The following is a 54,899-nucleotide window of genomic DNA, read 5'->3' on the forward strand; positions in this document are numbered from 1 at the left end:
GCCGTCCTGAGGCCTCGCGGAACGGCACGGCCGACCGGGGGCGGCGGTCCCCTGCCCGGTGGTTCCGGTGTCGGCTCCGCGCGAGGCGGGTCGGAGTCGGTGGTGTCGGTCTCCTGTAGGGCGACGGGAGGTTCGTGCGCGGCGGCTCTCGGTGCGTTCGGGTCGTACGGGGAGATCCGACGGACGACGCGGCCGCGTTCCGCCACGTCTGGCGATCCACCGGCCCGACGTGTTACCAACCGGTAGGTGATGTCCCGGAAACATCATGGAGGCGGTACGCGGCCACGCCTCCATGGCGGAACACAGAGATTTGCGAGGTGGATTGTGACCGCATCCAACGCCGCTGCACGCGACTGCGTGCCGCACTTCGGCGGCGTTCCGGTCCATGAGCGGCTCCAGGCCGCCGCCGGCGCGCTCGAGCGTGCGGTCATGGCCCGGCTCGTCGAACGGCTGCCCGTCTACGGAAGGCTGCCGTCGGAACAGCTCGGCGGCGACATCGCCAAACAGGTGACCCGCGGCATCCGGAGCTTCGCCGAGATGCTGCGCACCGGCGAGCTGCCGGACCCCGCGGAGCAGGCGGCGATCCGCGAGTCGTCGGCCCGGCGGGCCGACGAGGGCGTGCCGCTGGAGGCCGTGGTCGGCGCCTATCACCTCGGTGCGGAGGAGTGCGCCGCCCGCATCTTCCCGGCGGCCGATCCGGACGACATGGGCGACCTGCTGCTGGTCCAGCGTCAACTGCTCGCGTACCTGCGGGTGGTGAGCTGCGAGGTCGCGGCCGGCTTCGTGCAGGAGCGGCAGACGGCACTGAGCGACGAGCAGGTCGCCCTGCAGTCGCTGTTGTCCCGACTGCTGGAAGGGGGCAGCGCCCAGGCTGCGGCCGATCGCGCCGGCATCCGCCTGCCGCCCACCTACCTGGTACTGAGCATCTCCGTGGGGCGGCACCCGGACGAGCTGGTCCCCGGCGTGGACCACGCGGTCGCCGCCCGCCGCAAACTCCGGCGGCTGCGCAACGAACTGCAGCGCCAGACGGCGGGAGTTCCGCTGTCCGTGCTGTCGGGCGGCGGAGGACTGGTCCTCATCCCGCACGAGGCACCGGCCGCCGACTTCGGCCCGGCCGACCGGGACCGGCTCTCGCGACTGGTCGTGGAGCTGGGCAGGATGTGCGGCGCCGAGGTGCTGGCCGCGGCAGCCGCGGCACCCCCGGAGGGCGTGGCGGAGGCCGCCCGGCTCGCCGGCGAGGTACGGGAGGTGGCCGAGGCGTCCGGACAGGGGCCCGGGCTGTACCTGCTCGACGACGTACTGCTCGAATTCCACCTGAGCCGTCCGAGCCCGGCCAGGGAGGGACTCGCGTCGCTGCTCGACCCGTTGGACACCCGCCCCGAACTGCTCGCCACCCTGCGCACGTTCCTCGCCTGCAGTCTCGACCGCCGCCGGGCCGCGGCCCGGCTCCAGGTCCACCCGAACACGGTGGACTACCGCCTGCGCAAGGCGGCGGATCTCACCGGACTGGACGCGACCCGGGGGGCCAACCTGGTCACGCTGCACGCCGCACTGGCGGCCCATGACGCGGTGAAGCGCGGCGGACCCGGCGCGGGCACCTCACGCCAGGGCTGAACGACCGGCCGTCCGCACGGTCAGGACGGCGGCGGCGAGTTCGCCCGAAGCCACGACCACGAGGGGGGCGCAGGCGCCGTCGGGCTGTCCCGGACGGCACAGGGGATCTTGAGACCGCCGGCGGCCCATGGCAGGCTCATGCCGCATGATCGACGAATTCGCGAAGGACACCCTGCACGGGAGACTGCGGCGGGACCGCGAGGGGCTGCTCTGGAAACTCGACGGCTTGTCCGAGTACGACGTCCGCCGCCCTCTGACGGCGACCGGGACCAACCTCCTCGGCCTGGTCAAGCACGTGGCTACCGTCGAGGCCAGGTACTTCGGCGAGGTCTTCGACCGCCCTTCCCCGGAACCGCTGCCCCGGTGGCAGGACTCCGACGGCAGCGACCTGTGGGCGACCGAGGACGAGACCCGTGATCAGGTCATCGGGTACTACCGGCGCACGTGGGAACACTCGGACGCCACGATCGACGAGCTGCCCCTCGACGCCCCCGGCCACGTGCCGTGGTGGCCGGAGCCCCATGCCGACACCAACCTGTTCGCCGTCCTGGTCCACGTCCTCGGCGAGTCCGTCCGGCACGCCGGGCACGCCGACATCCTGCGCGAGGGCCTCGACGGCCGGACCGGATTGCGCGCCGAATACGAAGAGCAGGTCGACGAGGAAGCCCGTGCGGCCCACCGCGCGAGGATCGAGCGGGCGGCCAGGTCGGTCCGCACCGGTCGAGGCTGAGAGGGCGTCTCCCAGGACGCGAAGTCCGTACGGCACGACGCCGGTCGTGGGTGCGGATCCGTCGGTGCGGTGACCAGCACTACCCCAGGAACGACAGCCGGACCTGACGCTCCGGATTGTCGCGATTGGTGTCCACCAGGCAGATCGACTGCCAGGTGCCCAGTTCCAGGTGCCCACCGATGACCGGGACGGTCGCGTGCGGAGGGACGAGGGCGGGGAGCACGTGGTCGCGGCCGTGGCCCGGGGAGCCGTGGCGGTGCTGCCAGCGGTCGTCGGCGGGGAGCAGGTGGTGGAGGGCGGTCAGCAGGTCGTGGTCGCTGCCGGAGCCGGTCTCCAGGATCGCGAGGCCGGCCGTGGCGTGGGGGACGAAGAGGTTGAGGAGGCCGTCACCGCCCTGGGCCGTGCGGGAGAGGAAGTCCTCGCAGTGGCGGGTGAGGTCGGTGACGGTCTCCTGTGAGCCGGTGGTGAGGGTGAGGATCGTGGTGCTGAAGGCCATGGGGACATGGTGCCGTTCAGGGGGGCGGAATCGCGCGTCCACGCTCCGAGACGCCGCACCGAAGAAGATCTCCGGCAGCGGGTCCGGCGCCACGCGGACGTGGCCGACCGGAGCGAGGAGTACCACGACCTGGGCGTCGAGCACTTCGCGCTCTCCGGCTATCCGCACCTGGCGGAGGCGTGCTGGTTCGGGGAAGGCGTGACTCCCGAGCTCGCGAGGGACTGCTCGCGCCCCTCCCGCCGTCCCCGCTGCTCGGGGTACCGGCGCTCGACGGCCGCCCGGCCTCGGCTCCGGGCGGAGCACCGCTGATCGTCAGCGGCGGGCGGTAGGGAACGGCAGGGCGGGCGGCTGCCGGGCGGGCCGGACGCTTCTGGGCCCGTCGGGAAGATCCCCGCCCCGCCCGCGGTTGGTGGAATCGTGAACGATTTCGGGGTACACGAAGCGCGTGACGTCGACGTGGTGGTCATCGGCGCCGGGCAGGCGGGGCTCTCCGCCGCCTATCACCTGCGGCGGAGCGGGTTCGAGCCCGACCGGGACTTCGTGGTGCTCGATCACGCCCCCCGGGCGGGCGGCGCCTGGCAGTTCCGGTGGGCCTCGCTCACGTACGGCAAGGTGCACGGGATGCACGCGCTGCCCGGCAAGGAGCTGACCGGGGCCGACCCCGCGCGGCCGTCGTCCGAGGTGATCGGCGACTACTTCGCCGACTACGAGGAGACCTTCGACCTGCGGGTGCACCGGCCCGTCGACGTGACGGCGGTGCGCGAGGGCGAGGGTGGGCGGCTGCTCGTGGAGACCTCGGAGGGGACGTACGCGACGCGGGCGCTCGTCAACGCGACCGGCACCTGGGACCGGCCCTTCTGGCCGCGGTACCCGGGACAGGAGACGTTCCGGGGGCGCCAGCTGCACACCGCCCAGTACTCGGGGCCCGAAGCGTTCGCCGGGCAGCGGGTGGTCGTGGTCGGCGGCGGGGCCTCGGGGACCCAGCATCTGATGGAGATCGCGGACCGTGCCGCCGCGACGACATGGGTCACGCGGCGCGAGCCGGTCTGGCGCGAGGGGCGCTTCGGCGAGGTCCAGGGACGGGCCGCGGTGGCGCTCGTGGAGGAGCGGGTGCGGCAGGGACTGCCGCCGCAGAGCGTGGTGTCGGTCACCGGGCTGCCGTTGAACGAGGCCGTCCGCGAGGCCCGCGAGCGCGGGGTGCTCGACCGCCTCCCGATGTTCGACCGGATCACGCCGACCGGGGTGGCCTGGGCCGACGGGCGGACCGTGGAGGCGGACGTGATCCTGTGGGCGACGGGGTTCCGTGCCGCGATCGACCATCTGGCCCCGCTGCGGCTGCGCGAGCCGGGCGGCGGGATCCAGGTGGAGGGGACCAGGGCGGTGCGGGACCCGCGTGTTCATCTGGTCGGGTACGGGCCCTCCGCCTCGACCATCGGGGCCAACCGGGCCGGCCGCGCGGCGGTCGCCGAGATCCGCGCGCTGCTCAGGAGCGCCCCGCAGCCCGTCGCTGTTCGTTGAACTCGGCGACGTTCGCCTGGTGCCGGGCGTAGTCGGCGGTGAAGCGCGTGTCGCCCGGCCGGACGGTGACGAAGTAGAGCCAGTCGCCCTTCGTGGGGGCGACGGCCGCGGCCATGGCCTGCTCGCCGGGGTTCCCGATGGGTGACGGCGGCAGCCCCGCGCGCTCGTAGGTGTTGTAGGGGCTGTCGATGCGGGTGTCGGCGTGGCTGGTGTCCACGGTGTCGCGACCGAGGGCGTAGTTGAGGGTCGAGTCCATCTGGAGCGGCATCCCCCGGGCGAGCCGGTTGTGGACGACCCGCGCCACCTTGCCCATGTCCTCGGCGGTGTCGGCCTCCGCCTGGACGATGCTGGCGACGATCACGGCCTGATGGACGCTCAGCCCTTGGCTGCGGGCGCCCTCGGCGATGCGCGCGGTCCCGAAGCGTTTCCCGGCGGTGTCGACCATGTAGCGCAGCAGGCCCTCCACGGTGGTGGCCTTGCCCACCGGGTAGGTGGCGGGGAAGAGGTAGCCCTCCGGATTGCCGTCGGCCGCTGCCGGGAGGGCGAGGTCCGTGGCGGGCGTCTGGGCGGCCTTGCGGGCGGTGCCTGCGGGCAGGCCGAGGGAGCGGTCGACGGCGGCGTACACCTCTCCCCCGCGCCAGCCTTCGGGGATGAGCAGGGTGCGCTGCTTGTGCGGGGCGGGCTTGTCCGGCGCTCCGAGCAGCAGCAGGGGCACGGCGACCGCGGTGGCCGCCGCCAGGACGGCGCCCACGAGGACGACGAGCCTGCCGCGCCGGGTGAGGCGTGCGCGCCGGCGTCGGTGTTCGGGCTGCCAGGACCGGTACGTCATGGGCGCACGCTAACCCGGCGCGCTCGGGAAATCACGGAGCGTACACGCGGCGGCGCCGCCGGTCCCCTGGGACGGGGGACCGGCGGCGCCGGGCACTGCGATCGTCAGACGAGCCAGCCCAGGAAGTGGAGGACGCCGGCGAGCAGGTTGGTGATGACGTTCATGGTGGTGCTTTCTCCTCGTGCAGAGCATTCTGTGGGACTGCGCAGTCGCGGTCTGCAGCCCGTCGCTTGCGCACCGTAATCATCAGCTGCCGCGCGGGGGCTGGGCAACGAAAACCGGCACGATCACACGTTCTGGGGAACAACCGCTCCCGCGTTCGTGTGTTCGTCCCGGCGCACCAGGGTCGCGTACCGCCCGTCGAGGGCGAGCAGCTCCTCGTGGGTGCCGCGCTCGGCGATCCGGCCCGCCTCCAGGACGACGATCTGGTCGGCGTCGCGGACGGTGGAGAGCCGGTGGGCGATGGTGATGGTGGTGCGTCCGGCGGAGAGCGCGTCGATGGCCTGCTGCACGGCATGCTCGGTACGGGTGTCGAGGGCGCTGGTCGCCTCGTCGAGGATGAGGACGGGGGGGTCGCGCAGGATGGTCCGGGCGATCGCGAGACGCTGCTTCTCACCGCCCGAGAAGCGGTAGCCGCGCTCGCCGACGAGGGTGTCGTAGGCGTCGGGCAGCGAGGCGATGTGGTCGTGGATCTGGGCGGCGCGCGCGGCGGCCTCGATCTCCTCGTCGGTGGCGTCGGGCTTGGCGAAGCGCAGGTTGTCCGCGACGGAGGCGTGGAAGAGGTAGGTCTCCTGGGAGACCACGCCGACGGCCCGGGCGAGGCTGTCGAAGTCCAGGTCGCGCACGTCGACGCCGTCGAGGGTGACCCGTCCGTCGGTGACGTCGTAGAGCCGGGGCACGAGATAGCTGAGCGTGGACTTGCCGGAGCCGGTCGGGCCGACGACGGCCAGGCTGCCGCCGGCCGGGACCGTCAGGTCGATGCCGTCGAGGGTGGGGCGGCCCTCGCCCTCGGGGTCGTAGCGGAAGCCGACCTTCTCGAAGACGACTTCGCCCGAGGCCTTCGGCAGGCGGACGGGCTCGTCGGGCTCGGTGATCTCGACGGGCAGGTCGAGGTACTCGAAGATGCGCTGGAAGAGGGCGAGCGAGGTCTGGATCTGCACGCCGGTCGACAGCAGGCTGACGGTCGGCCGGAAGAGGCCCTGCTGGAGGGAGACGAAGGCGACCAGGGTGCCGAGGGAGATGTCGGGGCCGCCGGCCTGGAGGGCGAGGCCCGCCGCCCAGTAGAGCAGGGCGGGCATGGCGGCCATGACGATGCCTATGGTGGACATCCGCCACCGTCCGGCCATGGAGGAGCGCACTTCGAGGTCGACGAGGCGCTCGGACTCCTCGGCGAAGGACCGGGTGAGGGAGTCGGCGCGGCCCATGGTGCGGCCGAGCAGGATGCCACTGACGGACAGCGACTCGGTGACGGTCGCCGCCATGGCGGCCATCTGCTTCTGGCGCCGGGTGGTGATCCGCTTGCGCTCGCGGCCGACCCGGCGGCTGATCCAGACGAAGACGGGCAGCAGGAGGAGGGAGACCAGGGTGAGCCGCCAGTCGAGCGCGAGCATGGCGACGACGCTGGCGACCACGCCGGTCAGGTTGGAGACCAGGGAGGTGGCGGTCGAGGTGACGGTGGCCTGCATGCCGCCGATGTCGTTGGCGATGCGGGACTGGACCTCGCCCGTGCGGGTGCGCGTGAAGAAGGCGAGCGGCATCCGCTGCAGCTGGGCGTAGACCGCGGTGCGCAGGTCGTGCATGACGCGCTGGCCGACGGTGGTGGAGATGAGCGTCTGGAGCACGCCGAAGACGCCCGAGACCACGGCGGTGACGATCATGCCCAGGGCGAGCAGGCTGAGCAGCCCGGTGCGGCCCTGCGGGATCGCGGTGTCGAGGATCTCCCGGAGGAGGAAGGGCGAGGCGACCGAGACCAGCGACGACGCCGCGACGAGCAGGCCGACGAGGGCCAGGCGGCCCCGGTAGGGGCGGAACAGGCTCAGGATGCGCCGCAGCTGGGCGGGCTCCTCGGGGCGGGTGCGGTCACGGGCGGGGGGCGTCCAGGTGGACTCGTCGTGCGGGTGCATGGGCTCCTACGAGAGTTCGAGAATGAGGCGATGAGAGCATAGCTCATTGTTACCTATACTCACAATGAACACGGTCCTGATATTGTTCCGTCATGAACACCCCGGCCACTCCCGGCAGTCCCGGCAGCCCCGACCCCGACGGCCTCCTCGCCGAGCAGCTGCTGCGCCTCACCCGCCGGCTGCACCGCATCCAGAAGCGGCACCTGGAGCCGGTCGGCATCACCCCGGCGCAGTCCCGGCTGCTGCGGACGGTCGCGCACTACCCGGAGCCGCCCAGGATGGCGGATCTCGCGGCCCGGCTCGAAGTGGTCCCCCGCGCCGTCACCACCCTCGTCGACGCTCTGGAGGCGGCCGGCCGGGTCCGCCGGGTGCCCGATCCGACCAACCGCCGGGTGGTGCGGATCGAGCTCACCGACAGCGGCCGCGACACGCTGAGGGAGCTGCGCAGCGCGCGCCGTGCCGCCGCAGAGGACATGCTGGCCCCACTGACCGTCGAACAGCGCGAGGTGCTCGGAGGTCTGCTGTCCGCTCTGGTCGACCGCGGTCCGGAGCCCGTCTGCTGAGACCGGGGCAGCCGAGACCGGGGCACACCGCACACCGGAGGGGAGCCCTGGCCATGCCCGTACTGGAGCCGAATCCGCGGACCCTGCGCGCCGGTACGAAGCGGCGTGCGGCGCCCGACCGGGTGCCGGACCTCCAGGCCCGCGGCACCCCGAAGCACCTGCGGGAGGAGCTGGTCGCCGTCCTCGGCCCGGACAAGGTGCTGTCGAAGGTCTCCGACCTGGTCCGTTACGCCTCGGACGCGAGCCCCTACCGCTTCGTGCCGCAGGTCGTGGTGGTGGCCGAGGACATCGACGACGTGTCGGCGGTCCTCTCGTACGCGCACGGGAAGGGCCGCGAGGTGGTGTTCCGGGCCGCCGGGACCAGCCTCAACGGGCAGGCGCAGGGCGAGGACATCCTGGTCGACGTGCGCCGCCACTGGGCGGGGGTCGAGGTCCTGGACGACGGGGCCCGAGCCCGGATCCGACCGGGCACCACGGTCGCCCGCGCCAACGCGACGCTCGCGCCGTACGGCCGGGTGCTCGGCCCGGACCCGGCGAGCGCCGTCGCCTGCACGATCGGCGGGGTGGTCGCCAACAACGCGTCCGGCATGACGGCGGGCACCGCCCGCAACGCGTACCGCACGCTCGCCTCGCTCACCTTCGTCCTGCCGAGCGGCACCGTCGTCGACACCGCCGCCCCGGACGCCGACGCGGAGCTGGCCCGCGCGGACCCCCGGCTGTGCGCCGGGCTCATGGCCCTCAAGGCGGAGATCGAGGCGGACGCGGAGCTCACGGCCCGGATCCGCGCCAAGTACGCGATCAAGAACACCAACGGCTACCGGCTCGACGCCTTCCTCGACGGCGCCACCCCGGTCGAGATCCTGCGCGGCCTGATGGTGGGCTCCGAGGGCACCTTCGGCTTCATCTCCGAGACCGTCTTCGACACCCTGCCCCTGGACCGCAGGGTCTCGACGGCGCTGCTCTTCTTCCCCTCCCTGCCGGCCGCCGCGGCCGCCGTGCCGCGCTTCAACGACGCGGGCGCCCTGGCGGTCGAGCTCATGGACGGCAACACGCTCCGCGCCTCGGTGCGCGTGCCCGGCGTGCCCGCCGACTGGGCGGAGCTGCCGAGGGGGGTGGCCGCCCTGCTCGTGGAGTTCCGGGCGCCGGACCAGGCCGCGCAGGAGGCGTACGAGGAGGCGGCGGCCCGGGTCATGGAGGACCTGGACCTGGTCGCTCCGGTCGCGTCCGTGAGCAACGCCTTCACCCGCGACGCCCGGACCGTCGCCGGCTACTGGCAGGCCCGCAGGGCCTTCGTGACGGCGGTCGGCGGCGCGCGCCCCCCGGGCACGACCCTCATCACCGAGGACTTCGCGGTACCGCCCGAGCGGCTCGCGGACGCCTGTGCGGAGCTGCTCGACCTCCAGGGCCGGCACGGCTTCGACGCCGCCGTCGCGGGGCACGCCGCCCACGGCAACCTGCACTTCCTGCTGTCCTTCGACGCCGGCGACCCGGGCGACGTCGAGCGCTACGCGTCGTTCATGGCCGAGTTCTGCAAGCTGACCGTGGAGCGCTTCGACGGCTCGCTCAAGGCCGAGCACGCCACCGGCCGCAACATCGCGCCCTTCCTGGAGCTGGAATGGGGGCCCAAGGCGACCGAACTGATGTGGCGCACCAAGGAGGTCATCGACCCGGACGGGGTCCTCGCGCCCCGGATCGTCCTGGACCGCGATCCGCAGGCGCACCTGCGCGGTCTGAAGACCATCCCCCGGGTGGAGGCGATCGCCGATCCGTGCATCGAGTGCGGCTTCTGCGAACCCACGTGTCCCAGCCACGACCTGACCACCACTCCGCGCCAACGCATCGTCCTGCGGCGGGAGATGATGCGGCAGGCCGACGGGGCGCCGGTCGAGGCACGGCTCCTGGAGGCGTACGGTCACGACGCCGTCGACACCTGCGCCGGCGACTCCCTGTGCAAGCTCGCGTGCCCGGTCGGTATCGACACGGGCGCGCTGATGAAGGCGTTCCGGCACGAGCGGCACTCCGCGCGGGAGGAGCGGATCGCCGCCCTCACCGCCCGGAACTTCCGCGCCGTGGAGGCCTCGGCGCGGCTCGCCGTGGGCGCCGGCGCGCGGATCGGCGACCGGGTGATGGCGTCGGCGACCGGGCTCGCCCGCAAGGTCGTGCGTCCCGATCTCGTCCCGGAGTGGCTGCCCGAGATCCCGGGGGCGGCGCCAGGGCGACTGCCCCGCACCCACCGGCCGGCCGCGGCCGCCGTCTACTACCCGGCCTGCGTGAACCGGATCTTCGGCAATCCGGACGGCTTCGAGGGTCCGTCGCTCCCGGAAGCCGTGGTGGCGCTGTCCGCCCGCGCCGGGCGGCCGGTGTGGATCCCGGACGACGTGGCGGGCACCTGCTGCGCGACCATCTGGCACTCGAAGGGGTACGAGCGGGGCACCGAGGTGATGGCCAACCGGATCGTGGAGGCCGCCTGGGGCTGGACGGCCGGCGGCCGGCTGCCCCTGGTCGTCGACGCCTCCTCCTGCACGCTGGGCATCGCGCACGAGGTCGTGCCGTACCTCAATGAGGACAACCGGGAGTTGCACGCCGAGCTGACCGTGCTCGACTCGCTGGTGTGGGCCGCGGACGAGCTGCTGCCCCGCCTCGACGTCCGCCGACGGGTGGCGTCGGCGGTGGTCCATCCCACCTGCTCGATGCGGCACCTGGGCGACGAGGACCGGCTGGTCGCCCTCGCGGAGGCCTGCGCGGACGAGGTGGTCGTCCCGGTCGGCGCGGGCTGCTGCGCCTTCGCGGGCGACCGGGGCATGCTGCATCCGGAGCTGACCGCGTCCGCCACCGCCCAGGAAGCCGCCGAGGTCACCGCGCGCCCCTTCGACGCGCATCTGTCGGCCAACCGCATGTGCGAGGTCGGCATGGACCGCGCCACCGGCCGCACGTACCACTCGGCCCTGCTGGAACTGGAGCGCGCGACGCGGCCGTAGCCGGGTGCCCGCCGGGGCACCGGGGTACGGGACGGCGCCCGGGCCGGCGAGGCGCGGGCGCCGTACGGGTGCGGCTTTCAGCAGCGCCGGAGGTCCTCGACGAGGGTGCCCTGGACGGTCTTCAGCGAGCGGTCGTAGCAGCCGCCGGAGCCGTACGCGCGGTAGCGCTCGGCGCTGGTGCCGATCGCGTGGCGCTGCTCGCGCGGGACGCCCAGGGCGAAGGAGGCGTCGCCGGTGTAGGTGTCGTCGAGACGCTGCCAGGACAGGCGCCTGCCGTCCCGCACGACGTCCACGGCGGCCCGGTCGCCGACGGTGAGGACGGTCCGGAGCCGGTTGTCGGCGCCGATGACGATCTCACCGTCCATGGTGTACGTGCGGTGGGTGCGGGTGGCGGTCCGGCCGACGGTCACCGTCTCGTCGTCGGTCCAGTACGCGGAGAGCGCGTCGGGGTTCTCGTCGGCGCCCCACCGGTGTGTGGACCGGTGGTCGACGGTGCGGGTGACGGTGGTCGCGACGCGGCCGTGCGAGGTGTTCAGGTGGCCGGCGACGGTGAGGGTGTGCCCGCCCGTGGTCTCCAGGCGGTCGGGCGAACCCGGGGTGTACACCGCCGCGTTGCGCGGGGTGCCGGACTCGTGCCGGTCGAGGGCGCCGGTGACGACCTTGCTGCCCTCGTCCTGCCAGAGCAGCACGTTGGCGGGGACGCTCCAGCCGGTCCGGCCGGCCGGGACGCCGGCCACCGAGACCTCCACGCGGTGGGCGCGCCCGTCGTTGAGGACGCCCGCGAACGGGGTGAGGTCGTAGACGACGGGCTGGACGTCGAAGGCGCGCGGCGCGGGCGTCACGTACCAGAGGAACGGGTTGGACCAGCCGCCGGTCCAGACGTGCGGGAAGGGGGCGGCGATGCCCGCGAGCTGCCCGTCGACGGATATCCGCACCTCGCGGTACGGGCCGTCGGTGGCCTTGCAGGAGTAGGGCGCGGCGTCGGGGACGGTGAGGTACCAGAACTCCTCGCAGCCGCCGCCCGATCCGGTGGCGTACACCTCGGCGAGGATCCGCTCGGTGTTGCGCGGGGTGGTGAGGGTGGCGTCGGTGAGCGGCAGCACCCGGTCGGGGGTGCCGGCGGCGGGGCGCACCTTGCCCTGGGCGGTGTGGAAGGTGAGGGTGACGCGGACGTCGAGGACCCCGGTGTACGTCTCGTTGACGACGTTGCCGATGAGCATCTCGACGGACCGGGGCCGGCTCAGGGTGTCGCGGTAGCGGGTGACGTCCTTCTCGACCGACCAGGCGATGCCGTCGGGCGAGGGTTCGGGGGTGGAGGTGCGGAGGATCTCGACGCCGCCGACGGTGAGGTAGCCGAGGCGGTCGTACTGGCGGCCCTTCACCTTGCCTTCCAGGCGCAGGACCACCTTGTTCCAGCGGGTGCCGCACTCCTCGGGCGGAGCGTAACTCCCCTTGTACGGCGTGAAGTCGCGGAACTGGACCTCGGCGAGGGTCACCTCGCAGGTGCGGGTGCCGGGGGTGGCGATCGGCGGCGCGGCGGTGACCGGGTCGTGCCAGTCGGTGGTGAACTCGGCCGGCGGGGTCGGGGCCTCGTCCGCGTGGGCCGCCGGGGCGGCGAGCAGCACACCGGCGGCCAGGGTGAGGCCTCCGATCATGCTCATGATCTTCCGTTGTCTCATGGGTCGTGAGTGAAGCGCGGGCCCGCTGACGCGGTCCAGAGGGCGTCGGTCCGGCTTGGCGGGTTCTGTTCCCGGTTGCCGGAAAACCCGGGCGCCGGAAAATCGATTGCCGACCGCCGTCCGGCGGGGCGAGCCTGGACCGGTTCGAGACATCTCCGGACCGCTACGAGAAATCGGCCGAAAGCGCTGGGACAGCATGCAGATTCGCGATCTTCCGTACGCCGACCCAGGGGACCCGGACGTCCGCTCGGGCCCGCGGTTCCTGCTGTGGCTCGGCCGGGCGCAGCTGGGCGGTCAGGTGACGTGCCTGCTGTGGGGCCTGCTGCTGCAGCTGGGCATCGCCGGGCTGCCGCTCGGCGTCGGCGTCGCCGTGCAGGCGGTCGTGGACCGCGACGGCGGCCGGCTCGGCCTCGGCATCGGGCTGCTCGTCGCCTTCGGCCTGGCCATCGCGGCCGGCGACATGATGGTGCACCGGGTGGCCGTCACCAACTGGATCACGGCGGCCGCCCGGGTGCAGCAGTTGCTCTCCCGCAAGACCGCCGAGCTCGGCTCCGTCCTGACCCGACGGGTCGCGGCGGGCGAGGTCGTGGCCGTCTCCACCGGTGACGTGGAGAAGATCGGCTGGTTCGTCGAGGCGGCCTCCCGCTTCGCGTCGGCCGCCGTCTCCCTGGTGCTGGTCTGCGTCGGGCTCGTGTTGTACCAGCCGGACCTCGGCCTGGTCGTCGCGCTCGCCGTCCCCGTCCTCGCCCTCGCCGCGCTGCCGCTGCTCCCCCGCGCCACGCGCCGGGCCGACACACAGCGCGAGAAGGCCGGCCGGGCCACCGAACTCGCCTCCGACACCGTCGCCGGGCTGCGCGTCCTGCGCGGAATCGGCGGCGAGGAGCTGTTCCTCGGCCGCTACCGGGCCGCCTCCCAGGAGGTGCGCCGGGCCGCCGTGCACAGCGCCCGGATGTGGGCGCTCATCGCGGCGATCCAGGTGCTGCTGCCGGGCGTCCTGCTCGTCGGCGTGATCGTGTACGGCGCGCGACTCGCCCTCGACGGGCGCGTCTCGGTCGGCGAACTGGTCACGGTCTACGGCGCGGTGGCACTCACCCACCACCCGCTGCGCACCTTCGAGGAGATCGCCATGGCGTACTCCTTCTCGCGCCCGTCCGCACGGCGTGCCGCCCGGGTGCTCGCCCTGTCCCGTACGACGGGTCCGTCGGCCGGGACCGTTCGGGAGGTGCCGAGCGGCGACCTGTACGACCCGGTGACCGGCGTGCGCGCGCCGGCCGGCGCCCTCACCGCGGTGGTCTGCGGCGACCCGGACGCGGCCGGCCGGCTCGCCGACCGGCTGGGCGGGCACCCGGCGGAGCCGGGCGAGGAACACTCCTCGGTGCTGGTCGGCGACGTGGCCCTCGACGAGCTGGCCCTCGACGCCGCGCGTGCCGCGGTGCTCGTCCAGGACAAGGAACCGGTGCTGCTCTCCGGCTCCCTCGCGGAGCTGCTCGACGTGCCGTCCTCCGGGCACGTGGCGGCGGCCGAGGCGCTGGAAGCGGCTCAGTGCGGGGACGTGCTCGACGCCCTCGCGCAGGCCTCGGTGGACACCGACGGCGACCCCATGCGGACCCAAATCGCCGAGCGCGGCCGGTCGCTGTCCGGCGGCCAGCGCCAGCGGCTCGCCCTGGCGCGCTCCCTGGTGACCGACCCGGGGGTGCTGGTCCTGGACGAGCCGACCTCGGCGGTCGACTCGCACACCGAGGCCCGGGTGGCCGCCGGGATCAAGCGGCTGCGCGCGGGCCGGACGACGGTGGTCCTCGCCTCCTCTCCGCTGCTGCTCGACCTGGCCGACCGGGTCGTCCTGGTCGACGACGGGAGGGCGGTCGCGGTGGGCACCCACCGCGAGCTGCTGGCCGGCGAACCCCGCTACCGGGCCGTCGTCACCCGCGAGACGGAGGACGAAGGTGCACGCGGGACGGCGGCCCCGCCACTCGGCCTCGACGCCGAGTGGCGGGCGCTGGACGAACGAGAAGACGAGCTGGAAGGAGAGACGGCATGATCGCCGTCGCGCCGCCGTCGTACGACCCGGCAGCCCCCCGGTCGGCGACGACGCTGCCGGTCGGGACCGCAGCCACGGTCCGGAGGTACGTCCGGGACCTGTTGCGCCGTCACCGGGGCGCGTTCGCGGCCCTCGTCGCGGTCAACGCGGTCGCCGTGACGGCCTCGATGGCCGGGCCGTACCTCCTCGGCTCCGTCGTCGACGCGCTCACCGCAGGGGCCCGGGATCTCCATCCGGAGCGCACGGCGGCCCTGTTCGCCGTCGCGCTGCTGATCCAGACGGTGTTCACCCGGATGGTCCGGCTGCGCGGCGCGATGCTCGGCGAGGAGATGCTGGCCGACCTGCGCGAGGACTTCCTCGTGCGCTCGGTGGCGCTGCCGCCGGGCGTCCTGGAGCGGGCCGGGACCGGCGATCTGCTGTCCCGGATCACCACCGACGTCGACCGGCTCGCCAACGCGATGCGCGAGGCCGTGCCGCAGCTGGTCATCGGCGTGGTGTGGGCGGCGCTGCTGATCGGCGGCATCGCCGTCACCGCGCCCCCGCTGGCGGCCGCGCTGCTGCTCGCCGCGCCGCTGCTCTTCGTCGGCTGCCGCTGGTACTTCCGGCGCGCGCCGGCCGCGTACCGCTCGGAGGCCGCCGGTTACGCGGCGGTGGCCGCGTCCCTCGCGGAGACCGTGGACGCGGGCCGCACGGTCGAGGCGCACCGCCTCGGCCGACGCCGCATCGAGCTGTCGGACCGGCGGGTGGGCGAATGGACGGCGTGGGAGCGGTACACCCTCTACCTGCGTTCGGTGCTCTTCCCGGTCGTCACGCTCACCCACACCGTCGTGATCACCGCGGTGCTCGCGATCGGCGGCGTCCTCGTCTTCCACGGATGGATGGACGTGGGCCGGCTGACCACGGGCGCGCTGCTCGCCCAGATGCTGGTCGACCCGATCGGGATCATCCTGCGCTGGTACGACGAGCTGCAGGTGGCCCAGGTGTCGCTGGCCCGGCTGGTGGGCGTCCGGGACATCGAGCCCGACGCGGGCGACGGGACCGTTCGGCCCGAGGGACGGGAGGTCCGCGCCGACGAGGTCCGCTTCGGCTACCGCGAGGGCGTCGACGTGCTGCACCAGGTGTCGATGGACGTCGCTCCGGGCACCCGGCTCGCCCTGGTCGGCCCGTCGGGCGCCGGGAAGTCGACGCTCGGTCGGCTGCTCGCGGGCATCTACGCGCCGCGCGCCGGCACGGTGACCCTCGGCTCGGCCGAGCTGGCGCGGATGCCGGCCGAGCGGGTCCGCGAGCACGTGGCCCTGGTCAACCAGGAGCACCACGTCTTCGTCGGTTCGCTCCGTGACAACCTGCTGCTCGCCCGGGCGGGCGCCGGGGACGCCGAGCTGTGGGCGGCCCTGACGGCGGTCGACGCGGAGGGCTGGGCCCGGGCCCTCGACGGCGGCCTGGACGCCGAGGTCGGCTCGGGCGGGCAGGCCCTCACCCCGGCGCAGGCCCAGCAGGTGGCGCTCGCCCGGCTCGTCCTGGCCGATCCGCACACGCTCGTCCTCGACGAGGCGACCTCGCTGCTCGACCCGCGCGCGGCCCGGCACCTGGAGCGCTCGCTGGCCCGCGTCCTGGAGGGCCGCACGGTCGTCGCCATCGCCCACCGGCTGCACACGGCGCACGACGCCGACCTGATCGCGGTCGTCGAGGGCGGCCGGATCAGCGAACTCGGCAGCCATGACGAGCTGGTGGCGGCGGACGGGGCGTACGCGGCGCTGTGGCGGTCCTGGCACGGGTAGCCCGGTCAGCGGCGCTCCGGAGCCCCGAGCCGGGGCGCGGGCCGGGTGCCGGTGGGGCGCACGCGGGCGGTCTCGGCTCACGGCGGGGCGGCTCACGGCGGGGCGGCTCACGGCGGGGCGGCTCACGGCGGGGCGGCTCACGGGCAGCCCGGGCATCCCGGGCGCCCGCCCGAGTCACCGACCGGGCCACCGAACCACCGACCGGGCCGCCGGCCGGGCCCCACGCCACCGGGCCGCCGGCCGGGCCCCAGGCCACCGAGCTGCCAGGCCACCGGCCAGCGGTCCGCCGGGCCGCCGCTGCCGCTGCCGCTGCCGCTGCCGGGCCACCGCTACCAGGCCACCGCCCGCCGGGCTGCAAGCCCCCCGGGCCACCGGGCCCCCGGCTACAGGAAGCCGAGCGCCGAGGCCCCGCCCACGCCGCCGAGCACCATGAACGCCGGCATCAGGACCTTCAGCTCGACCCAGCTGCCCGCCCGGAAGCGCATGCCCTTCGGCGGGCCGATCGGGTACCAGCGCTTGCGGCCGACCGGGATGGGCCACAGGATCGGGCAGCCGGAGACGGTCAGGGCGTCCCCGATGTCGTGGACGAGGGCGCCCAGGACGATCGGCAGACCGAGCCACAGGTACTCCTGGCCCGGCTGGGTGAAGAGCCAGCCCGCGCCGTTGCCGGGCTGGTCGAGGACGCCCGCGAGGATCCAGGCGCTGGTGGCGCCGAGCAGCCACACCAGGACGTCGCTGGACATCCGGGCCGCCCGCCACAGCAGGCCCTCGACGGCGAGGACCAGGTGGACGAAGAGGATCGCGAGGACCGCCCAGCGGCCGCCGGTCACGGCGGCGACGGAGCAGCCGCCGCCTATCAGGACCGCCCACACCCAGGTGTGGGTGAGGGTGCGGTGGCCGCCGGAGCGGCGCGGGTCCTGGGGAGAGCGGGTGGCCTTGTAGACGGCGTACGACAGCTTGTCGACGATCTCGCAGAGGCCCCGCGAGACCGGACCGAAGGCACGCGAGATGGTGGCCGACTTGTGGTCCAGGTCAGGGGCGAGGGCCGCGCCCGCGCAGAGGAGCGCGCCGACGACCAGAACCGGCCACGGCATGGGGTGGTCGAAGGCTGCCGCGGCCGCGCCGACGCCCAGCCAGGCCGCAGCTCCGGACAGCGAGTGCGCCGGTCCCATCATGGTCGTACCCGCCCCGTTTCTCGTACGCCGACGCCCAGTTGGCGTCCGGTCGACGGGCCACCCTATCGTCCGTGATCTTCGATCCGACGGCCGGTTCCCTCATCCGGGCGGAATCCAGGCAAGATGGGGGCGTGACCCTTATCGATCAGCTGCCGCCGACCGCCGACCCCGACGCCCTCTTCGAGGCCTTCTCCTCATGGGCGGAGGACCGGGGCATCACGCTCTACCCGGCCCAGGAGGAGGCGCTGATCGAGGTGGTCTCCGGGGCGAACGTGATCCTGTCGACCCCCACGGGTTCGGGAAAGTCGCTCGTCGCGGCGGGCGCGCACTTCACGGCGCTGGCGAACGACCAGGTCACGTTCTACACGGCACCGATCAAGGCGCTGGTGTCGGAGAAGTTCTTCGACCTGTGCAAGATCTTCGGTACCGAGAACGTCGGCATGCTGACCGGCGACGCGTCCGTGAACGCGGACGCGCCCGTCATCTGCTGCACGGCCGAGGTGCTGGCGTCGATCGCGCTGCGCGACGGCAAGGACGCCGACATCGGCCAGGTCGTCATGGACGAGTTCCACTTCTACGCGGAGCAGGACCGCGGCTGGGCCTGGCAGATCCCGCTCCTGGAGCTGCCGCAGGCGCAGTTCGTCCTCATGTCGGCGACGCTCGGCGACGTGTCGATGTTCGAGCAGGACCTGACCCGGCGGACCGGGAGGCCGACCTCTGTGGTCCGCTCGGCGACCCGGCCGGTCCCGCTGTCGTACGAGTACCGGCTCACTCCGATCACGGACACCCTCACCGAGCTCCTGGAGACGAAGCAGGCACCCGTCTACATCGTCCACTTCACGCAGGCGCAGGCGGTGGAGCGCGCCCAGTCGCTGATGAGCATCAACATGTGCTCGCGCGAGGAGAAGGACGCCATCGCCGAGATGATCGGCAACTTCCGCTTCACCACGAAGTTCGGCAAGAACCTCTCCCGTTACGTCCGGCACGGCATCGGCGTGCACCACGCGGGCATGCTCCCGAAGTACCGGCGCCTGGTGGAGAAGCTGGCCCAGGCGGGTCTGCTGAAGGTCATCTGCGGGACGGACACGCTCGGCGTGGGCGTCAACGTGCCGATCCGCACGGTCCTCTTCACGGCACTGACCAAGTACGACGGCAACCGGGTGCGCACGCTGCGCGCGCGGGAGTTCCACCAGATCGCGGGCCGGGCCGGCCGGGCCGGCTTCGACACCGCCGGCTTCGTGGTGGCGCAGGCGCCTGAGCACGTCATCGAGAACGAGAAGGCGCTCGCCAAGGCCGGCGACGACCCGAAGAAGCGCCGCAAGGTGGTGCGGAAGAAGGCCCCGGAGGGCTTCGTCGGCTGGACCGAGAACAGCTTCGAGAAGCTGATCGCCGCCGAGCCGGAGCCGCTGACCTCCCGCTTCCGGGTCACCCACACCATGCTGCTCTCGGTCATCGCGCGCCCCGGCAACGCCTTCGAGGCGATGCGCAAGCTCCTGGAGGACAACCACGAGCCGCGCAAGAACCAGCTCAGGCACATCCGCCGGGCCATCGCGATCTACCGCTCGCTGCTCGACGGCGGGGTCGTGGAGCAGCTGGACACCCCGGACGCCGAGGGCCGCACGATCCGTCTGACGGTCGACCTGCAGCAGGACTTCGCGCTCAACCAGCCGCTGTCGACGTTCGCGCTCGCCGCTTTCGACCTGCTGGACCAGCAGTCCCCCTCGTACGCCCTCGACATGGTGTCGGTCGTCGAGTCCACCCTGGACGACCCGCGGCAGATCCTGCACGCCCAGCAGAACAAGGCACGGGGCGAGGCGGTCGGCGCGATGAAGGCCGACGGGGTCGAGTACGAGGAGCGGATGGAGCGGCTCCAGGAGATCTCGTACCCGAAGCCGCTCGAAGAGCTGCTGTGGCACGCGTACAACGTGTACCGCAAGTCGCACCCGTGGGTCGGCGACCACCCGGTGTCGCCGAAGTCGGTCATCCGCGACATGTACGAACGGGCACTGACCTTCACCGAGTTCACCTCCTTCTACGAGCTGGCGCGCACCGAGGGAATCGTCCTGCGCTATCTGGCGAGCGCGTACAAGACGCTCGACCACACGATCCCGGACGACCTGAAGACGGAGGACCTGGAGGACCTGATCGCCTGGCTGGGCGAGATGGTGCGGCAGGTCGACTCCTCGCTGCTCGACGAGTGGGAGCAGCTGGCCAATCCGGAACTGGAGTCCGCGGAGGAGGCCCAGGAGAAGGCCGACCAGGTCAAGCCGGTCACCGCGAACGCCCGCGCCTTCCGGGTCCTGGTGCGCAACGCGATGTTCCGCCGGGTGGAGCTGGCGGCGCTCGACCACGTGGACGAGCTCGGCGAGATGGACGCGGAGTCCGGCTGGGACGCGGACGCCTGGGGCGAGGCGATGGACGCGTACTGGGACGAGTACGACGACCTCGGTACGGGGCCGGACGCGCGCGGCCCGAAGCTGCTGTCCATCGAGGAGGACCCGGCGCACGGCGTCTGGCGCGTCCGGCAGACCTTCGCCGACCCGAACGGGGACCATGACTGGGGCATCAGCGCGGAGGTGGACCTGGCGGCCTCGGACGAGGAGGGCCGGGCGGTCGTCCGCGTGACGTCGGTCGGACAACTGTAGCCGCGCGGACACCTGGAGGAGGACGAAGGTGACGAACGCCGCCGAGAGGCTCGTGGATCTGCTCGATCTGGAGCGGATCGAGGTGAACATCTTCCGCGGGCGCAGCCCGCAGGAGTCGTTGCAGCGGGTCTTCGGCGGGCAGGTCGCCGGCCAGGCCCTGGTGGCGGCCGGCCGCACCGTGGACGCCGAGCGCCCGGTGCACTCGCTGCACGCCTACTTCCTGCGCCCGGGCCGGCCCGGCGTGCCGATCGTCTACCAGGTGGAGCGGGTGCGCGACGGGCGCTCGTTCACGACCCGCCGGGTCACCGCCGTCCAGGAGGGCCGGACGATCTTCAATCTGACGGCCTCCTTCCACCTCCCCGAGGAGGGCGCCTTCGATCACCAGCTGCCGCCCCGGCACCTCACCGACCCGGAGAGCCTGCCGAAGCTCGCGGACGAGATCCGCGACCACCTCGGCGCCCTCCCGGAGGCCCTGGAGCGGATGGCCCGCCGGCAGCCGTTCGACATCCGCTACGTCGACCGGCTGCGCTGGACGAAGGAGGAGGTCCACGGCGCGGACCCGCGCAGCGCGGTCTGGATGCGTGCGGTCGGCCCCCTGGGCGACGACCCCTTGATCCACACCTGTGCCCTCACCTACGCCTCGGACATGACCCTGCTCGACGCGGTCCGCATCCCGGTCGAGCCGCTGTGGGGTCCCCGCGGCTTCGACATGGCGTCCCTGGACCACGCGATGTGGTTCCACCGCCCGTTCCGCGCCGACGAGTGGTTCCTCTACGACCAGGAGTCCCCCATCGCGACGGGCGGCCGCGGCCTGGCCCGCGGGCGGATCTACGACCGCGAGGGGCGACTGCTGGTGTCGGTGGTGCAGGAGGGGCTGTTCCGGAAGCTCTAGAAACCGTGCCCGGCCCTGACCGGCGGATCCAGGGCCGGACAGGGGTCAGACGCCGGACGGAGTTCAAACGCCGGACGGGGTTCAGACGCCGGACGGGGTTCAGACGCCGGGCAGGGTGTCCTGCTCGACCTCGTGGCGCCGGGTGCGGACGTCCGGGCCCGGGGGGTGCAGTTTGGCGTCGCAGGAGGGGCCGAGGCCGGTGCGGCGGGACGCGGCGCCGGTCAGCGGACGGCCGCAAAGGCGGCACCGCACGAGGCGCGGATCGGTCCTCTCCCCCGGTGCGGAATCGATGTCGATTGCCAGCGGTTCTTCTCCCATGTTGAGATCAAACCCCATTCCGACGAGGAGCAGTCCATGAGCCTGTACGACATTCCGCTGAAGACCCTGACCGGGGACCCCGTCTCGCTGGCCGACTACCGTGACCACGCCGTGCTGGTCGTGAACGTGGCCTCCAAGTGCGGTCTCACCCCGCAGTACGCCGGTCTGGAGCGGCTGCAGAAGGAGTACGGCGAGCGCGGATTCACCGTGCTCGGTGTGCCGTGCAACCAGTTCGCGGGCCAGGAGCCGGGCAGCGCGGACGAGATCCAGACCTTCTGCTCGACGACGTACGGCGTGAGCTTCCCGCTCCTGGAGAAGGCCGACGTCAACGGCACCGACCGGCACCCTCTGTACGCGGAGCTGACCAAGGTCGCGGACGCCGAGGGCGAGGCCGGCGACATCCAGTGGAACTTCGAGAAGTTCCTGATCGGCCGGGACGGCGCGGTCACCCGTTTCCGTCCGCGCACCGAGCCGGAGGCCCCGGAGGTCGTGGCGGCGATCGAGGCCCAGCTTGCCTGACCTGGGGGTGGTGGAGCGGCTGCGGGCCGCGGGCTGTGTCTTCGCCGAGGAGGAGGCGGAACTGCTGCGCGCGGCGGCGGCCGGTCCGGCCGAGCTCGACGTGATGGTCGGGCAGCGGGCCGCGGGCCTGCCGCTGGAGCACGTGGTGGGCTGGGCCGAGTTCGGGGGGTTGCGGATCGAGGTCGACGGCGGGGTGTTCGTTCCGCGCCGACGTACCGAGTTCCTGGTCGCCGAGGCGGTGTCGCTGGCCCGGCCGGGCGCCGTCTGCGTCGACCTGTGCTGCGGCTCCGGCGCGGCGGGGGCGGTGCTGCTCGCGTCCGTCGAGGGCGCCGAGGTGCACGCCGCCGACATCGAGCCTGCGGCGGTGCGCTGCGCCCGCCGCAACGTGGAGCCGCGCGGCGGCCGGGTGTACGAGGGCGACCTCTTCGAGCCCCTGCCCGACGCGCTGCGCGGCCGGATCGAGGTCCTGGTCGCCAACGTCCCGTACGTCCCCAGCGAGGACGTCGCCCTGCTCCCCGCCGAGGCCCGCGAGCACGAGCCGCTGGTCGCCCTCGACGGCGGCGCGGACGGCCTGGACGTGCTGCGCCGGGTCGCGGCCGGGGCGGTGGAATGGCTGGCCCCTGGCGGGCACCTCCTGGTGGAGACCAGCGAGCGCCAGGCCGACCGGGCGGTGGCGGCGATCACCGAGCGCGGCCTGACGGCCCGGGTCCTGGAGGACGAGGAGCTGTACGCGACGGTGGTGGTGGCGACCCGCGGCCAGGGTGCGTGACGGGCGCGGCCATCGCCTCCGCGGCTGCTCGGACCGGGCACCGCCTAAGGTGTGCGGCGTGCGCGTACTGCTCGTCGAGGACGACGAAAACCTCCGGTTCGGTGTGGCCGCCGCCCTGCGGGCCGCCGGGCTCGCCGTCGACGAGGCGGCCGACCTGCCGCAGGCCGACGAGGCGCTGTTCGTCACCTCGTACGCCTGCGCCGTCTTCGACCGGATGCTGCCGTCCGGCGACGCCGCCGCCTACGTCGAGGGTCTGCGGCGCGCGGGCCGTGACGTGCCCGTGCTGTTCCTGACCGCCCGCGACACCGTGGCCGACCGCGTGGCGGGCTTCGCGAGCGGCGGCGACGACTACCTCGTCAAGCCCTTCGCGGTGCCCGAGCTGGTCGCGCGGGTGCGCAGCCTGTGCCGCCGCGCCGCCGTGGTCCGGCCTCCGGTGCACCACGTCGGCGATCTGGAGATCGACACGGCACGCCGGCACGTGCGCCGCGGCGGCGTCCTGCTGACGCTGACGAGCAGGGAGTTCGCCGTGCTCGAGGTCCTCGCGGCCCGCGCCGACCAGGCGGTCCCGCGTGCCGAGCTGATCGAGAGCTGCTGGGACGAGATGGCCGAGCCTCAGTCCAACGTCCTGGAGGTCCTCGTCTCCCAGCTCCGCCGCAAGCTCGGCGACCCGCCGCCGATCCACACCGTGCGCGGGGTCGGCTACCGGCTCGCGCCCGACGCGGCCCGGTGAGCGGCCTCCGTACGCGCCGGGCACGGCCGCTCACGCCCACGGAGCGGGTGCTGCGGTTGCGGCGCCGGATCAGCCTGCTGTTCGCGCTCACCAGCGCCGTGGGTCTGATCGCGATGGGCGTGCTGGCCGTGCGCAGCGACAGCGGCCGCTGGCGCGAGCAGCTCGATCACGCGATGGACTCCGACAGCAGCTGGGCCCTCGGGCTCCTGGAGACCGACGCGGACGGACGCCTGGACACGGCCGTCCTCGCGGACAACCTGAACATCGACTGCCCGCCGCTGACCGTTCTCCTCGTCGACGGCGCGGACCCCGCCGACCTGACCGTCCAGCACGCGCCGGCCGAGCCCTGCCTGGCCGTGAGCCGCGGCGTGGTCCTGGAGGCCGGCCGTGCGGCGGCGCGGGCGGAGGAGCCGCGCGGCTTCGACCGGCGCACGGCGGACGGCACGGCCGTACGGGTCTTCGCGCTGCCCTTCTACGCCGCCGAGGCCGCCGACGACGAGGGCCCCCAGGGCGTCCTGGTGACGACGGCCGACGCGAGCGCCCCGCAGGACGACCACCGGCGCCTGGTGTGGGTGGTGACGGGCGGCTGCGCGGTGCTCGTGCTCCTGTCGGCGGCCGTCGGCCACGTCCTGTCCGGGCGGGCGGTCCGGCCCGCGCTCGCCGCCCTGGGCCAGCAGGAGGCGTTCCTCGCGGACGCCGCGCACGACCTGCGCACCCCGGCCGCCTCGCTGCGCACCCTCGCCGAGACCGCGCTGCGCGGCGAGACGGACGGAGTGGACGTGCACCGGCGCACCCTGCGCCTCGCGGAGGGCATGGGCCGGCTCGTCGACGGACTGCTCACCCGCGCCCGCCTGATGTCCGGCACGGCCGTACCGGCCCGGCAGCCGCTGCGCCTCGACCAGCTGGTGGAGGCCGTGGTGGGGGAAGCCGAGGAGTCCGCCGCGGAGGAGCACCGGATCCGGATCCAGGCCGAGGACACGGTCGTGGCCGCTGATCCCGACCTGGTGCGCCGGGCCGTCGGCAACCTGCTGGGCAACGCCCTCGGGCACGGTCACGCGCCGGGGGTCCCGGCGGACGTCGTGGTCACGGTGACGCGCGACGGCACCGTGACGGTCGAGGACGCCGGTCCCGGGCTTCCCCCGGAGGTCGCGGGCGCCCTCTTCGAACGCTTCCGCAGCGGCTCCGGCTCCACGGGCCTCGGCCTCTCCATCGCCTCCTGGGTGGCCCACGCGCACGGCGGCAGCCTCACGGCGGGGCCCGGGGAGCGCGGCGGGGCGCGGTTCGTGCTGCGGCTCCCCGCGCGGGAGCGCTGACGGCCCCTGTCGCACCCGCCCCGGGTGCCCCTCGCCGTCCCCATCGCCTTCCCCGCACCGGCACCCGCACCGGCACCCGCACCCGCTTCAGCAAATCCTCAGCATCCGCGCGTGATCCTTTCCCGGACCGACCATCCAAGGGGAGCTCCTCGTGATCCGCGCCACCACCCGCCGTCGTCCGGCCCTCGCCCTCGCCCTCGCCGTCCTCGGCGCCACGTCCCTGGCCGCCTGCACGACCGGTTCGGGGCCGGACCAGGCGCGGCCGGGGCCCGCGTCCGCCGGCGCCGATCCGGCCGACCGGCCGGAACTGCGCCGGTTCTACGGGCAGAAGCTCGCCTGGCGGCCCTGCGGCGACCTCCGGTGCGCCTCGCTCACGGTCCCCATGGACTACTCCCGCCCCGGCAACGGCAAGACCTTCGTCCTCCCGGTCGCCAAGGCCGCCACGGCGACGGCGGACCGACGGATCGGCTCCCTCGTCTACAACCCCGGGGGCCCCGGTGAGCGGGGCGTCCAGGCGCTCAGGGACGGCCTCGCCGACGACCTCGGGCGCGGTCTGCGCGAGCGGTTCGACATCGTGGCCTTCGACCCGCGCGGCGTCGGCGAGAGCGAGCCGGCGCTGACGTGCGCCGCCCCGGACCGACCGGACGAGCCGGACCAGGAGTCCGCGCCCCCGGCCGCCCCTGTCCCCCTCCACCCCCGTACGGCGGCCGAGCGTGCCGCCGCGCTCGCCGACGCGCGGGCGACGGCCGAGGCCTGCCGCAAGGCCAGCGGTCAGCTGCTCCCGCACGTCGGCACGGCCGACGCTGCGAGGGACCTGGACGTGCTGCGGGCGGCGCTGGGCGAGCCGCGGCTGACGTACGTCGGCTGGTCGTACGGCACGAGCCTGGGCACCTCGTACGCCGAGCAGTTCCCGCGCCGCGTGCGGGCGATGGTCCTGGACGGGGCCGTCGACCCGGCGCTCGACTGGCGGCAGCGCATGCTGAACCAGGCGAAGGGCTTCAAGGACGCGGTCGACACGTACGCGCGCACCTGCGCCGACGTCGTCGAGAAGGGCTGCCCCGGTGCCGCTCCGGAGGAGATACGCGCACTGATCGGCCGGCTCGTGGAGCGGACGGAGCGCGAGCCGCTGCCGGTCGAGGGCTCCGAGGAGGGGATCGACGCCGCCGGTGTGGTCTCCGCGCTCAGCCTGTCCATGTACACGCCGGAGGCGCAGTGGGAGGGCCTGTCCGCGGCTCTGCGCGCGGCGGACGGCGGCGACGGCACGCCGTTGGCGGCCCTGGCCACGGAGGCCGAGGAGGAGCAGCCCGGCGACGCCGGGGAGGGCTCCGACGGGTCCGGCGGAACCGGGACGCCGGACGGGTCAGCGGACTCCTCGGACCCCGCCGCCTCCGAAGTCCCCGAGGACAACGCCGAGGCCGCCCTGATCGCCGTCAACTGCCTCGACGTCCCCCACCCGCGCGACGAGCGGGCCTACTGGGACGCGCTGGCCCCCGCGGAGAAGGCCGCCGGCGTCTACGGCACCACCGGGCTGACCGGCGAACTGGTCTGCAAGGACTGGCCGGCCGGTCCGGAGCGCCCGCACCGGGTGAGCGCCGCGGGCGTCCCGCCGGTCCTCGTCGTGGGCACGGCGGGCGACCCGGCGACGCCGTACGACGAGGCGGTGAGCCTGGCACGGCAGTTCCCCGGCGGCATGCTGCTGTCCTTCCGGGCGGCGGGTCACACCGGTTACGGCCGCGACGCCTGCGTCGACCGGAAGGTCGAGGACTATCTGATCGCCCTGACGAAGGTCCGACCCGGCACCACGTGCACGCCGTGACGCCCGCCCCCGCTAGCGCGCGCGGGGCGTGAGGCGGCAGCGGGCCGGGCCGAGGGCCTGGAGGGTGATCGCGAAGCCGAGCGGCACATGGGTGTCGACGGCCTCCAGCTCGTAGTCCTGGAGGACCATCGCGAGGGCGATCACGGACTCCAGCATCGAGAAGTGCTGCCCGATGCAGGCGCGGGGCCCGCCGCCGAAGGGGAACCAGGCGTAGCGGGGTCGGGCGGCCTCGGCCTCGGGGGTGAAGCGGTCGGGGTCGAAGCGCTCGGGGTCGTCCCAGTAGCGGGGGTGCCGGTGGGTGACCCACGAGGAGACGATCACGTCGGCGCCGGCGGGGATCGCGTACCCGTCGATCTCGGTGGCCTCGACGGCCCGCCGTCCGATGGCCGGGGCTGCCGGGAACAGCCGCATGGCCTCCTTGAGGACCTGGGTGAGGTAGGGCAGCGCGTCGAGGTCGGCGGCCTCGGGGGTGCGGCCGGCGAGGACGCGGTCCACCTCCTCGTGGGCGCGTCGCTGTGCCTCGGGGTGACGGGCGAGCAGGTGCAGGGCGAAGCCGAGCGACGTGGCGGTGGTCTCGTGGCCGGCGAGGAGGAACACCAGGATCTGCTCGCGGAGTTCGGCCGCGTCGAAGCCGCCGTCCTCCTCGCTGCCGGCGGCGATCAGGAGGGTCAGCAGGTCCCGTTCTCCTGTGTGGGTCCCGGCGGCGCGCCGCTCGGCGATGATGCGGTCGCAGACGGCGTAGAGCTCCTCGTGGGCGACGGCGGCGCGGCGGTTGCCGGGGGTGGGCCAGGTGCGCGGGAGGTTGCGGGGCGAGTAGCCGCGGCGGGAGACGTAGGCGCCCATCACCGGGAAGCACCGCTCGACGATGCCGACGGCGGCCTCGACGTCGGTGCCGAAGAGGATGCGGGCGACGGCGCGCAGGGCGAGACCGGTCATCTCGTGGACGACGTCGACGGACTCCGCCGCCCCTTCGCGCCAGCTGTCGGTGAGCCGGGTGACCTCGGCGGCGACGGCGGACGCGTAGGTGTCGACGCTGCGGCGGGTGAACAGCGGCTGGACGAGCCGCCGTTGGCGAAGGTAGTCGCCGTCCTGGCTGGTGAGCAGTCCGTTGCCGAAGGACTCGCGGATCTCCTGGTAGAAGGCGTTGTCCTTGCGGAAGTTGGCGGCGTCGCCGGCCAGGACCTGCTGGGCTCCCTCGGCGGAGAAGACGCAATGGACGGTGGCCCGCGCGCCGGGCGGCCCGGCGGTGACGCGGACCACGTCGCCGTGGTCGCGGCGGGCCTTCAGGAAGGTGCCGAGCGAGTCGTTCTTGAGGTCGAGCAGTGAGCCGAGCAACGGGATTCCGGTGAGTTCGGGTATCGCCCGCGCGGTGGTCGTCGCCATCGTGCCGTTCCCCCCTGGGAGCTCCGGTCGCGTGGTCGGTTTCGCGATCGCTTGATCGATTCTGCCGCAGGAGGTGACCCGTCGGTAGTCGTCACGGCGGCCCGTTGTCCGTGGTCTCTGGAACGATGCCTCCATGGACGCACCCGAGATGACCCTGCAGCTCACCGTCGACTGCGCCGAGCCGCAGCGCCTCGTCGCCTTCTGGGCCGAGGCCCTGCGGTACGTGCCGGAGCCGCCTCCGGAGGGCCATCCGACCTGGTCGGCGTACTGGAGGGCGATCGGGGTCCCGGAGGACGAGCTGACGGACGGCGCCGGGGAGCTGCCCGAGTCGATCGTCGACCCGAAGGGGACGGGGCCGCGCGTCTGGTTCCAGCAGGTTCCCGAGCCCAAGACCGTCAAGAACCGGCTGCATCTCGACCTGAAGGTCGGCGGCGGCCGCGGCGTCCCGCTCGCCGTGCGCCGCGAGCGCGTCGACGCCGAGGTGGCCCGTCTGACGGGCCTGGGCGCGTCCGTGCTGTACACGATGGCCGAGCCCGACGGGATGGACTACTACGCGGTGGTGCTCCAGGACCCGGAGGGCAACGAGTTCTGCGTCGTGTGAGGCCTCCGGGCCGCGGATGCTCCGGCCGGTCAGCGGATCGGCATGCCGGACAGGGTGCGGGCGATCACCAGGCGCTGGATCTCGCTCGTGCCCTCGAAGATCGTGTAGATCGCGGCGTCGCGGTGCATCCGCTCGACCGGGTACTCGCGGGTGTAGCCGTTGCCGCCGAGGATCTGGATGGCCTGGGCGGTGACCTTCTTGGCGACCTCGCTCGCGTACAGCTTGGACATCGAGCCCTCGGCGGAGGTGAAGGGCTTGCCGGCGGTCGCCATCCAGGACGCGCGCCAGACCAGCAGGCGGGCCGCGTCGATCTGGGTGCGCATGTCGGCGAGCTGGAAGGCGACGCCCTGGTTGTCGATGATCGGGCGGCCGAACTGCTCGCGGGTCTTGGCGTAGTCGAGGGCGACCTCGTACGCGGCGCGGGCGGTGCCGACGGCCATGGCGCCGACGGCGGGGCGGGAGGCCTCGAAGGTGGCCATGGCGGCGTTCTTCACCCGCTCACCGCTGCCGGCCTGCTTGGCCTTCTCGCGGGCCCGGGCGAGCCGCTCGTCGAGCTTCTCCTTGCCGCCGAGGAGGCAGTGGCCGGGGACGCGGACGTTTTCGAGGACGACCTCGGCGGTGTGCGAGGCGCGGATGCCGTGCTTCTGGAACTTCTGGCCCTGGGAGAGACCGGGGGTGTTCGGCGGCACGATGAAGGAGGCGTGGCCCTTGGAGCCGAGCTCGGGGTCGACGACGGCGACGACGACGTGGACGTTGGCGATGCCGCCGTTGGTCGCCCAGGTCTTGGTGCCGTTGATCACCCACTCGTCCTTGGCCTCGTCGTAGACGGCGCGGGTGCGCATGGAGGCCACGTCGGAGCCGGCGTCGGGCTCGGAGGAGCAGAAGGCGGCGACCTTGACGTCCGCGGCGTCGCCGTACATCTGCGGGACCCACGTCCCGATCTGCTCTTCGGTACCGTTGGCGAGGACGCCGACGGCGGCGAGGCCGGTGCCCACGATGGAGAGGGCGATGCCGGCGTCGCCCCAGAAGAGCTCCTCCATGGCCATCGGGATGCCGAGGCCGGTCGGGTCGAAGAACTGCTGGGCGTAGAAGTCGAGGGAGTAGATTCCGAGCTTGGCCGCCTCCTGGATGATCGGCCAGGGGGTCTCCTCACGCTCGTCCCACTCGGCCGCCGCCGGGCGCATCACGTCTGCGGCAAAGCCGTGGAGCCAGTCGCGCACCTGCTTCTGGTCGTCGTTGAGTTCGAGCGTGAACTCGGCCATGGTCCCTCCCAGCGGTATGTTACTTGCGGTAACAGCAGTCTGTTACCGGCGGGTAGAGGCTGTCAACCAGCAACGGAGCGCATCATCCCGGACACGGGCCGGACGGCACCGGGTGCCGGTCGGGTGTTACGTTGCGAACAGCCTCAGGAATTCGCACGGGCGGGGAGAGACGCTTATGGACACCACACACCGGACCACCACCGACCAGCAGAAGCCGGCCGACCAACGGCGCCGGGAACTGCTGGAGGCGGCGGACCGCGTGGTGCTCCGCGACGGGCCGAAGGCCTCCATGAACGCGATCGCCGCCGAGGCCGGGATCACCAAGCCGATCCTCTACCGCCACTTCGGCGACAAGGGCGGCCTCTACCGCGCCCTGGCCACCCGCCACACCGACGCCCTGCTCTCGGCGCTCCGGGCGGCGCTCGACGCCCCCTCGGAGCGGCGGCAGCGGGTCGAGTCCACCCTCGACACGTATCTGGCCTCCATCGAGGCCATGCCGCAGGTCTACCGCTTCCTCATGCACCCGGCCGAGGAGCCGCACCAGGCGGAGCAGGGCTTCGACGTCGGCCGCCACTCCGCGCCGCTGCTCCGCCGGATGGGCGAGGAGCTCGGCCAGGTCATCGCCGAGCGCGTCGACCTCGGTCCCGGCAGCGAGGCGCAGGCCCGCATCTGGGGCCACGGGATCGTCGGCATGATGCACGCGGCCGGTGACTGGTGGCTGGGCGAACGCCCCTGCTCGCGTGCCGAGTTGGTGCGCAGCCTGGCGGACCTTCTGTGGGGGCGGCTGGCGGCGGCCGGGGACCGGGCGGACGGACCGGGCTTCTGACCCCGCTCCGTCGCGGGCGACGCTCCGCAGGGCGCTGGGGTGCGCCCCCGGACGGGGTCTCGGCACCGGTCGGTACGACCCGCCGCGAGGGCGCGCCCACGCGCACCCTCGGCTCTGCGGCTCAGCGGCTCTGCGGCTCAGCCGCGCAGCGCGGTCACGCCCCCGCCCCAGGGCTCCTTCCGGATCGCCCGCAGCAGACGGCGTCGGGGCCATCCCGTGACGTGGTCGGCGTACACCCCGCCCTCCAGGTGGTCGCACTCGTGCTGGAGGCACCGCGCGAAGAAGCCCGTGCCCTCGACGCGGACCGGGGTGCCGTCGAGGCGGACGCCTTCGACGACGGCGCGGTCGTGCCGCGGGGTCGGCGCCTCCAGGCCCGGCAGCGACAGGCAGCCCTCCGGGCCGCGGAACACCTCGCCGTCGGCCTCGACCAGGCGCGGGTTCACCACGTGGCCCAGGTGCCGGACGTCCTCGTCGTCGGGGCAGTCGTACACGAAGACGCGCAGCCCCACCCCGACCTGGTTGGCGGCGAGGCCCACGCCGTTCGCCGCGTACATCGTCGCGAACATGTCCTCGACGAGACGGGCCAGCTCGGGGCCGAAGTCGGTGACGGGCTCGCAGGGGGTGTGCAGCACCGGGTCGCCGAGCAGGGTCATCGCTCGGACGTGGCCGGAACTGCCGGGGATCAGCCGGTTTCGCATGGGCGCAAGGGTACGTTCAGGGGTCAGCCCGTCCGCGCCACGGTGCCGCGGTTCGGGCTGCTGGCCGGATCTCGATAGGCTGAGCCCGGACCGACGCAAGGAGGAACAAGGACGATGTCAGGCAGCAACTCGGAGCCGCTGACGCCGCGCGCCAAGCTGGCCGTGACGGCGGGCAAGGCCGCCGCCGCGGTGTCGCGGGCAGCGGGACGCGGCAGCGGATCGGTGATCGGCGGCCGGGTCGCGCTCAAGCTCGACCCCGATCTGCTGGGGCGGCTCGCGCAGCACCTGGACGTGGTCCTCGTGTCGGCGACCAACGGAAAGACCACCACGACCCGGCTGATCGCCGAGGCCCTGCGGGCCAGCGGGCCGGTCGTGTCGAACGCGCTGGGCGCGAACATGCCGGCGGGCATCACGTCCGCGCTGGCCGGCGGCTCGGACGCGAAGTTCGGCGTCATCGAGGTGGACGAGAAGTACCTGGCGGGCGTCGCCCGGGACACCACCCCGAAGGCGATCGCGCTGCTCAACCTCTCGCGCGACCAGCTCGACCGCGCGGCCGAGACCCGGATGCTGGCCGAGAAGTGGCGCGAGGGCCTCAACGGCACCAAGGCCGTGGTCATCGCCAACGCGGACGACCCGCTGATCGTCTGGGCCGCCTCCTCCTCCCCCAACGTGGTGTGGGTGGCCGTCGGTCAGGAGTGGAAGGACGACGCCTGGTCCTGCCCCGCCTGCGGCGGTGTGCTGCAGCGTCCCGGCGACGACTGGTTCTGCGGCGAGTGCGGCTTCCGCCGGCCCGCGCCGAGCTGGGCGCTCAACGGCGACCACGTGCTCGACCCGCACGGCTCGGCCTGGCCGATCCACCTCCAGCTGCCCGGCCGCGCCAACAAGGCGAACGCCGCCACCTCCGCCGCGGTCGCCGCGGTCTTCGGAGTGCCGCCGCAGGTCGCCCTGGAGCGCATGTACCAGGTGCAGGCCGTCGCCGGCCGCTACGACGTGGTCTCCTTCCAGGGCCGTGACCTGCGGCTGCTGCTGGCGAAGAACCCGGCGGGCTGGCTCGAAACGTTTTCCCTGATCGACCGGCCGCCGACGCCGGTGATCCTCTCGGTCAACGCGCGGGGCGCCGACGGCACGGACACCTCGTGGCTGTGGGACGTGGACTACGGCCGCCTGGCCGGCCACCCGATCATGGTGATCGGCGACCGCAAGCTGGACCTCGCGGTCCGCCTGGAGGTCGCGGGTGTGGACTTCCGCGTGTGCGAGACGCTCGACGAGGCCGTCACGGTGGCCCCGCCCGGGCAGATCGAGCTGATCGCGAACTACACCGCGTTCCAGGACGTCCGCCGCCGCGTCGGCAACTGACCCCGACTCGACCCCGCAGAAGGACTTGCAGCATGAGTGACAGCAGCCTGCGTCTGGTCTGGGTCTACCCCGACCTGCTCAGCACCTACGGCGACCAGGGCAACGTCCTCGTCGTCGAGCGCCGCGCCCGCCAGCGCGGACTCAGCGTCGAGCGCGTCGACGTGCGCAGCGACCAGCCCATCCCGACCTCCGGCGACGTCTACCTGATCGGCGGCGGCGAGGACCGGCCGCAGCGGCTCGCGGCCGAGCGGCTGATCCGCGACGGCGGCCTGAGCCGGGCCGCGTCCAACGGCGCGATCATCTTCTCGGTGTGCGCCGGGTACCAGATCCTGGGCCACGAGTTCATCAACGACGTCGGCGAGCGTCAGCCGGGCCTCGGCCTGCTCGACGTGACCACGGTCCGCGGCGAGGGCGCCCGCTGCGTCGGCGACGTGCTCGCCGACATCGACCCGCAGCTGGGCCTCCCCCAGCTCACCGGCTTCGAGAACCACCAGGGGATCACCCACCTCGGCCCGACCGCCCGCCCCTTCGCCCGGACCGTGTTCGGCAAGGGCAACGGCACCGGCGACGGCACCGAGGGCGCGTACAACGACACCGTCTTCGGCACGTACATGCACGGCCCGGTCCTGGCGCGGAACCCGCAGATCGCGGACCTGCTCCTGAAGCTGGCGCTCGACGTGAACGCACTGCCGCCGACGGACGACCGCTGGTACGAGGCGCTGCGCAACGAGCGCATCGCCGCCGCTTCGCAGCCGTCCTGACGGCCCGGCAGACTGCACGTCTGAGCGGCCGTGCGCACAGGGGATTCGTCAGTGAAAACGGAGTCCAATCTGCGGACATTCGGTTCGGCCCCGCCACTCGGCACCGATAGGGTGGCGGGGATCCAGCCGGACGACGTGGTCCGGAAGTCGGCCCACGTTGCAAAGGTTTTTGGGCTATGCGCATTGGTGTGCTCACCTCCGGCGGAGACTGCCCCGGTCTGAACGCCGTCATCCGGTCCGTCGTGCACCGCGCCGTGGTCGACCACGGTGACGAGGTCATCGGCTTCCACGACGGCTGGAAGGGTCTCCTCGAGGCCGACTACCGCAAGCTGGACCTGGACGCCGTGAACGGCATCCTGGCCCGCGGCGGCACCATCCTCGGCTCCTCCCGTGTCCAGCCCGCCCACCTCGTCGACGGCGTCGAGCGGGCCAAGGGCCACGTCGCGGACCTGGGCCTCGACGCGATCATCCCGATCGGCGGCGAGGGCACCCTGAAGGCCGCGAACCTGCTGTCGCAGGCCGGGCTGCCGATCGTCGGCGTGCCGAAGACCATCGACAACGACATCGCCTCGACCGACGTCACCTTCGGCTTCGACACCGCCGTCACCGTGGCCACCGAGGCCCTGGACCGGCTGAAGACCACCGCCGAGTCCCACCAGCGCGTCCTGATCGTCGAGGTCATGGGCCGGCACACCGGCTGGATCGCGCTGCACTCCGGCATGGCGGCCGGTGCGCACGCCATCGTCGTGCCGGAGCGCCCCTTCGACATGGACGAGCTGACCGCCCGGGTCGGCGCCCGTTTCGAGGACGGCAAGCGCTTCGCGATCGTCGTGGTCGCCGAGGGTGCGAAGCCGCGCGAGGGCTCGATGGACTTCAAGACCGCCGGCACGGACATCTACGGCCACGAGCGCTTCACCGGCGTGGCCAACCAGCTCTCCGTGGAGCTGGAGCGGCGGCTCGGCAAGGAGGCCCGCCCGGTGATCCTCGGGCACGTCCAGCGCGGCGGCACCCCGACCGCCTACGACCGCGTCCTCGCGACCCGCTTCGGCTGGCACGCGGTGGAGGCGGCGCACCGCGGCGAGTTCGGGATGCTGACGGCGCTGCGCGGCACCGACATCGCGCTCGTCCCGCTGGCGCAGGCCGTGGAGACCCTGAAGACGGTCCCTGAGGACCGCTACGCCGAGGCCGAGAACGTGCTCTGAGCCCGTCTCGCACGGCGGCACCCCGCCACGAACCGCCCCCGGTCGCGATCGCGACCGGGGGCGGTTCTAGTCTGGTGCGGACAACAAGCGCGAATCGGGCTCCAGGAGTAATAGATGGATCACAGCGGGCACGGCATGACGATGGATATGCCGCCGTTCACGCTGGGGCGGGCCCTGGAGTTCTCCCCCGACCTGTTCTTCCTCTTCGGCTGTCTCGCCGCGCTCGGCCTGTACGGCTGGGGCGTGGCGCGGCTGCGCCGGCGCGGGGACGCCTGGCCGGTGAGCCGGACGGTGTTCTTCGCCGTGGGCGTGCTGACCATCGCACTCGTGATGTGCACCAGGCTCAACGACTACGGAATGGTCATGTTCAGCGTGCACATGGTGCAGCACATGGTCATCTCCATGCTGTCGCCGATCCTCCTGCTGCTGGGCGCCCCGGTGACGCTGGCCCTGCGGGCGCTGCCGGTGGCCGGCCGCGGCTCGACGGGCCCGCGCGAGCTGCTGCTGAAGCTGCTGCACAGCCGGTACATGCGGATCGTCACGCATCCGGCGTTCACCATCTCCATGTTCATCGCGAGCCTCTACGCGCTGTACTTCACGCCGCTCTTCGACTTCCTCATGGGGTCGCAGGCGGGCCATGTCGCGATGATGGTGCACTTCCTCATGGTGGGCCTGGTCTTCTTCTGGCCGATCATGGGCGTCGACCCGGGCCCGCACCGGCCGGGGTACGTGATGCGGATGCTGGAGCTGTTCGCGGGCATGCCGTTCCACGCCTTCTTCGGCATCGCGATGATGATGGCGACGGAGCCGCTGGTGAAGGTCTACGCGGACCCGCCGGCCTCGCTCGGCATCGACGCGCTGTCCGACCAGCACGCGGCCGGCGGCATCGCCTGGGCTTTCAGCGAGATCCCGTCGGTGCTCGTGCTGATCGCTCTGGTCTACCAGTGGTACCACTCCGAGCAGCGGCAGGCGGTCCGCAAGGACCGGGCCGCGGACCGGGACGGCGACAAGGAGCTGGAGGCGTACAACGCGTACCTCGCCTCGCTCCAGGCTCGCGGGCGGTAACCCTCCGTACCAGCGCACAACCGCGCGTCGCAGGTATGGCGCGCGCCCCTCTTCCGGGGTCACGATGGCGGGGACGTGATGACTTCGAGGAGGGCGGAGCGATGATGTCCGGTCCCACGAAGACCATGGGTGTGATCACCTTCGCCGCACTGGTGCTGATCACCACCTACACGGTGGCGCTCGGCAGCAGCGGCTGGCTCTGGTTCGGCTGGGTGGTGCTCGGCGTCGCCACCATCGGGATGGCGGCCGCAGACGCCGGCGAGCCGCACGCCCGGCCGGTCCGGCACGACCGCCCCAAACCCCAGCCCTAGTACTCCAGCGGGATGGTGATGTCTGACCTGCGGGTTTCGCTGAGTCGGGCTGAGTGCAGCGGGCTGCCGAGGGGTCAGGGGCGGTCCTGGGTGGGCCGCCCGTCGTCGGCACGGTCGAGCCCGTCGTCGGCACGGTCGAGGCTCTGGGCGCGGAGGACGACGCCGCGCCGCTCCTGTTCCACCGCGGGCGCTTCGGCCGTCTCAGTCCCTGACGGGCTCCTCGCGGGGCTGGTCGTCGGGCTCCAGGATGTACAGGTCCCAGGCGTCGGGGTCGCCGACAAGCACGTACAGCTTCGGGTGCTCGGGGGTCCCGAACACCTCCCAGGGGCCCAGGCTCCCCTCGCAGGCGTCGACGGAGACCCCCACGTTCTGGGACCACGACCCGTCGCCCGGGTGGTGGACCCAGGTGCCGGCACCGGCGCAGGGCCGCCCCGCGTCGTGACGGTCGGCGTCGAAGCCGAAGGTCTTGACCCCGTCGGCCGTGACCTTGCCGTCCGCCGTGAAGGTGATCCTGCCGCCGTTGCCGTCGGACCACGTCCCGGCGAGCCGTTCCGCGGTCAGCCGCGGAGGCTCGTACCCGATCCCGGCGTACAGGGCGACACCGGCGAGCGCGCCGGTGACGACGACGCCGAGCGTCCCGTACAGCGCCACCCGGCCGAACATCGCGATGCCGGACACCCGCGGGCGGTCCGGCAGCACCAGCCTGCGGACGACCAGCGCCGGGACGCCGAGCGCCGCAGTGCCCAGGAACCACCCGATGAGGCCCGACGAGACGTTCTCCGGGAACCCGGCGGGCACCATCGACGCCGAGACGAGCCCCGGCAGGGTGCCGCCAGCGGCCGCCAGGAGCGCAATCCACCACCAGACGTCACGCCCCGAGACCGTGCGGCCGAGCCGCCCGGCGACGGCCACGAGCGGCATCACCACGGCGACCGACAGCAGGACGGCGCCGACCGCCCCGGCCGCCACTGCGATCAATCCCACGACGAACAGGAAGAAGATGTTGAACAGGTTGTAGCCGAGGGCCGGAACCTCCTGGGCCTCCATCCACACGTAGAACACGATCGACCCGATCACGGCCTCGAAGAACAGCACCGAGACCGACGCCGTGAACGCCGAGCCGAACCGGTCCCTCACCCGCACCCGCGACTGCGCCCGGGCCGGAAGCCGTGCCTGCCACGGGGCCCCTGCCGGCACCTGGTCCCGCATTTCTGAACGCATTCGAATCCCCTCCGCCGCGCATTATGCTCCATGCGGGGCGGAGCCGTGCCCCCGGGGAGACGCCCAGCACTGCAGCAGGAGCAGGCCAGGTCCTCTCACCGGGACCCGGTGAGCAGCACCCACACCTGGCCCGGGGCGAAGGACACCGGAGCGCCCGCCGGGGTGGTGAAGGCGGTGCCCGAGTCCGCGGCCGGGCGGTTCCAGCGGGCCTGGTGGACCTTCCCGTCGCGCAGCACCTGAGCGGTCCCCGAGCCGGTGGTGACGGTGTACGGGGAGACCGCGCCGAGGAAGTCGTGGAAGCGCGAGGGCCGGACGGTGACGTGCTGCACCACCACGGTCGCCGGCTTCAGCGGGCCGTCGGAACGGCCGTCCATGGCGACGTGCCAGACGCGCTCGGACGGCACCCAGGTGAAGGTGTAGCGGGCGGCGGGGAAGCGCACGGTCCGGCTGTTGACGGGGGCCCCGCCCTCCGGCGCGGGGCCGAAGCGGAAGCCGATGTCCTTGGCGTGCGTGGCGTCGGGGGCGGTGGCGAGCGCGCGGGCGGGGCGCAGGTAGAGGTTGTGCGGGGCGGCCCGGCCCGGGCTGCGTACGAAGGCGGCGGGGCTGGAGCTCTCGCTGACCAGGTGCAGCGGGGCGGCCCGCAGCAGCGGGGTGAGGGCGGTCTGGGCGCCGGAGTAGGCGAGGACCGGCCGCCCGAACTGGCGGAGCAGGGCGAGGTCGGACTCGCGGGCGCTGCGGACCGGGCCGATCCGCTCGGGCAGGTGGGAAGAGTAGACCGCCATGAGCCGGGTCTGGCCGGACTCGACCTGCTCGACGTAGACGAGGTCGGCGTCGGCGAGGCCGGTGTGGGGACGGGCCGGCGGCACGTTGTCGATCTTGACGGCGAGGACCGGCGCGGAGCGGGCGGGCAGTCCGGTGAGCGGGGACAGGCCGCTGGGGAGCGCGGTGGCGGGAGGCGGGGTGGTGGGGAGCGGGGTGGCGGGCGCGGGCGTCGGCGTCGGGGCCGGCTCCGACGGGCCCGAGCCGGAGCAGCCGTACAGACCGGCGGCCGCCACGGCGCACAGTACGGCGGTGGCGACTGCGCCGGGACGCCTGTGCCCGCGCGCGCCTGTCATCGGACCGCTCCCTCCCCACCAGTGGACCACGGGGGCGCCCGCCGTTACAAAGGGAGTTGCTGCTGCGTGAACGGGGGTTTTCGGTGTTCTACTACGTCCTGAAGTACGTGCTGCTCGGCCCGGTCCTGAAACTGCTGTTCCGGCCGCGGGTGGAGGGTCTGGAGCACGTGCCCGAGGAGGGCGCGGCGATCGTCGCCGGGAACCATCTGTCCTTCTCCGACCACTTCCTGATGCCGGTGGTGCTGAGCCGCCGGATCACCTTCCTCGCCAAGCAGGAGTACTTCACCGGTCCCGGGCTCAAGGGGCGGCTGACCGCGGCCTTCTTCCGCAGCGCGGGCCAGATCCCGGTGGACCGCTCGGGCAAGGAGGCCGGGCAGGCCGCGATCCGCGAGGGGCTCGGCGTACTCGGCCGGGGCGAGCTGCTGGGGATCTACCCGGAGGGCACCCGCTCGCACGACGGACGGCTCTACAAGGGCAAGGTCGGGGTCGCGGTCATGGCGCTCACGGCGGGCGTCAAGGTGGTGCCGTGCGCGATGGTCGGCACCTTCGAGATCCAGCCCCCGGGCCGGGTCCTGCCCCGGATCCGCCGGGTCACCATCCGCTTCGGCGAGCCGCTGGACTTCTCGCGCTACGCCGGCCTCGCGGGCGAGAAGGCCGCGGTCCGCGCGGTCACCGACGAGATCATGTACGAGATCCTGGCGCTGTCCGGCCAGGAGTACGTGGACGAGTACGCGGCGAAGGTGAAGGCCGCGGAGACCGCCGAGGCCCCCAGGAAGTTCCCGGGGCGAGGACGCTGAGGGCGAATCCGCGCACGGCGAAAGGTCCTGGGCGTCCCGCCGGCCGGCCCGTAGCGTCCCTCCCATGACCAAGGGAAACGCCTTCGTGCTGGGAGCGACGGGACAGATCGGACGGGCGGCCGTAAGGGCGCTCGTCACGGACGGGTGGGAGGTGACGGCCGCCTCGCGCAGGGGCGGCCGGGACGAGGGGTGGCCGGCGGAGGTCCGGTCGGTGGCGGTGGACCGCACCGAGGACGGGGCGCTGTCGGCGGCGATCGGCGCGGGCACGGACGTCCTGGTGGACGTCGTGGCCTACGACGAAGGGCACGGACGGCAGTTGACGGGGCTGGCGGACCGGATCGGTTCGGCGGTGGTGATCTCCAGCGCCGCGGTCTACGAGGACGACCAGGGGCGGAACTTCGACACGCAGGACGAGCCGGACGGCTTCCCGGTGTATCCGCTGCCGATCCCGGAGACCTGGCGGACCGTCGCACCGGGGCCGCGCACGTACAGCACCGGGAAGGCGGCCCTGGAGCGGGAGGTGCTCGCGGCGGGCGAGAAGCTGCCGACCACGGTCCTGCGGGCGGCGGCCGTGCACGGCCCGTACAGTCCGGGGCCGCGCGAGCTGTGGTTCGTCAAACGGGCCCTGGACGGGCGCCCGGTGCGGATCCTGGCGGAGGGCGGGCGGTCGGTCTTCCATCCGGTGCACGTCGACAATCTGGCCGAGCTGATCCGCCTGGCCGCGGCGAAGCCGGGCACGCGGGTGCTCAACGGCGGTGACCCCCAGGCGCCGACGGTCGCGGAGATCGGGGCGGCGGTCGACGCGGCGATGGGGGTGACGAGCGAGACGATCCTGTTCGACGGTCCGCCCGGGAAGGACATGGTCGGCTACACGCCGTGGACGACGCCCCATCCCGTGGTCTGTGACATGGCCGCGGCCGAACGGGAGCTGGGCTACCGGCCGGTGGTGACGTACGAGGAGTCGCTGCCGGGCACGGTCGCGTGGCTGGCGGCGACGGTCGCGCAGCAGGACTGGCGGGAGGCCTTCCCCGGTCTGGTGAAGTACGGGGTGGACTTCTTCGACTACGCGGCGGAGGACGCCTGGCTCGCCGCGCGCGGCTGAGCGGCGGACGGCGGAGGGGCGGCCGCCGTGCGGCGACCGCCCCTCTCTGTGCTGCCGGTGCTACGGCTGGGGCGTGGCGTGCGGCGCGCACGTCACGTCCTGGCTGTCCACCTTGCCGGTGAGCAGGTACGTCTCGACCCTGGGGTTGATGCAGGGGTTCACCAGGCCGGTGACGCCGTGCGAGCCGGCGTTCTTCTCGGTGATCAGGCGCGAGCCCTTGAAGCGCTTGTGCAGCTCGACGGCGCCGGAGTACGGCGTCGCCGCGTCACGCTCGGACTGCACGATGAGCACCGGCGGCAGGCCCTTGCCCGTGCGCACGTCGGTCGCCTGCTGGCGCGGCGCGGACCAGGTGGCGCAGGGCAGGTTCATCCAGGCGTTGGCCCAGGTCATGAACGGGTTCTGCTCGTGGAGCCGGGAGTTGTCCCGGTCCCACTTCTTCCAGCTGGTCGGCCAGGGCGCGTCGGCGCACTCGACGGCCGTGTAGACCGCGTTGCCGTTCTCCGACGCGATGTTGCCGGCCGTGTCGGTGAGGTCCGCGGCGGCCGCGTCGATCAGCGGCTGCGGGTCACCCGCGGCGTAGGCGCTCCAGGCCTCCGCGACCGGGACCCACATGGAGTCGTAGTACGGGGCGTTCTGGAAGAAGCCGATGAGCTCGGCCGGGCCGACCTTGCCGCCGAGGGGGTTCTTCTTGGCGGCGGCGCGCAGGGTCACCCACTGCTGCTGGACCTCGGCGTAGGTCTTGCCGAGGTGGAAGGCGTCGTCGTGCTGGGCGACCCAGGTCATCCAGTCCTTGAGGCGGCCCTCGAAGGCGATGTCCTGGTTCAGGTTGGCCCCGTACCAGATCTCCTTCTTGGACGGGTTGACCACGCTGTCGACGACCATGCGGCGCACGTGGCTCGGGTAGAGCGTGCCGTAGACGGCGCCGAGGTAGGTGCCGTAGGAGACGCCGACGAAGTTGAGCTTCTTCTCGCCGAGCGCGGCCCGGATGACGTCGAGGTCACGGGCGGTGTTGCGGGTCGTCATGTGGGGCAGCATGTCGCCGCTCTTCTCGGCGCAGCCCTTGGCGTACTCGGCGGCCAGCTTGCGCTGGGCGAGCTTGTCCGCCTCGCTGTCCGGGACCGGGTCGAGCTTCGGTCCCTTGACGAACTCGGTCGGGTCGACGCAGGAGATGGGCGCCGAGTGGCCGACACCGCGCGGGTCGAAGCCGACGAAGTCGTAGGCCTTGGCGGTGTTCGCCCAGATCTTGTTGTTGGTCGTGACGCGGCGCGGGAAGCGCAGGCCCGAGCCGCCGGGGCCGCCCGGGTTGTAGAGCAGCGCGCCCTGGCGTTCGGCCGGGGTGCCGGTGGCACCGATCCGGTCGACGGCGATCTTGATCTGCTTGCCGTTGGGCTTCGCGTAGTCGACCGGGACGGTGACCCAGCCGCACTGGATGGGCTTCTCCAGGCCCCAGTCGGCCGGGCAGTCCTGCCAGTCGATGCCCGCCTTCGCGGCGCGGGCGGCGGCGACGGTGGCGCCGCGTGCCTCGTCGTCGCGGTCGTGGCCGCTGTGGGCGCTGGCCGTCGGCGCGGCCATGGCGCCGGCTATGAGCGTGGCCGTGACCAGCGTGCCGGCAGAGCCGAACACAGTGGTACGTCTCAAGTGGTCCCTCCCCCTTGCGGGCGCCGCCCCCGTGGCAGCGCCGTGTTCCTGTGCTGTCCGGGGGATCCTTTCGTCAAGGTGGCCACGGGTGAAAGGGCGTACACCTGTTTCTTTGCCGAACCAATAACCGGAGACCGGTGTACCGCTGAGCGGAACGTCACCGGCCGCCGGTGAGCAGCCCCATTCCCTCGTCGAGGGCGCGGCGCAGCGCGAGGGCGTCGGGGGCCGCGGCGGTGACGAGGGCGGCGGGTCCGGCGAGCGGGGCCAGCACGGCGTGCTCGCCGAGCAGTCTGACCTCGGCCGGCTTGTCGATGAACTCCGGGTCGACGACCAGGAGTTGGCCGGTGGCACGGTGATCGGCGAGGACCGCGGGGCCGTTCCAGCCGCCGGGCGCTCCAGGGCCGTGGCGCAGCTCCTGTTCGAGCAGCGGGCGACCGGCGCGCCGCACGGTGAGCCGGGCGGCGAGGGTGCCGGGCGGCTCGCCGTGCCGGCCGAGGACCTGTTCTTCTCGCAGGACGAGACGGGCGGTGGGGGCGAGTTCGACGGTCGTCCGCGTCCTGAGCGTGGATCCGGCGGCCGAGACCAGCTGCTCGGGCAGCCAGCGCAGCTCCGCGTCCTCGCCCACGGTGAGCGTGACGTCGTAGCCGGCGGGGGCCGCGGACCGCCCCGGCAGGGCGACGGTCGCCGCCGCGGAGTCGACGAGCAGCCGCGCCCCGGCGCGTACGTCCACGAGCAGGGCGAGCCGGTCGCCGCCGAGCGGGGCGCTCATCGCGCCGACGACGGTCACACGGGTGTACGGGCCGGCGGCGCGGGTGCGGCGCAGCGCGAGGGGGCCGTCGCTCTCCAGGACCGGGAGGCTTCCGTCCGCCGCCGCGGTGATGCGGGCGGCGGCGGTGAGGCTCGTGCGGTCGGGCAGGCTCATGCGGTCCAGTCCGCGAGGCGGGCCCGGACCCAGTCGGCGACGGGCGCGACGCCCTCCTCCGAGCGCAAGGAGGTGAAGGCGACGGGCAGTTCGCCGCGCTGCTCCTTGGCGTCCCGGGCCATCCGCTCCAGGTCGGAGCCGACGTACGGGGCCAGGTCGGTCTTGTTGATCACGAGCAGGTCGGCGGTCGTGACGCCGGGGCCGCCCTTGCGCGGGATGTCGTCGCCGCCGGCGACGTCGATGACGAAGATCTGGGCGTCGACGAGGCCCTTGGAGAAGGTGGCGGTGAGGTTGTCGCCGCCGGACTCGACGAGGACGAGGTCGAGCGGGCCGACCCCCTGGGAGACGAACGCGGCCTCCAGGTCCTCGACGGCCTCGAGGTTGGCCGAGATGTCGTCACGGATCGCGGTGTGCGGGCAGGCTCCGGTCTCCACGGCCTGGATGCGCTCGGGCGGCAGGACGGCCTCGCGGAGCAGGAACTCGGCGTCCTCACGGGTGTAGATGTCGTTGGTGACGACGGCGAGGGAGAGGGAGTCGCGCAGCGCGCGGCAGAGGGCGGCGACGGTGGCGGTCTTGCCGGAGCCGACGGGGCCGCCGAGACCGATGCGCAGCGCGCGGCGGGTGCCGTCGGGACGGTGGGCGTCGGCGGAGACGGCGGACCCGTGGTCGTGGCCGTGGTCGAGGTGCATGAGGAGGCTCCTTGCGGGTGGCGAGGGGTCAGGAGGCGAAGAGGCGGACGGGCCAGGCCGCGTGCTGCTCGGCGGTCAGGTCGAGCAGCGGGGCCGAGGCGGCGGGCAGCGCGTCCAGTCCGCCGGAGGCGTCGGCGAGCGCCTCGGCGGCGCGTTCGGCGGCCTCGGCGGCCACTTCGTCCATGGCGGGGGCGAGTCGGGCGAGGACGGCGGTGGCCTGGAACGGGTCCAGGCCCAGCAGGCGCACGGCGGCGGTCGCGGGCCCGCCGACCGTCTCGTACGCGACGCAGTGGGCGGCGTCCTCGGGGCCGAGCCCGGCGGAGCGGGCAGCGGTCCCGAGGACGACGGGCTGGTGGGCGCCGCGCGGCAACGCGGCGGCGAGCCGGTCGAGTTCGGGGCCGGGCCAGGCGGCGCGGGCGGCCCGCATCAGCTGGCGGCCGAGCCGCCGGGCGGTGGCGCGCAGGGCGGGCGAGGGGGTGCGGGCGTCGGCCGCGGCGTCGAGCGCGTGGGCGTCGGCGCCGAGGGCCGCGGCGGCGGCGAGGCCGGCCGAGGTGAGACCGGTGGTGTGCAGCCGACCGCGGCAGAACGCCTCCAGGTCGGCGGCGTCCTTGAGCCGGCCGGCCTTGACGGCTGCCTCGGCGCCGCCCGAGTGGGCGTGCCCGCCGGCGGGGAAACGCCCGTCGGCGAGCACCAGGAGTGCGGATCGGGTCATCGTGGGGTCTTCGGCGCTCAGAAGAGGAAGTAACGCTGGGCCATGGGCAGTTCTTCGGCGGGGGCCGGTTCGACGTGCTCGCCGTCGATGGTCACCGAGAACGTGTCGGCGTCGACCTCCACGCGGGGCAGGGCGTCGTTCTCCCGCATGTCGGCCTTGGTGACCCGCCGGGTGGAGCCGATGGCGGTGAACTCCTTGTGCAGGCCGAGCTTGTGCGGCAGGTCGTCCTCGATGGCCGCCTCCGCGACGAAGTTGACCGAGCCGGCCGCGGCCGCCCGCCCGACCGCGCCGAACATCGGCCGGGGCAGGACGGGTTGGGGCGTGGGGATGGAGGCGTTGGCGTCGCCCATCTGCGCGTAGGCGATCTGGCCTCCCTTGAGGACGACGAGCGGCTTGACGCCGAAGAAGGCCGGCTCCCACAGCACCAGGTCGGCGAGCTTGCCGGGTTCGACGGAGCCGATGAGGTGGCCCATGCCCTGGGCGACGGCCGGGTTGATCGTGTACTTGGCGACGTAGCGCCGGGCCCGGTGGTTGTCGGCGGCCCCGTCGCCGGGCAGGGCGCCGCGCCGCTTCTTCATGACGTGGGCGGTCTGCCAGGTCCGCATGACGACCTCGCCGATCCGGCCCATGGCCTGGGAGTCGGAGGAGATGATCGAGATGGCGCCGAGGTCGTGCAGGACGTCCTCGGCGGCGATCGTGGAGGGCCGGATGCGGGACTCGGCGAAGGCGAGGTCCTCGGGCACGGCCGGGTTGAGGTGGTGGCAGACCATCAGCATGTCGAGGTGTTCCTCGATGGTGTTGATGGTGTGCGGCCGGGTGGGGTTGGTCGAGCTGGGCAGCACGTACGGCTCGGAGACCACGGTGATGATGTCCGGTGCGTGCCCCCCGCCGGCCCCCTCGGTGTGGTACGCGTGAATCGTGCGGCCCGCGATCGCGGCGAGGGTGTCGCCGACGAAGCCCGCCTCGTTGAGCGTGTCGGTGTGGACGGCGAGTTGGGCGCCGGTCTCCTCGCAGACGCTCAGGCAGGCGTCGATGACGGCGGGCGTGGCTCCCCAGTCCTCGTGGATCTTGAACCCGAGGGCGCCGCCGCGCAGTTGGGAGTGCATGGCCTCGCGGGACATCGTGTTGCCCTTGCCGAGCAGGCCGATGTTCACGGGGAAGGTGTCCAGGGCCTCGAACATCCGGGCCATGTGCCAGGGGCCGGGGGTGATGGTGGTGGCCTTGGTGCCCTCGGCGGGTCCGGTGCCGCCGCCGACGAGGGTCGTGACGCCGGTGGCGAGGGCCTGCTCGACGACGGTGGGCGAGATGAAGTGCACGTGGGCGTCGACGGCGCCCGCGGTGACGATCCGCCCGTTGCCGACGATCACCTCGGTCTCGGGCCCGATGACGAGGTCGGGGTGGACGCCGTCCATGGTGTCGGGATTGCCGGCCTTGCCGAGGGCGGTGATCCGGCCGTCGCGGATGCCGATGTCGGCCTTGACGATCCCCCAGTGGTCGATGACCACCACGCCGGTGATCACCGTGTCGGGGGCGCCTTCGGCGCGGGTGGTGCGCGACTGCCCCATGGACTCGCGGATGACCTTGCCGCCGCCGAAGACGGCCTCGTCGCCGGCGCGGCCGGGGCCGCCGGAGCGGTCCTCCTCGATCTCGACGAGCAGGTCGGTGTCGGCGAGCCGGATCCGGTCGCCGGTGGTGGGGCCGAACAGGTCGGCGTAGACGGCGCGGTGCAGCTCAGGCACGCTCGCCCCCCTCGGTCTCGACGTGGTCCAGGGGTCCGGCGGTCTCGCCGCGCAGGCCGGGCACGATCCGGCGGCCGGCGATCGGCACGAGCTCGACCTCGACGGGGATGCCGGGCTCGAAGCGGACGGCGGTGCCGGCGGCGATGTGCAGCCGCAGGCCGCGGGCGGCGGCGCGGTCGAAGTGGAGACCGGGGTTGGCCTCGGCGAAGTGGTAGTGGGAGCCGACCTGGACGGGCCGGTCGGCGGCGTTGAGGACGGTGAGGCGGGAGACGGGGCGGCCCTCGTTGAGGGTTACCGGGCCGTCCCCGTAGAGGATTTCTCCGGGGATCATCGGTGGCCGCCCGCTTTCACACGATCGGGTCATGGACGGTGACGAGCTTGGTCCCGTCGGGGAAGGTGGCCTCGACCTGGACGTCGTGGATCATGTCGGGGATGCCGTCCATGACCTCGTCGCGGGTGATCACCTTGCGCCCGGAGGCCATCAGCTCGGCGACGGTACGGCCGTCGCGGGCGCCTTCCAGGACATGGGAGGTGATGAGCGCGACGGCCTCGGGGTGGTTGAGCCGCACGCCGCGCGCCCGGCGCTTCTCGGCCACGTCGGCCGCGACATGGATGAGCAGGCGTTCCTGCTCGTGGGGGCTGAGTTGCACGCTTCCACCTCACTGTCTTCCACCGGGTGACACACCCGGACAGCAGCGGACCTTAGCGATCTTCAACACTCTGTTGAGCCACAGGAAGGGCCGCCGGGTCAGACATTGCAGGTTAGGGCGGAAGTTTTTCCGGCTCGTTAACTCGGGCTTTGCGTATGCATGGACATCAGCCCGCGCACCCCGTCCTCCAGTATCCCGACGCTCATGTCGCCGAAGAGCGCCTGCTGGGCGATGCACCCCTGGGCGATCGCGATGAGGATCCGGGCCATGTGGTCGGCGGACACGTCGGCGGCCATCAGCCCGTTCTCGCGGTACGCGACGACCAGTCGCGCCCAGACCTCGCGCATGGCGGTGAACCCGCGCTCCAGGGTCTCGGCCAGCCGTTCGTCGCGCAGCGTCTCGCTCCACACCTGGAGGATCAACCGCGGAAAGGCCTGCCGGTCGGCCCCCGGGATCCGCTCCTCCAGGAAGAGCCGGAGGACTTCGCCGAGCAGCACGTCGGGGGTGGGCGGCGGAGTGGCCCTCGAGGCGTCCTCGAAGGCGCCGCGGATGCCGGCGAACGCCTCGTCGGCGATGGCCGCGATCAGCTCGTCCTTGCCGCGGAAGTAGCGGTAGACCGCGCCCGCCGACAGGCCCACCTCGGTCAGCACGTCCTGCATGGACGTGGCGTGGAAGCCGTTGCGGGCGAAGCAGCGGGCGGCGCCGTCGAGGATCTGGCGGCGGCGGGCGTCGAGGTGTTCCTGAGTGACACGGGCCATGCGGGCCAACGTAAAACGAATATTCATTCTTGACAAGCGACGCCCCCGGCAGGACAGTGACGGCGGAACGTAAAACGAACGATCCTTCTCTTTGACGCCTCGTCCCGAATCGAGCTGGAGTCATGTCCGCCACAGCCACGCGCAAGACCGTCTCGGTGATCCTGCTGATCCCCGCCGTCGTCGCCTTCGCCCTCTGGGCCTTCGCCTGGCCGGCCGCCCGGATCGCCCCCCGCGACCTTCCGATCGGACTCGCCGGCCCCGCCTCCGTCACCACCCCCTTGGCACAACGGCTCGCCGAGCGCGACGGCGCGTTCGAGGTGCACCGGTACGCCGACGCGGCCGCCGCCCGCGCCGCGATCGAGGACCGGGCCGTATACGGCGCCATCGTCGCCACGCCCCGGGGACCCGAACTCCTGACCGCGTCCGCCGCGAGCCCGGTCGTCGCCGGACTGCTGCGCGAGGCCGTCGCCGCTCAGCTGCCGGCCGGCACGCTCCCCAAGGTGACCGATGTGGTGGCGGCGCCCTCCGCCGACCCGCGCGGCGCCGTCCTCGCGGCGGGACTGCTGCCACTCGCGCTGGCCGGGGCCGCCTCCGGCGTCGTCACCACCATGCTCGGACTGCGCGGCGCCCGGGCGGCCGTGGCCCTCGGGGGCGCCGCCGCCCTCGCGGGCCTGACGGGCGCCGCACTCGCGGACAGCTGGCTCGGCGCGTTCACCGGCTCCTGGTGGTCCGAGGCCGGGGTGCTGGCCCTGACCGTGCTCGCCGTCGGCTCGACGTTCACGGGGCTCGCCGCGCTGATCGGCAGGCCCGGACTCGGACTTGGGGCACTCCTGATGATCCTGCTGGGCAACCCGTTCTCCGGGGTCTCCAGCGCACCCGAACTGCTCCCCGCCCCGGTGGGCACGGTCGGTCAGTGGCTCCCCCCGGGCGCGGCCGGCACGGCCCTGCGCTCGGTCGCGTACTTCGACGGGGCGGGCGCGGGACCCGCGCTGCTCGTCCTGTCGGCATGGACGGTGGCGGGCCTGACGGCGGTCCTGGCCGGCGCGCGGCTCGGGGCGGCACGGACCGACGCCCCGGCGGTCCCGACGCCGACGCCGACGCCGGAGCCGGTCGCCTGAGCACCCGAGAACCGCCCGAGGCCGTGTGCCTTCGTCCGCCCGGACGAAGGCACACGGCCTTCTTCACGGGCGCTACGCGTCGGGGGCGCCCGGATCGCGATGGTGCGCGGCGATACCGAAGCGGCGCTGTTCACCCGGAGCGGACGCGATGCCGCGGACGGCGGAGACCGAACTGATCACCTGCTCCTCGGCCGGAGCGTCGGCCGCCTCGAGTCGTTCCAGGTCAGCGGCGGAGACCAGGGCGACGAGCGGCTTCCCGTGCCGGGTGACGACCACGCGCTCACCGCCGTAGACGACGCGGTTGATCAGGTCCGCGAGCTCTGCACGCGCTTGCGTCACCGGAATCTCATAGGCCATGCTCCTCATCTTACGGGCTGTACGTCCTGTACATTTTTTACAGAAGGAGGAGCGTCATGCGTCAGACCATGCGACATGTCCTTCCGGAGTTCACCGAGCGCACGAGCTCGGGGACCCGCACCCTCGACCCGTACGCGAAGCTGCTGCAGGAGCGGATCGTCTTCCTGGGCACGCCGATCGACGAGACCTCGGCCAACGACGTCATCGCCCAGTTCCTGCACCTGGACCACGCGGCCCCGGGGCAGGTGATCAGCCTCTACATCAACTCCCCCGGGGGCTCGATCAGCGCGATGACCTCGATCTACGACACGATCCGCACGGTCTCGTGCGAGGTGGAGACCACGTGTCTCGGCCAGGCCGTCGGCCCCGCCGCGGTACTGCTGGCCGCCGGCTCACCGGGGCGCCGGCTCGCGTTGCCGGGAGCCAGGATCGTCCTCCAGCAGCCCGCGCTCGACGAGCCGTTGCAGGGACAGCCCAGCGATCTCGACATCCACGCGCGGGAATTGCTGCGGCAGCGCGCACTGGTCGCCGGACTGCTCGCCGAGCACACCGGACAGGACCGCGACCGGGTCGACGCCGACATCGACCGGACCACCGTCCTCGACGCGCCGGGAGCGCGGGAGTACGGGCTGCTGGACCACGTGGTGACGAGCCGCCGCGCGTCCGCCGGCGCCGCCGGCGAGGGCTGAGCCGGCCATGGTCCCGGAGCTGCCGCCGCTGCCCGCACTGACGCGCGCCGAGGGCGAGTTCGTCGACGCCTACCTCGAAGTCGTCGACCTGCTGGGAAGGATCAATCCATCCAGGGGTTCGCATACCTATGGGGCACTGCGGGCCGCGCAGGCCCTGGTCGGACGGGCGACGGCGCTCCGGGACGCCCTGACGCTCATGCATATGCGGGGCGAGGCCGAGGTGCACGCGGCCACATTGGCGCGTGCGCTAAGGGTGTTGGACGGCGAACGCCGCTCGGGCCGCGTCACCGTCCCCGGAGAACAGGAGAGTTGACAGAGCCGCGTGTCGTGTCGAGGTCCACTCGGGGCACCCACACCGCAGAATCGCTCCCCCGTTCGGCGTAGTCGATGAATCGACATGGAGCTCAGGTAAGTTGCGCAACAGGTGTACGCATCTGGCGGAATCGGGCATTCCATGCCTGGTGAAGGGCTCGTCGGCCAAACCTCCGAAGATCGCGAAACCTGACTGTCCACTCGAATGGATCAGTCGTGAGGAGCCTCACATATCGCCGTTTCAGCTCGGATTTCGGCCCGACTGTGAGTCAAGATCCCTGTCGACGACAAGCCCCCGCCACCCGAGGCGGGGCGGTCCGGGCGGACGCCGAGTCCTGCCGCTGTCCCGGACGTCTGGTCGACAGGAGTGGATCGGCAGGAGTGGAGGACCCGAGCAACACGGGACGTGCCCGCAAGGGTGATGTCCCTCGGGGTGAAGCCGCAGCCGCGGCCGGGCATCTTCGCCAGCCCGAACCCGACAGGTCATCCTTCGCAGGCGGCTGACGAAGGGTTGCGCATGACTGCGCAGATTCATGTCCCGTCCCTGCTGTCCCGGGCCGGAGCCGTCTCGGCTCTCACCCTCGCCGCCGTCGGCGGCACGCTGCTCGCCCCAGGAGCGGCGCCGGAGGCCCAGGCCGCGAGCTCGTACGCCAACACGGCACTGGGCATCGCCGCCTCGAAGAAGGGATCGCCTTACAAGTACGGCGCCTCGGGCCCCAGCAGATTCGACTGCTCGGGCCTCACGCTCTACTCGTACAAGAAGGCGGGCAAGACGCTGCCCCGCACCGCGCAGCAGCAGTACAACAAGACACGACACATCTCGGCGTCCAGCCGGCAGAAGGGGGACCTCGTCTTCTTCCATTCCGGCGGAAGGGTGTACCACGTCGGAATCTACGCGGGTAACAACAAGATCTGGCACTCCCCGAAGACCGGTTCGTGGGTGAAGCTCGACAGGATCTGGTCGTCGAAGGTGCTGTACGGCCGCGTCCGCTGACCCGCGGACCCCGCCGCAGGCCGCCCGGCCGGCCGGGCCCCTGCCCCGCCCGAGGCCGCGTCCCCGTGGCCCCCGCCCCGCGTCCCCTGCCCCGCGCGTCCCCGTCCCCGGGTCGTGGCACCGGGGGCGGGCGGCCGCGGGGCGGCGCGGGGGACCTACCGGGGCGTCAGCGTCGGGGCCGTCCAGGGCAGGTTGATCCAGACCGTCTTGCCGCCCTCGGCCGTCGGCTTGACCGAGAGGCGGCCGCCGGCCTCGGCGGTGAGCGAGCGGATGATGACCATGCCACGCCCGTTGTCCTGCTGTACGGCCGCCGGGAGGCGCCGGGGCCAGCGCGGATGGCTGTCGGTCACACCGATGTGCAGCTGCTCGTCGCGTTCGAGACGGATCTCGACGGTGAAGTGGGGCGACTGGCCGAAGGTGTGCAGCACGGCATTGGTCGCCAGTTCGGAGACGATCAGGCGGACCGTTTCCGCCGTGTCGCTCGCGCTCCCCAGCCCCCAGGAGGTGAGCACCTCGGCGACGTACCTCCGCGCGGTGGACACCGAGGCGGGATCGCTCGGCAGCGTCACGGTTGCTTCCTGGTGGTCTGCCATGGCGACGCCGTCCCTTTCCCACCGGGCCCGGCCCGGATTGCGCTGAGCGCCAGACTGCCACCGATCGTGCCGCGCCGACGGCGATCCACCAAGATGTACGGATATCTATCGCCCGAAGCGGTGAACCGTCCGACGGGCGACCGGATCCCGACTCGGCGTGCCTGCAGGGCTCTTGAGCGGGCACACGAGCCGTATGAGCGTCTCCAAGAGCACCCTCCTCGTCCTCGACAGCAGCGATCCCGAGCCCCTCGCCCGCTTCTACGCCGCCCTGCTGGGCGGCACCGCCGAACCGGCCGAGGGCGACCCCGACCTGGTCCTGGTCTCCTCCCCCACGGGCGTCGCCCTCGGCATCCACCGCGACCCCGGCCAGGCTCCGCCCAGCTGGCCCCGGCCGGAGGACTCCCAGCAGGCCCACTTGTGGATCCTGGTCGCCCCCGAGGCCCTCGACGAGGCCGAGCGGGAGGCCATCGGCCTGGGCGCGCGGCCGGTGGCGGCCGAGGTCGACGGCACCCGCCTCGACCGGCGCTCCGCCCTGCGGCGCTGTACCGACCCGGCCGGCCACCCGTTCGTGCTCGCCGCCGCGCCCGGCGTTTCCGCCTGAGACCACCGGGCAGCCGCCTGCACGTCCCACCCGTTCGGCGTACGAATCCGGAGGACGAACATGAGCCACCACGAGCGCCGGCGCACGCTTCCCGCGGACGCGCCGCCCCGCACCACACCGTCCGAGGCCGTCGGGGAGAGCGGCGACGCCGAGGCCCGCCGGGAGGCCGAGGAAGCGGTACGCGGCCGTCGCGGCGCCGCCGCGTCCGACACGCACGGCATGGACGCCAAGCGCCAGTCCCCCGGGCTGGGCCGCGAGGAGCAGCGCCGTCCCCACGGCCGCAGGGGCGAGGCCGGGGAAGACGCCCCTTAGCGATCCGCCGTGCGGCGGGTGGCCGCGGCCAGGACGAAGGTGATGCTGATCAGCAGCGACCATGCGCCGAACTTCTCCACGCCGACGGGCTGCCACCCGTGGAGCTGGTACGGGTAGCGCCAGGCGCCCACGTACGTGGCGAGGTTCTCCGCCAGCCACAGGAAGAAGCCGATCAGCACGAAGGACAGGGCCAGCGGCATCCGCAGGCGGGCACCGCGCACCGTGAACCGCACGGAGGTGCCCGCCGTGACGGCCAGCAGCACCGCGGCCAGTGGCCAGCGCGCGTCCGGCAGCCAGTGGTGGGTGAAGAAGTTCAGGTAGATCGCCGCGGCCACCACCGCCGTGGACCGCGGCCGGTAGCGGACCAGCTCGAGGTCGAAGAGGTGCCAGGCCCGGCAGACGTAACTGCCGACGGCCGCGTAGAGGAAGCCGCCGTACAACGGGACGCCGGCGAACTTCAGCACCGCCGGCTCGGGGTAGCTCCACGAGCCGAGCGACACCTTCACCAGCTCGAAGGCCAGGCCGATGACATGGCAGACGGCGATGACGGCGACGTCACGCCCCGACTCCCAGCCGCGCAGCCAGAAGAGCAGGGTGAGCAGCACGCCGTACACGACGAGCAGGTCGTAACGGGCCACCGGGAGCCCGGGCAGCAGCGTGGACGCCGCCACCCCCGACAGCAGCGCGATCGCGAAGGCGCAGGCCCGGGTCTGCCCCCACGCGAAGGCGAGCAGGCGGCGGAAGGACGAGGTCAGCAGGTCTGGGAGGGGTGCGTTGAGGCTCGGCATGGTGCGCTGTAGGACGAGCGCGACGGCCGACGCGGTTGCGGCCGGACGCCCCAGGATCCCTGCCCCGGGCGGACACCCGCGCCGGGACGGCCAGGATTCCGAGCCACCGCCCGCGCCCGAACGACCAGGACCCCGAGCCCCCGCCCGCGCCCGAACGACCAGGAGTCCCCTGACGCGGCCGGTCCTGTCGGCGGTGGATCTCAGACCGCCGCGCCCTCCGGGGCCGTGCGGAGGATCGTCGCGACCGCGCGCCCGATCTCGGCGTCGGTGAGGTCCGCGCGGGCGGTCAGACGGAGACGGGAGATGCCGTCCGGGACCGACGGGGGGCGGAAGCAGCCGACGGCGAGGCCGAGTTCTCGGCAGTCGGCGGCCCAGCGGAGGGCCTCGTTCGGACCCGGGGCGCGGACCGAGACCACGGCCGCGTCGGGGCGTACGGCGGTCAGGCCGGCGTCGCTGAGGAGGCGGTGGAGCGTGGTCGCGACCGTACGGGACCGGGCCGCCAGTGCCGGCTCGGCCGCGATCAGCCGCAGGCTCGCCAGGGCGGCGCCCGTGGCGGCCGGGGCGAGGCCCGTGTCGAAGATGAAGGTGCGGGCCGCGTTCACCAGGTGCTCGATCACGCGGGCCGGGCCGAGCACGGCGCCGCCCTGGCTGCCGAGCGACTTGGAGAGGGTGAGCGTGGCGACGACGTCCGGGGCGCCCGCGAGCCCCGCCTCGTGGAGGGCGCCGCGCCCGCCGTCGCCGAGCACCCCGAGGCCGTGCGCGTCGTCGACGACGAGGCCCGCGCCGTGCGCCCGGCAGGCCGCCGCGAGCGCCGCGAGGGGGGCCTTGTCACCGTCGACCGAGAAGACGGAGTCGCTGACCGCGAGCCCCCGGCGGCCCGGGTGCGCGCCGAGGGTCTTGGCGACGGCCTCCGGGTCGGCGTGCGGGACGACCGCCGTCTCGGCCCGGGACAGCCGACAGCCGTCGACGATCGAGGCGTGGTTGCCGGAATCCGAGACGATCAGGCCGTCCCGGGAGGAGAGCGCGGTGAGGGCGGCCAGGTTGGCGGTGTAGCCGGAGGAGAAGACGAGCGCCGCCTCGAACCCGCAGAACTCGGCGAGCTCGCGCTCCAGGCGGGCGTGCAGCCGCGTCGAGCCGGTGACGAGCCGTGAGCCGGTGGAGCCCGCGCCCCAGCGGCGGGCCGCCTCGGCCGCCGCCTCGGTGATCTCCGGGCGGCGGGTGAGGCCGAGGTAGTCGTTGCTCGCGAGGTCCAGCAGCTCCGACTCGGCCGCCCGTGGCCGCAGGGTCCGTACGAGACCCGCCTCCGCGCGCTGCCGTGCCGCGGCCTCGGTCCAGGCGAAGGCGGTCCGGCGCGGGTCGGGGCCCTCGCTCGGGTCCTGCACGTCCTGCGGGTCCTCGGCGTACGGCGGCATGGCAGATCCTTTTGTAGGCAGCCCACAGACCCTAACGGTCCGGGCCCGAGGGCAGGGTGTGGCCATACACACACTTCAAAGCGGTCGGTTTGTTCTTCTCTTCCTTGGCCCCGGTGGCCGCCGTAGGTAAGGATCAGCCCTTATGGACCTGCTGAACACCCTGGTGGAGAAGGGGCTGCGGCGCGAGCTGCCGACCCGTGAAGAAGCGCTCGCCGTCCTGGCGACATCCGACGACGACCTGCTCGATGTGGTGACCGCGGCCGGCAAGGTGCGCCGCCAGTGGTTCGGGCGACGGGTGAAGCTCAACTATCTCGTCAATCTGAAGTCGGGGCTGTGCCCCGAGGACTGCTCGTACTGTTCGCAGCGGCTCGGCTCGACCGCGGGCATCCTCA

Annotated in this window: 53 protein-coding genes, 2 pseudogenes and 1 riboswitch (1 of these 56 only partly in view); of the genes and pseudogenes, 32 read left to right on the forward strand and 23 right to left on the reverse strand. The window is 73.1% G+C overall.

Going from position 1 to position 54,899, the window contains the following annotated elements:
• Positions 1-324 precede the first annotated feature (324 nt).
• Both AB0M16_RS22580 and AB0M16_RS22585 read left to right on the forward strand, forming a co-directional pair.
• Positions 325-1,614: a helix-turn-helix domain-containing protein gene (locus tag AB0M16_RS22580; RefSeq protein ID WP_365345594.1), complete on the forward strand. Its 1,290-nt coding sequence runs from the start codon at positions 325-327 to the stop codon at positions 1,612-1,614.
• 145 nt (positions 1,615-1,759) lie between these two features.
• Entirely contained in the window at positions 1,760-2,344 is a 585-nt protein-coding gene (locus tag AB0M16_RS22585; protein WP_365345596.1) for a DinB family protein, read from the forward strand.
• A gap of 79 nt (positions 2,345-2,423) precedes the next feature.
• Here AB0M16_RS22585 and AB0M16_RS22590 read toward each other — a convergent pair whose 3' ends face one another.
• Positions 2,424-2,840 carry a secondary thiamine-phosphate synthase enzyme YjbQ gene (locus AB0M16_RS22590; protein ID WP_365345598.1) on the reverse strand — a complete coding sequence of 139 codons (417 nt, stop codon included), beginning with the start codon at positions 2,838-2,840 and terminating at the stop codon, positions 2,424-2,426.
• Positions 2,841-2,930: 90 nt separating this feature from the next.
• Between AB0M16_RS22590 and AB0M16_RS22595 the strand changes: the two are divergent.
• Both AB0M16_RS22595 and AB0M16_RS22600 read left to right on the forward strand, forming a co-directional pair.
• Positions 2,931-3,169 (forward strand): annotated as a pseudogene (locus tag AB0M16_RS22595) (alkanesulfonate monooxygenase); the annotation flags it as partial.
• Positions 3,170-3,257: 88 nt separating this feature from the next.
• Positions 3,258-4,358: an NAD(P)-binding domain-containing protein gene (locus AB0M16_RS22600; RefSeq protein WP_365345600.1), complete on the forward strand. Its 1,101-nt coding sequence runs from the start codon at positions 3,258-3,260 to the stop codon at positions 4,356-4,358.
• Here AB0M16_RS22600 and mltG read toward each other — a convergent pair.
• Both mltG and AB0M16_RS22610 read right to left on the reverse strand, forming a co-directional pair.
• Positions 4,324-5,187, reverse strand: a complete 864-nt coding sequence (gene mltG / locus AB0M16_RS22605) for an endolytic transglycosylase MltG (protein ID WP_365345602.1) — start codon at positions 5,185-5,187, stop codon at positions 4,324-4,326. The two genes, AB0M16_RS22600 and mltG, sit on opposite strands and share 35 nt — an antisense overlap.
• A gap of 287 nt (positions 5,188-5,474) precedes the next feature.
• On the reverse strand, positions 5,475-7,310 hold the full coding sequence (locus tag AB0M16_RS22610; protein ID WP_365345604.1) for an ABC transporter ATP-binding protein: 1,836 nt from the start codon (positions 7,308-7,310) through the stop codon (positions 5,475-5,477).
• Between the two features lie 92 nt (positions 7,311-7,402).
• Here AB0M16_RS22610 and AB0M16_RS22615 point away from each other — a divergent pair, with 92 nt between their 5' ends.
• Both AB0M16_RS22615 and AB0M16_RS22620 read left to right on the forward strand, forming a co-directional pair.
• Positions 7,403-7,873: a MarR family transcriptional regulator gene (locus AB0M16_RS22615; protein ID WP_365345605.1), complete on the forward strand. Its 471-nt coding sequence runs from the start codon at positions 7,403-7,405 to the stop codon at positions 7,871-7,873.
• Positions 7,874-7,926: 53 nt separating this feature from the next.
• A complete protein-coding gene (locus tag AB0M16_RS22620; RefSeq protein ID WP_365345607.1) occupies positions 7,927-10,851 on the forward strand; it encodes an FAD-binding and (Fe-S)-binding domain-containing protein in 2,925 nt (974 codons plus the stop codon).
• Positions 10,852-10,928: 77 nt separating this feature from the next.
• Here AB0M16_RS22620 and AB0M16_RS22625 read toward each other — a convergent pair whose 3' ends face one another.
• Complete coding sequence (locus AB0M16_RS22625) at positions 10,929-12,530, reverse strand: peptide-N4-asparagine amidase (RefSeq protein WP_365345609.1); 1,602 nt, start codon at positions 12,528-12,530, stop codon at positions 10,929-10,931.
• Between the two features lie 196 nt (positions 12,531-12,726).
• On the opposite strand from AB0M16_RS22625, the gene AB0M16_RS22630 reads away from it, so the two are divergent.
• Both AB0M16_RS22630 and AB0M16_RS22635 read left to right on the forward strand, forming a co-directional pair.
• A complete protein-coding gene (locus tag AB0M16_RS22630) occupies positions 12,727-14,568 on the forward strand; it encodes an ABC transporter ATP-binding protein (RefSeq protein ID WP_365345611.1) in 1,842 nt (613 codons plus the stop codon).
• A complete protein-coding gene (locus tag AB0M16_RS22635) occupies positions 14,565-16,346 on the forward strand; it encodes an ABC transporter ATP-binding protein (RefSeq protein ID WP_365345613.1) in 1,782 nt (593 codons plus the stop codon). The genes AB0M16_RS22630 and AB0M16_RS22635 overlap by 4 nt, the downstream gene beginning before the upstream one ends.
• Before the next feature lie 383 nt (positions 16,347-16,729).
• Here the strand turns inward: AB0M16_RS22635 and AB0M16_RS22640 are convergent, their stop codons facing one another.
• A complete protein-coding gene (locus tag AB0M16_RS22640) occupies positions 16,730-17,521 on the reverse strand; it encodes a metal-dependent hydrolase (RefSeq protein ID WP_365345615.1) in 792 nt (263 codons plus the stop codon).
• 71 nt (positions 17,522-17,592) lie between these two features.
• On the opposite strand from AB0M16_RS22640, the gene AB0M16_RS22645 reads away from it, so the two are divergent.
• Both AB0M16_RS22645 and AB0M16_RS22650 read left to right on the forward strand, forming a co-directional pair.
• Positions 17,593-20,166, forward strand: a complete 2,574-nt coding sequence (locus tag AB0M16_RS22645; RefSeq protein ID WP_365345618.1) for a DUF3516 domain-containing protein — start codon at positions 17,593-17,595, stop codon at positions 20,164-20,166.
• 28 nt (positions 20,167-20,194) lie between these two features.
• On the forward strand, positions 20,195-21,058 hold the full coding sequence (locus AB0M16_RS22650) for an acyl-CoA thioesterase II (protein WP_365345620.1): 864 nt from the start codon (positions 20,195-20,197) through the stop codon (positions 21,056-21,058).
• Positions 21,059-21,157: 99 nt separating this feature from the next.
• Here the strand turns inward: AB0M16_RS22650 and AB0M16_RS22655 are convergent, their stop codons facing one another.
• Positions 21,158-21,376 carry a DUF6011 domain-containing protein gene (locus AB0M16_RS22655; RefSeq protein ID WP_365345622.1) on the reverse strand — a complete coding sequence of 73 codons (219 nt, stop codon included), beginning with the start codon at positions 21,374-21,376 and terminating at the stop codon, positions 21,158-21,160.
• A 36-nt stretch (positions 21,377-21,412) separates the two neighbouring features.
• Here AB0M16_RS22655 and AB0M16_RS22660 point away from each other — a divergent pair, with 36 nt between their 5' ends.
• From AB0M16_RS22660 to AB0M16_RS22680, 5 genes are all read left to right on the forward strand, one after another.
• Complete coding sequence (locus AB0M16_RS22660; RefSeq protein WP_365345624.1) at positions 21,413-21,895, forward strand: glutathione peroxidase; 483 nt, start codon at positions 21,413-21,415, stop codon at positions 21,893-21,895.
• Positions 21,888-22,664 carry a putative protein N(5)-glutamine methyltransferase gene (locus AB0M16_RS22665; protein ID WP_365345626.1) on the forward strand — a complete coding sequence of 259 codons (777 nt, stop codon included), beginning with the start codon at positions 21,888-21,890 and terminating at the stop codon, positions 22,662-22,664. The genes AB0M16_RS22660 and AB0M16_RS22665 overlap by 8 nt, the downstream gene beginning before the upstream one ends.
• A 58-nt stretch (positions 22,665-22,722) precedes the next feature.
• Entirely contained in the window at positions 22,723-23,394 is a 672-nt protein-coding gene (locus AB0M16_RS22670; RefSeq protein WP_365345627.1) for a response regulator transcription factor, read from the forward strand.
• Complete coding sequence (locus tag AB0M16_RS22675; protein WP_365345629.1) at positions 23,391-24,707, forward strand: HAMP domain-containing sensor histidine kinase; 1,317 nt, start codon at positions 23,391-23,393, stop codon at positions 24,705-24,707. Before AB0M16_RS22670 ends, AB0M16_RS22675 begins: the two co-directional genes overlap by 4 nt.
• 151 nt (positions 24,708-24,858) lie before the next feature.
• The gene (locus AB0M16_RS22680; protein WP_365345631.1) at positions 24,859-26,523 is read left to right on the forward strand and encodes an alpha/beta hydrolase; all 1,665 of its coding nucleotides are present in this window, start codon (positions 24,859-24,861) and stop codon (positions 26,521-26,523) included.
• Positions 26,524-26,535: 12 nt separating this feature from the next.
• Here the strand turns inward: AB0M16_RS22680 and AB0M16_RS22685 are convergent, their stop codons facing one another.
• Positions 26,536-27,906 (reverse strand): cytochrome P450, encoded by a 1,371-nt coding sequence (locus tag AB0M16_RS22685; RefSeq protein ID WP_365345633.1) that lies wholly within the window; start codon positions 27,904-27,906, stop codon positions 26,536-26,538.
• Positions 27,907-28,039: 133 nt separating this feature from the next.
• On the opposite strand from AB0M16_RS22685, the gene AB0M16_RS22690 reads away from it, so the two are divergent.
• Positions 28,040-28,507 carry a VOC family protein gene (locus AB0M16_RS22690; protein WP_365345635.1) on the forward strand — a complete coding sequence of 156 codons (468 nt, stop codon included), beginning with the start codon at positions 28,040-28,042 and terminating at the stop codon, positions 28,505-28,507.
• Between the two features lie 29 nt (positions 28,508-28,536).
• Here the strand turns inward: AB0M16_RS22690 and AB0M16_RS22695 are convergent, their stop codons facing one another.
• A complete protein-coding gene (locus tag AB0M16_RS22695; RefSeq protein WP_365345637.1) occupies positions 28,537-29,769 on the reverse strand; it encodes an acyl-CoA dehydrogenase family protein in 1,233 nt (410 codons plus the stop codon).
• 175 nt (positions 29,770-29,944) lie between these two features.
• On the opposite strand from AB0M16_RS22695, the gene AB0M16_RS22700 reads away from it, so the two are divergent.
• The gene (locus AB0M16_RS22700; protein ID WP_365345639.1) at positions 29,945-30,595 is read left to right on the forward strand and encodes a TetR family transcriptional regulator; all 651 of its coding nucleotides are present in this window, start codon (positions 29,945-29,947) and stop codon (positions 30,593-30,595) included.
• 137 nt (positions 30,596-30,732) lie between these two features.
• Here the strand turns inward: AB0M16_RS22700 and def are convergent, their stop codons facing one another.
• On the reverse strand, positions 30,733-31,293 hold the full coding sequence (def, locus tag AB0M16_RS22705) for a peptide deformylase (protein WP_365345641.1): 561 nt from the start codon (positions 31,291-31,293) through the stop codon (positions 30,733-30,735).
• A 114-nt stretch (positions 31,294-31,407) separates the two neighbouring features.
• Here def and AB0M16_RS22710 point away from each other — a divergent pair, with 114 nt between their 5' ends.
• From AB0M16_RS22710 to AB0M16_RS22735, 6 genes and pseudogenes are all read left to right on the forward strand, one after another.
• Positions 31,408-32,649 carry a MurT ligase domain-containing protein gene (locus tag AB0M16_RS22710; protein ID WP_365345643.1) on the forward strand — a complete coding sequence of 414 codons (1,242 nt, stop codon included), beginning with the start codon at positions 31,408-31,410 and terminating at the stop codon, positions 32,647-32,649.
• Positions 32,650-32,681: 32 nt separating this feature from the next.
• The gene (locus AB0M16_RS22715; RefSeq protein WP_365345644.1) at positions 32,682-33,410 is read left to right on the forward strand and encodes a glutamine amidotransferase; all 729 of its coding nucleotides are present in this window, start codon (positions 32,682-32,684) and stop codon (positions 33,408-33,410) included.
• Positions 33,411-33,586: 176 nt separating this feature from the next.
• A complete protein-coding gene (locus AB0M16_RS22720) occupies positions 33,587-34,612 on the forward strand; it encodes a 6-phosphofructokinase (protein ID WP_365345646.1) in 1,026 nt (341 codons plus the stop codon).
• Between the two features lie 114 nt (positions 34,613-34,726).
• The gene (locus AB0M16_RS22725; RefSeq protein WP_365345647.1) at positions 34,727-35,677 is read left to right on the forward strand and encodes a cytochrome c oxidase assembly protein; all 951 of its coding nucleotides are present in this window, start codon (positions 34,727-34,729) and stop codon (positions 35,675-35,677) included.
• 101 nt (positions 35,678-35,778) lie between these two features.
• On the forward strand, positions 35,779-35,988 hold the full coding sequence (locus AB0M16_RS22730) for a hypothetical protein (RefSeq protein ID WP_365345828.1): 210 nt from the start codon (positions 35,779-35,781) through the stop codon (positions 35,986-35,988).
• Positions 35,989-36,110: 122 nt separating this feature from the next.
• Positions 36,111-36,200: pseudogene (locus AB0M16_RS22735) on the forward strand (flavin reductase); the annotation flags it as partial.
• On the opposite strand, the gene AB0M16_RS22740 reads toward AB0M16_RS22735, so the two are convergent.
• Positions 36,190-37,209, reverse strand: a complete 1,020-nt coding sequence (locus AB0M16_RS22740; RefSeq protein WP_365345649.1) for a hypothetical protein — start codon at positions 37,207-37,209, stop codon at positions 36,190-36,192. The pseudogene AB0M16_RS22735 and the gene AB0M16_RS22740 overlap by 11 nt on opposite strands.
• A gap of 95 nt (positions 37,210-37,304) precedes the next feature.
• Positions 37,305-38,324, reverse strand: coding sequence for a DUF3048 domain-containing protein (locus AB0M16_RS22745; protein WP_365345651.1), 1,020 nt, complete (start codon positions 38,322-38,324; stop codon positions 37,305-37,307).
• Between the two features lie 83 nt (positions 38,325-38,407).
• Here AB0M16_RS22745 and AB0M16_RS22750 point away from each other — a divergent pair, with 83 nt between their 5' ends.
• Complete coding sequence (locus tag AB0M16_RS22750) at positions 38,408-39,121, forward strand: lysophospholipid acyltransferase family protein (RefSeq protein WP_365345653.1); 714 nt, start codon at positions 38,408-38,410, stop codon at positions 39,119-39,121.
• 64 nt (positions 39,122-39,185) lie between these two features.
• On the forward strand, positions 39,186-40,223 hold the full coding sequence (locus AB0M16_RS22755) for an NAD-dependent epimerase/dehydratase family protein (RefSeq protein ID WP_365345655.1): 1,038 nt from the start codon (positions 39,186-39,188) through the stop codon (positions 40,221-40,223).
• Positions 40,224-40,283: 60 nt separating this feature from the next.
• Here AB0M16_RS22755 and AB0M16_RS22760 read toward each other — a convergent pair whose 3' ends face one another.
• The 8 genes from AB0M16_RS22760 to AB0M16_RS22795 form a co-directional block, all read right to left on the reverse strand.
• On the reverse strand, positions 40,284-41,861 hold the full coding sequence (locus tag AB0M16_RS22760; RefSeq protein ID WP_365345657.1) for an alpha/beta hydrolase: 1,578 nt from the start codon (positions 41,859-41,861) through the stop codon (positions 40,284-40,286).
• 157 nt (positions 41,862-42,018) lie between these two features.
• Entirely contained in the window at positions 42,019-42,783 is a 765-nt protein-coding gene (locus AB0M16_RS22765) for an urease accessory protein UreD (RefSeq protein ID WP_365345659.1), read from the reverse strand.
• A complete protein-coding gene (gene ureG / locus AB0M16_RS22770; RefSeq protein WP_365345661.1) occupies positions 42,780-43,472 on the reverse strand; it encodes an urease accessory protein UreG in 693 nt (230 codons plus the stop codon). The genes AB0M16_RS22765 and ureG overlap by 4 nt, the downstream gene beginning before the upstream one ends.
• 28 nt (positions 43,473-43,500) lie before the next feature.
• A complete protein-coding gene (locus AB0M16_RS22775; protein ID WP_365345662.1) occupies positions 43,501-44,184 on the reverse strand; it encodes an urease accessory UreF family protein in 684 nt (227 codons plus the stop codon).
• A 17-nt stretch (positions 44,185-44,201) separates the two neighbouring features.
• Positions 44,202-45,923 carry an urease subunit alpha gene (locus AB0M16_RS22780; RefSeq protein ID WP_365345663.1) on the reverse strand — a complete coding sequence of 574 codons (1,722 nt, stop codon included), beginning with the start codon at positions 45,921-45,923 and terminating at the stop codon, positions 44,202-44,204.
• Entirely contained in the window at positions 45,916-46,254 is a 339-nt protein-coding gene (locus AB0M16_RS22785) for an urease subunit beta (protein WP_365345665.1), read from the reverse strand. The genes AB0M16_RS22780 and AB0M16_RS22785 overlap by 8 nt, the downstream gene beginning before the upstream one ends.
• 16 nt (positions 46,255-46,270) lie before the next feature.
• Entirely contained in the window at positions 46,271-46,573 is a 303-nt protein-coding gene (locus AB0M16_RS22790; RefSeq protein ID WP_365345667.1) for an urease subunit gamma, read from the reverse strand.
• Positions 46,574-46,710: 137 nt separating this feature from the next.
• The gene (locus tag AB0M16_RS22795) at positions 46,711-47,331 is read right to left on the reverse strand and encodes a TetR/AcrR family transcriptional regulator (protein ID WP_365345669.1); all 621 of its coding nucleotides are present in this window, start codon (positions 47,329-47,331) and stop codon (positions 46,711-46,713) included.
• Positions 47,332-47,453: 122 nt separating this feature from the next.
• On the opposite strand from AB0M16_RS22795, the gene AB0M16_RS22800 reads away from it, so the two are divergent.
• Positions 47,454-48,449, forward strand: coding sequence for an ABC transporter permease (locus tag AB0M16_RS22800; protein ID WP_365345671.1), 996 nt, complete (start codon positions 47,454-47,456; stop codon positions 48,447-48,449).
• Between the two features lie 72 nt (positions 48,450-48,521).
• Here AB0M16_RS22800 and AB0M16_RS22805 read toward each other — a convergent pair whose 3' ends face one another.
• Positions 48,522-48,806: a type II toxin-antitoxin system Phd/YefM family antitoxin gene (locus AB0M16_RS22805; RefSeq protein ID WP_365345673.1), complete on the reverse strand. Its 285-nt coding sequence runs from the start codon at positions 48,804-48,806 to the stop codon at positions 48,522-48,524.
• A gap of 56 nt (positions 48,807-48,862) precedes the next feature.
• Here AB0M16_RS22805 and AB0M16_RS22810 point away from each other — a divergent pair, with 56 nt between their 5' ends.
• The 3 genes from AB0M16_RS22810 (at position 48,863) to AB0M16_RS22820 (ending at position 50,801) form a co-directional block, all read left to right on the forward strand.
• Positions 48,863-49,495, forward strand: a complete 633-nt coding sequence (locus AB0M16_RS22810; RefSeq protein WP_365345675.1) for an ATP-dependent Clp protease proteolytic subunit — start codon at positions 48,863-48,865, stop codon at positions 49,493-49,495.
• 7 nt (positions 49,496-49,502) lie between these two features.
• Complete coding sequence (locus AB0M16_RS22815; RefSeq protein ID WP_365345677.1) at positions 49,503-49,808, forward strand: hypothetical protein; 306 nt, start codon at positions 49,503-49,505, stop codon at positions 49,806-49,808.
• 315 nt (positions 49,809-50,123) lie between these two features.
• Positions 50,124-50,321, forward strand: a riboswitch (cyclic di-AMP (ydaO/yuaA leader).
• A gap of 3 nt (positions 50,322-50,324) precedes the next feature.
• Entirely contained in the window at positions 50,325-50,801 is a 477-nt protein-coding gene (locus AB0M16_RS22820; protein ID WP_365345679.1) for a C40 family peptidase, read from the forward strand.
• Positions 50,802-50,956: 155 nt separating this feature from the next.
• Here the strand turns inward: AB0M16_RS22820 and AB0M16_RS22825 are convergent, their stop codons facing one another.
• On the reverse strand, positions 50,957-51,394 hold the full coding sequence (locus AB0M16_RS22825) for an ATP-binding protein (protein ID WP_365345682.1): 438 nt from the start codon (positions 51,392-51,394) through the stop codon (positions 50,957-50,959).
• Positions 51,395-51,587: 193 nt separating this feature from the next.
• Here AB0M16_RS22825 and AB0M16_RS22830 point away from each other — a divergent pair, with 193 nt between their 5' ends.
• Together AB0M16_RS22830 and AB0M16_RS22835 are read left to right on the forward strand one after the other, a co-directional pair.
• On the forward strand, positions 51,588-51,995 hold the full coding sequence (locus AB0M16_RS22830; RefSeq protein WP_365345684.1) for a VOC family protein: 408 nt from the start codon (positions 51,588-51,590) through the stop codon (positions 51,993-51,995).
• 60 nt (positions 51,996-52,055) lie between these two features.
• Complete coding sequence (locus AB0M16_RS22835; RefSeq protein WP_365345686.1) at positions 52,056-52,307, forward strand: hypothetical protein; 252 nt, start codon at positions 52,056-52,058, stop codon at positions 52,305-52,307.
• Here AB0M16_RS22835 and AB0M16_RS22840 read toward each other — a convergent pair.
• Entirely contained in the window at positions 52,304-53,095 is a 792-nt protein-coding gene (locus AB0M16_RS22840; protein WP_365345688.1) for a DUF817 domain-containing protein, read from the reverse strand. The two genes, AB0M16_RS22835 and AB0M16_RS22840, sit on opposite strands and share 4 nt — an antisense overlap.
• Before the next feature lie 200 nt (positions 53,096-53,295).
• Complete coding sequence (locus AB0M16_RS22845) at positions 53,296-54,507, reverse strand: 8-amino-7-oxononanoate synthase (RefSeq protein WP_365345690.1); 1,212 nt, start codon at positions 54,505-54,507, stop codon at positions 53,296-53,298.
• 142 nt (positions 54,508-54,649) lie between these two features.
• Here AB0M16_RS22845 and bioB point away from each other — a divergent pair, with 142 nt between their 5' ends.
• On the forward strand, positions 54,650-54,899 hold the 5' portion of the coding sequence (gene bioB, locus AB0M16_RS22850) for a biotin synthase BioB (protein ID WP_365345692.1). The gene runs 1,004 nt beyond the window's last position; the window shows 250 of its 1,254 coding nt (coding positions 1-250); the start codon lies at positions 54,650-54,652; its stop codon lies off the right edge, out of view.

Source organism: Streptomyces sp. NPDC051921 (assembly GCF_040680975.1).
In the GTDB taxonomy this organism is placed as follows: domain Bacteria; phylum Actinomycetota; class Actinomycetes; order Streptomycetales; family Streptomycetaceae; genus Streptomyces.

Bases quoted from the DNA above. Each gene is read 5' to 3' on its own strand.
- AB0M16_RS22585 (WP_365345596.1), top strand. From the start codon at position 1,760: ATGATCGACGAATTCGCGAAGGACACCCTGCACGGGAGACTGCGGCGG.
- AB0M16_RS22590 (WP_365345598.1), bottom strand. From the start codon at position 2,840: ATGGCCTTCAGCACCACGATCCTCACCCTCACCACCGGCTCACAGGAG.
- mltG (WP_365345602.1), bottom strand. From the start codon at position 5,187: ATGACGTACCGGTCCTGGCAGCCCGAACACCGACGCCGGCGCGCACGC.
- AB0M16_RS22610 (WP_365345604.1), bottom strand. From the start codon at position 7,310: ATGCACCCGCACGACGAGTCCACCTGGACGCCCCCCGCCCGTGACCGC.
- AB0M16_RS22615 (WP_365345605.1), top strand. From the start codon at position 7,403: ATGAACACCCCGGCCACTCCCGGCAGTCCCGGCAGCCCCGACCCCGAC.
- AB0M16_RS22620 (WP_365345607.1), top strand. From the start codon at position 7,927: ATGCCCGTACTGGAGCCGAATCCGCGGACCCTGCGCGCCGGTACGAAG.
- AB0M16_RS22625 (WP_365345609.1), bottom strand. From the start codon at position 12,530: ATGAGACAACGGAAGATCATGAGCATGATCGGAGGCCTCACCCTGGCC.
- AB0M16_RS22630 (WP_365345611.1), top strand. From the start codon at position 12,727: ATGCAGATTCGCGATCTTCCGTACGCCGACCCAGGGGACCCGGACGTC.
- AB0M16_RS22635 (WP_365345613.1), top strand. From the start codon at position 14,565: ATGATCGCCGTCGCGCCGCCGTCGTACGACCCGGCAGCCCCCCGGTCG.
- AB0M16_RS22640 (WP_365345615.1), bottom strand. From the start codon at position 17,521: ATGATGGGACCGGCGCACTCGCTGTCCGGAGCTGCGGCCTGGCTGGGC.
- AB0M16_RS22655 (WP_365345622.1), bottom strand. From the start codon at position 21,376: ATGGGAGAAGAACCGCTGGCAATCGACATCGATTCCGCACCGGGGGAG.
- AB0M16_RS22660 (WP_365345624.1), top strand. From the start codon at position 21,413: ATGAGCCTGTACGACATTCCGCTGAAGACCCTGACCGGGGACCCCGTC.
- AB0M16_RS22685 (WP_365345633.1), bottom strand. From the start codon at position 27,906: ATGGCGACGACCACCGCGCGGGCGATACCCGAACTCACCGGAATCCCG.
- AB0M16_RS22690 (WP_365345635.1), top strand. From the start codon at position 28,040: ATGGACGCACCCGAGATGACCCTGCAGCTCACCGTCGACTGCGCCGAG.
- AB0M16_RS22695 (WP_365345637.1), bottom strand. From the start codon at position 29,769: ATGGCCGAGTTCACGCTCGAACTCAACGACGACCAGAAGCAGGTGCGC.
- AB0M16_RS22700 (WP_365345639.1), top strand. From the start codon at position 29,945: ATGGACACCACACACCGGACCACCACCGACCAGCAGAAGCCGGCCGAC.
- def (WP_365345641.1), bottom strand. From the start codon at position 31,293: ATGCGAAACCGGCTGATCCCCGGCAGTTCCGGCCACGTCCGAGCGATG.
- AB0M16_RS22710 (WP_365345643.1), top strand. From the start codon at position 31,408: ATGTCAGGCAGCAACTCGGAGCCGCTGACGCCGCGCGCCAAGCTGGCC.
- AB0M16_RS22715 (WP_365345644.1), top strand. From the start codon at position 32,682: ATGAGTGACAGCAGCCTGCGTCTGGTCTGGGTCTACCCCGACCTGCTC.
- AB0M16_RS22720 (WP_365345646.1), top strand. From the start codon at position 33,587: ATGCGCATTGGTGTGCTCACCTCCGGCGGAGACTGCCCCGGTCTGAAC.
- AB0M16_RS22725 (WP_365345647.1), top strand. From the start codon at position 34,727: ATGGATCACAGCGGGCACGGCATGACGATGGATATGCCGCCGTTCACG.
- AB0M16_RS22730 (WP_365345828.1), top strand. From the start codon at position 35,779: ATGATGTCCGGTCCCACGAAGACCATGGGTGTGATCACCTTCGCCGCA.
- AB0M16_RS22740 (WP_365345649.1), bottom strand. From the start codon at position 37,209: ATGCGTTCAGAAATGCGGGACCAGGTGCCGGCAGGGGCCCCGTGGCAG.
- AB0M16_RS22745 (WP_365345651.1), bottom strand. From the start codon at position 38,324: ATGACAGGCGCGCGCGGGCACAGGCGTCCCGGCGCAGTCGCCACCGCC.
- AB0M16_RS22755 (WP_365345655.1), top strand. From the start codon at position 39,186: ATGACCAAGGGAAACGCCTTCGTGCTGGGAGCGACGGGACAGATCGGA.
- AB0M16_RS22765 (WP_365345659.1), bottom strand. From the start codon at position 42,783: ATGAGCCTGCCCGACCGCACGAGCCTCACCGCCGCCGCCCGCATCACC.
- ureG (WP_365345661.1), bottom strand. From the start codon at position 43,472: ATGCACCTCGACCACGGCCACGACCACGGGTCCGCCGTCTCCGCCGAC.
- AB0M16_RS22775 (WP_365345662.1), bottom strand. From the start codon at position 44,184: ATGACCCGATCCGCACTCCTGGTGCTCGCCGACGGGCGTTTCCCCGCC.
- AB0M16_RS22785 (WP_365345665.1), bottom strand. From the start codon at position 46,254: ATGATCCCCGGAGAAATCCTCTACGGGGACGGCCCGGTAACCCTCAAC.
- AB0M16_RS22795 (WP_365345669.1), bottom strand. From the start codon at position 47,331: ATGGCCCGTGTCACTCAGGAACACCTCGACGCCCGCCGCCGCCAGATC.
- AB0M16_RS22800 (WP_365345671.1), top strand. From the start codon at position 47,454: ATGTCCGCCACAGCCACGCGCAAGACCGTCTCGGTGATCCTGCTGATC.
- AB0M16_RS22805 (WP_365345673.1), bottom strand. From the start codon at position 48,806: ATGGCCTATGAGATTCCGGTGACGCAAGCGCGTGCAGAGCTCGCGGAC.
- AB0M16_RS22810 (WP_365345675.1), top strand. From the start codon at position 48,863: ATGCGTCAGACCATGCGACATGTCCTTCCGGAGTTCACCGAGCGCACG.
- AB0M16_RS22815 (WP_365345677.1), top strand. From the start codon at position 49,503: ATGGTCCCGGAGCTGCCGCCGCTGCCCGCACTGACGCGCGCCGAGGGC.
- AB0M16_RS22820 (WP_365345679.1), top strand. From the start codon at position 50,325: ATGACTGCGCAGATTCATGTCCCGTCCCTGCTGTCCCGGGCCGGAGCC.
- AB0M16_RS22825 (WP_365345682.1), bottom strand. From the start codon at position 51,394: ATGGCAGACCACCAGGAAGCAACCGTGACGCTGCCGAGCGATCCCGCC.
- AB0M16_RS22830 (WP_365345684.1), top strand. From the start codon at position 51,588: ATGAGCGTCTCCAAGAGCACCCTCCTCGTCCTCGACAGCAGCGATCCC.
- AB0M16_RS22835 (WP_365345686.1), top strand. From the start codon at position 52,056: ATGAGCCACCACGAGCGCCGGCGCACGCTTCCCGCGGACGCGCCGCCC.
- AB0M16_RS22840 (WP_365345688.1), bottom strand. From the start codon at position 53,095: ATGCCGAGCCTCAACGCACCCCTCCCAGACCTGCTGACCTCGTCCTTC.
- AB0M16_RS22845 (WP_365345690.1), bottom strand. From the start codon at position 54,507: ATGCCGCCGTACGCCGAGGACCCGCAGGACGTGCAGGACCCGAGCGAG.